Genomic DNA, 57,671 nt, shown 5'->3' with positions numbered 1-57,671 from the left:
CGTCCGCGCCGACGCCCAGAGCCTGCTCGAGCGCGCCGACGATCGCCTCGACCTCGGCGAGGACTTCACCGTCGTCGCCTTCGCCGGCTCGACGGGGTCGGGCAAGTCCTCGCTCTTCAACGCCGTCGCCGGCCTCGACATCGCCCGGGTCGGCGTCCGCCGTCCCACGACCTCCCGTCCCACCGCGTGCGTCTGGGGAGAAGGCGGCCGGGAGATCCTCGACTGGCTCAAGGTGCCCGAGCGCAGCCGCACGTGGCGTGAGTCCGCGCTCGACGGCGACGACCAGCGCCGCCTCCACGGGCTCATCCTCCTCGACCTGCCCGACCACGACTCGACGGCCGTCGAGCACCGCGTCGAATCCGACCGCCTCGTCGGGCTCGTCGACGTCGTGTTCTGGGTCGTCGACCCGCAGAAGTACGCGGACTTCTCCCTCCACTCGGAGTACCTGACGAAGCTCGCGGAGAACAGCTCGAACATGGTCGTCGTGCTCAACCAGGTCGACAAGCTCAGCCCCGAGGAGCAGAAGGCCGCCGCCGATCATCTCCGGCAGCTGCTTGCCGAGGACGGACTCACCGACACCGAGGTGCGGCTGTCCTCGGCCGTGACCCGCGAGGGCATCCCGCAGCTGCGGTCGATCCTCGCCGACACCCTCGACTCGAAGCAGGCCGCGGCCGAACGGCTGCTGGCCGACATGCAGGCGATGGCCCGGCGGATCAAGGCCGAGCTCGGCGACCCGGTCGCCACCCCGGACGAGCTGCCGGGTGCCTCCCATCTCGTCGAGACGATGTCCGAGGCCGCCGGTGTCGAGGCCGTCGCGCAGACCGTTCACGACGACTACATCCGCCGCGCCTACAAGCGCACCGGGTACCCGCTGCTCGCGTGGATGCAGCGCAACGCCCCCGACCCGCTCGGGGCCAAGCACGGGCTGACCCGCGATGAGCTCATCCGCGCCTCGGTGCCGGCGACGAGCAAGACGCAGAGCTCGCAGGTCCGGCTCATGGCCCACGACCTCATCACCGAATCCGTCTCGACGCTGCCGCGTCCGTGGCAGACTGCCGCCGCCGAGGCGGAGAAGCAGAGCACGAACCAGCTCGCCGACACCCTCGACTCGGCCGTCACGGCTGTGGACATCGAGCGTCGCACCCCCGGCTGGTGGTCGTTCGCCGGCTTCCTCCAGATCGTCTTCTTCGTCGCCACCGTCATCGGTCTCCTCGGCCTCATCGTCGTCGCGGCCCTGACGTTCGCCGTTCCCGGAGCCCTCCCCGGGTGGACGTGGGCCGTCGTCATCGGCCTCCTCGTCGTCGGGATCCTCGGCTCGGTCATCACCTCGGTGATCGCCCGCAACGCGCGGAACAAAGGGGCAGACGAAGCCGCCGAGGCGGTCGACCGCGACCTGCGCACCGCCGTCGCCCAGGCCGCGCAGAGCTCCTATCTGCAGCCGGTCAACGCGGTCATCGCCGAGCACCGCGACGCGTACGAGAGACTCGCCTGAGACTCGAGCTCACTGGCGGCACGACTCGCGTGCAGATGCCCTGTGGACGGCCACGCGCTGTCCACAGGGCATCGTCGCCCTCTCGACAGAACGGGGCAGCGCGCGCTTCGCTGGAACACCCACGGCGGGAATCGAGGGAGACTGCGCCGACGAGGCAGCAGACCCCCGATCGGGTCTCGCCGACCGTGCGAAGAGAAGCGAGGAAGCAATGTCGACCATCCCCATCAACGTCTGCGGCACCGTCGCGACCGTCCCGAATCTGAGGACTCTGCCCACCGGACGCCCCTGTGCGTCATTCCGGCTCGCCGTCAACCACTGGAAGCTCGACAAATCGACCGGCGAATTCGCCGAGGACGGCACCTCGTGGTTCGGCGTCGACTGCTACGGCACCCTGGCCAGCAACGTCGGCACGTCGGTCGAGCAGGGCACGACGGTGCTCGTCCAAGGACACCTGCGCAATCGCGAGTGGGCCAGCGGAGAGCGGTCCGGGATCGCACCGACGGTCATCGCCGATCACATCGGCCCCGACCTGCGCTTCGGCACGGCGCACTATCGGAAGTCGGCGACGACGCGACCGCGGCCGGCCGAGCCGGCCGGAGACGCGCAGGGAAGCTCCGGGTGGGGTAGACTCCCGGAGCCCGGCGAGGCCCCGCGCGCTGCGACGGCCGACCCGTCCGGCCCCGGTGCCGGCGGGGAGGGATCCGGACCCGACGTCGTGGGGGAGGGATCCGACTTCGCGGGGTCGGACGGCGACCGGGCCGCCGGGGCCGGCGGCTGGTCGCCTGCCGCGGTGTCGTCCGACACGGCGCCGTCCGACACAGCGCACGGACAGGCCGCGGAGACCGACGGGTACGCGGACGGCGAGGACACCGACCCCGATGACACCGCACCCGATGAGACCGGCGAGGACACCGACACCCGCCCAGGCGACGGGCAAGGGAGGGATCCCGCGATCGCCGAGGCGACGGCGGCCGCCGCGGCACCGTTCTGACCGTCCGGGGCCGGCTGGAGAGCAGGGCCGGCATCGTCTGCGCGGTCTGACAGTGTCATCGGCTAGAGTGAGAACGTTCGTCGTCGTCCTCCCCAAGGTGATCCATGCGTGTCGTTCCCCTCCTGGGTGTCGCAGCCCTGACCATCGCCCTGTCCGGCTGCTCCCTGCTCGGACTCGACGACAATGCGGAACCGGCGCCGGCGACGACGTCGGCGAAGCCCGAGGCCGAAGTCGACAAGGTCATCAAGGCGGTCGAACCGCTGACCGGTGACTCCGAATCAGTGCCGTCGACGAAGAAGTTCTTCGACACGATGATCGACGCCGGATACAAGCCCGAGCAGCTCGAGGCCACCCTCGACGAATCGCCGCTGGGCAACGAAGTGCCCTCGAAGGTCTTCGGGGTGAAGACGGAGAAGGGCTGCGTCGTCGGGGAGATCCGCGCCGGCAAGGCCACCGCCGAGCTCATGCCCCCCTCGGAATCGACCGGAGCGTGCCTGCTCGGCAAGGTCGACCGACCCGAAGGCGTCGAGGCGCCCAAGGGGGAGATGCGCGATGAGGACGGCGACGACAACGGTGCCGGTCACCTCCCGGGTGAGAACATCACCGGTGACGACGCGGAGACCCCGAGCCCGGACAGCTCCTCGGGCTCGAGCGACTCCTCGGGTTCGTCGGGCTCCGGAGGCTCGTCGTCGAGCGGTTCGTCCTCGAGCGGCTCGTCGGATTCGAGCGGGTCGTCGTCGGGCTCCGGCAGCGGTTCGGAGGGCTCGTCGAGCTCGGACGGACCGTCGCTGGGCGGAGGCTGATGCGTTTGGCGCGGAGGCGCGCCAACCGATAATCTGGGGCCACTATGGCCGAATTCATTTACACCATGCACAAGGCGCGCAAGGCGCACGGTGACAAAGTCATTCTCGACGACGTGTCGATGTCCTTCTACCCGGGGGCGAAGATCGGCATGGTCGGCCCCAACGGCGCCGGCAAGTCGACGATCCTCAAGATCATGGCCGGCCTCGAACAGCCGTCGAACGGCGAAGCCCGGCTCAGCCCCGGCTACACGGTGGGCATCCTCATGCAGGAGCCCCCGCTCAACGAGAACAAGACCGTGCTCGGCAACGTCGAAGAGGGCGTCGCCGAGATCAAGGCGAAGCTCGACCGCTACAACGAGATCTCCGAGGAGATGGCGAACCCCGACGCGGACTTCGACGCCCTCATGGAGGAGATGGGCAAGCTGCAGGAGGCCATCGACGCAGCCGATGCGTGGGACCTCGACTCGCAGCTCGAACAGGCCATGGACGCGCTGCGCTGCCCGCCGCCCGACGCCGACGTCAGCGTCCTCTCCGGCGGTGAGCGCCGCCGCGTGGCGCTGTGCAAGCTCCTGCTGGAGAAGCCCGACCTGCTCCTCCTCGACGAGCCGACGAACCACCTCGACGCCGAATCCGTGCTCTGGCTCGAGCAGCACCTCAAGTCCTACCCCGGCGCCGTCATCGCCATCACCCACGACCGGTACTTCCTCGACCACGTCGCCGAATGGATCGCCGAGGTCGACCGCGGTCACCTCTACCCCTACGAGGGCAACTACTCGACCTACCTCGAGAAGAAGCGCGAGCGTCTGCAGGTCCAGGGCAAGAAGGACGCGAAGCTCGCCAAGCGCCTCAAGGACGAACTCGAATGGGTGCGGTCGAACCCGAAGGCCAAGCAGACGAAGTCGAAGGCCCGTCTCGCCCGCTACGAGGAGATGGCCGCTGAGGCCGAGAAGACGCGGAAGCTCGACTTCGAAGAGATCCAGATCCCGGCCGGCCCCCGCCTCGGCGACATCGTCATCGAAGCGAAGGACCTCGAGAAGGGCTTCGACGGCCGCCTGCTCATCGACGGACTGAGCTTCTCGCTGCCGCGCAACGGCATCGTCGGCGTCATCGGCCCCAACGGCGTCGGCAAGTCGACGCTGTTCAAGACGATCGTCGGCCTCGAAGAGCTCGACAACGGCAACCTCAAGGTCGGCGAGACCGTGAAGATCTCCTACGTCGACCAGTCCCGCGGGGGCATCGATCCGGAGAAGTCGCTGTGGGAGGTCGTCTCCGACGGACTCGACTTCATCCAGGTCGGCGCCGTCGAGATGCCCTCGCGCGCCTACGTCTCCGCGTTCGGCTTCAAGGGTCCCGACCAGCAGAAGAAGGCCGGAGTGCTCTCCGGTGGTGAGCGCAACCGCCTCAACCTCGCGCTCACGCTCAAGCAGGGCGGCAACCTGCTCCTCCTCGACGAGCCGACGAACGACCTCGACGTCGAGACCCTGGGATCGCTCGAGAACGCGCTGCTCGAGTTCCCCGGCTGCGCCGTCGTCGTCTCCCACGACCGCTGGTTCCTCGACCGCGTCGCCACGCATATCCTCGCGTGGGAGGGCAACGACGAGGACCCGGCTCAGTGGTACTGGTTCGAGGGCAACTTCGAAGCGTACGAGAAGAACAAGGTCGAGCGCCTCGGCGAGGATGCGGCCCGCCCGCACCGCGTCACCCATCGTCGCCTCACCCGCGACTGACGGACTCAGCACACGAGGGCCCCGGCATCATGCCGGGGCCCTCGTGCGTGGGCGGCGGTCTATGAGCGCGGGCCGGCTCCGGGTTCGAAGCGGTCGAAGAGCTTCCGCCACAGGCGGTGGAAGAGCGTGAGCAGCCAGCGGACGACGAACGTGGCGAGGATGCCGAGGACGAGCGCGATGATCGCGACGAGTCCGATGTGGAGATCCGTGCGATCCCGGAGGATGAGCAGCGCGATCGACGTGAGCACGAGGCACAGGGCGACGTTGACGAGGCGACTGAGGATCGAGGCGAGGATCTCGATCATCGCGGTCTTGTCATCGCTCACGGCATGTCCTTGACGCGGACCATGCCCTCCTGCGCGACGGTGGCGAGGAGCTCGCCGTCGCGGGAGAAGATCCGCCCGTAGCCGAGACCGCGACCGCCGCGGGCCGCCGGCGATTCCTGGACGTAGAGCATCCAGTCGTCGACGTGGACGCGCCGATGCCACCACATCGCATGGTCGAGGCTCGCGACCCGCAGGCCGGGGGTGGCCCAAGTGAGGTCGTGCTTGCGCAGCACCGGTTCGAGGAGGTTGAAGTCGCTGGCATAGGCCAGCGCCGCCGCATTGAGCACGGGGTCGTCGCCGAAGTGCGCGCTCGCGCGGAACCACACGTGCTGCTCGGGCAGCTCCGTGTCGATGTCCCCGGCACCGGGAACCCCGAAGGGCTCGACGGGACGGATGTCGAAGGGGCGCCGATTGAACCATTCGGTGACGCGCAGGGAATCGTCGGCGGCGAGCAGCTCCCGCAGATCGGGGCTGTCCTCGGGGCCCGGGATTCCCGTGGGCATCGGCTCGGAGTGCTCGAATCCCGGCTGCTCGTCCTGGAACGAGGCGATGAGCGAGAGGATCGGCACGTCCTTCTGATAGGCGTGGACGCGTCGAGCGGAGAAGGACCGGCCGTCGCGGAGGCGTTCGACCCCGAACTCGATGGGTTCGGCGACGTCGCCGGCCCGCAGGAAATAGCCGTGCAGCGAGTGGATGAGGCGGTCGGCGGGCAGGGTCGCGGCGGCCGCGACGATGCACTGCGCGAGCACCTGACCGCCGAAGACGCGGCCGTCGGGCTTGTACTGGCTCGGCCCGACGAAATGATCCGACTCCCGCCTCGACTCGTCCACGGCGACCTTCCTCAACTCGAGGAGTTCGTGCAGACGGGCGACATTCGCCTCGGCGAGGGTCGGTTCGGTTTCGCTCACATGGGCCTCCGGAAGGACAGGGTCGGACATCGTCTCGATCCTACCCGGGCACCGTGCGACCTGCGAGGAGACGCATCGCACGACCGCCGGCAACAGGGCAGTTCGAGCGGGCACGCGGGTGATCCGGTCCGGTGAGCCACCTGCGGCGGGATGAGTCGCCCGGGCACAGGCCGGGGTCTGCGGGATGGCATCATGGGATCATGCACTCAGGCGCCACGAACCCCCTTCTCGACGAATTCACCCGAGTCCTCCTCGAACTGAGATGGGGTGACATGGACGCCTACGGACACGTCAACAACGTCGTCCAGCTCCGGCTCCTCGAAGAGGCCCGCGTCCGGGCGCTGGGATCCCCGACGCAGAGCCGCGACGCCGCCGTCGGGCCGGGGGAGTACGGCGCCGCCGAGGTGGTCTCCGGTCTTCCGATGCCCGAGGTCTTCGGGGCCGCCTCGGCGACGACCGAACTCCTCGTCGCCTCGCACGCCATCGAATACCGCGCCCCGATCAGCTACCGTCCCGGACCGATCGCCGTCGATCTCGTCATCAGCGAGGTGCGGCCCGCCTCGGTGACGATCAGCTACGTCATCGTCGAGCCCGACGGCTCCCTCGTCTACACGGTCTCCGAGACCGTCATCGCCTTCGTCGACCAGGCCAGCGGTCGTCCGCGGCGCCTGAGCGAGGAGGAGATCGTCGCCCTCGAGTCGGTCGTGCGCGCCCCCGCGCGGATGCGGAGCCTGCGCCGATGACGACCCTCGAGATCGCCGATGAGAAGGCCCTGTCCGACCTTGCCGCGTTCACCTCGCTGGCGCACCGACTCGATCCCGACGGGGCGATGCGCCTGCAGGTCGCCTCGGAGGTCCTCGTCCTCACCGTCGCTCCGCTCTTCCCGCACGGGATCGGCGATTCGACCCCGCTCGTGCTCGCGATGCGGATGCAGCGGCTCGATTCCCCCGAACTCGACGGCCTCGACGAGGTCGTCCCGCTCGCCGCGCTGACCGACCGCTTCGCCCGCGCGGAGAACGGCACGAGCCTCCCGCTGCCGCCGACGTCGATGCTCGTCTCCTGGGCCGGCATCGCCCCACCTCGGGGACCGTGGGAGCAGACGGACACGATCGCCCCGACCGCCCTTATCGCCGGCGCCGAGGCGGGGATCGCCGAGGTCGCCGACGGCACTCCCGACGGGGCGGGCTCGCACGCGGTCAAAGCGCTCCGGGCACGGGTGTGGGCGGCCCCGCTGACGGGCGACCACGGGACGACGCTGCCGGCGGGCCTCGCCTTCGCCGCCGCAGGCCTCCGCTTCCTCCCGCCAGCGGCGAACGCCGCCTGCCCGGTCATGGAATCCGCGGGCTGGCTGCGCGTCGTCACCCCCGGCGGCCACCTCCTCACCCGGAAGGCCGCCTGAGGCAGACGGCAGGGGGCGGCACGAACATGCTAGGGCTCACCCTGATTCGCAGGGCTCTGGTCCTGACATGAGCCCTGCATACCACGGTGAGCCGCAGATGCCGGTGTGCGCAGAACAGAACGCGCATCGACGTAGTTCGCAGCCTCAGGCTCCGGTGCTGTTCGTATTCACCATCGCGGTGGCGGCGCGCTGGAAGTAGTCCCAGAACACCTCGTCGTAGAGGGGCGGCAGGTCGATTTCGTCAAGCGCCCCGCGCATCGCCCGCAGCCACCGATCCCGAGCGTCGAAGTCGACGGGGAACGGGAAGTGGCGCATCCGCAGACGCGGGTGGCCCCGCTCCTCCTGATACGTCGTCGGCCCGCCGAAGTACTGCTCGAGGAACATCTGGAGCCGATGCTTGGCTCCGGTGAGGTCGTGGCCCTCCGGGTACATGCTGATGAGCGGTTCGTCGGCGGCGACATTGGCGTAGAACGCGTCGACGAGCCGGGTGAACGTCGGGTGGCCGCCGACCGCGTCGAAGATCGTCTCTGAGCTCATCGCTTCCTTCCCTCGGGATTCCCGCTGCCCTTGTGTCCGACACCCGACCGGCTGCCCGTCGAGCGACCGCCCGGCGCGCGACTGCCGGAGGCCCGACCGGTCGCCGGGGACTTGCCCGAGCCGCCGGTCGACGCGGACTCGCGGTCGTGGTCCTCGGAGTCGTCCTCGGTTTCGTTCGTCGACTTGATCTTCGCCGCCTCGGTGGGGTCGGGCAGCGTGCGGAAGACCGTCTCCTGCGTGATCGGGATGTGGATGCCGTACTTGTCCATCTGGCGCTTGAGCTCGGCACGGAAGGCGCGCGCGACCTTCCACTGCTGGTTCGGCTTCGTCTTGAGCACCGTGCGGATGACCTGCGACTGCGCCGACAGGGACTCGACACCCCAGATCTCGGGCTGCTCGAGGATCGCATCGGCGATCTCCGGGTCCTCCTCGATGACCTTCGTCGTATCGGCGATGACCTTCGAATACGTCGCCACCGAGGTGTTGTAGGCGACGGGGATGTCGAGGACGGCGCGGGCCCAGCCCTGCGACTGGTTGCCGACGCGGAGGATCTCGCCGTTGCGCACATGCCACAGCGTCCCGTCGAGGCCGCGGACCTGGGTGGTGCGCAGGCCGACGTCCTCGACGGTGCCGATCGCCTCGCCGAGGTCGACGGAGTCGCCGATCCCGTACTGGTCCTCGATGACCATGAAGAAGCCCGACAGGTAGTCCTTGACGAGCGCCTGGGCCCCGAAGCCGATCGCGACACCCGCGATACCCGCCGAGGCGAGGATCGGGCCGACGTTGAAGTTGAGCTCGGAGAGGACGATGAGGCTCGCGACGACGGCGATGACGATCGAGGTCACCGAGGAGAGCATCCGTCCCACCGTCTGCGCGCGCTGGGCGCGCCGCTCCCTGATCGTCGCCTGGTCGATGCCGGTGAACTGCGACTCCATCGCCGAGGTGGAGAACCGCGACGTCGCCTTCGAGCTGCCGACGGTGCCCTTCGCCACGCCTGCGGCGAAGCGGCGGATGACGATGCGCATGAGGAAGTTGATGATGAGCGCACCGACGATGATGATGGTGACCCGCAGCGGGACGTCGAGGAGGAACGCCCAATCGATCTGCGAGGCGGCGAGCAGAGTGGTCTCGAGAGAATCAGAAGTCATGATGCCCTCGAGCCTAGCGAGCGATCTTGGACGGGTCCTCAACCATGCTGGACGTCTCCTGAGCCGTCAGCGCCCGCTGCGCGTCGGCGAGGTTCTCCCGCATCAGTCGCAGCAGTCCCTTCGGGGCCGCCGGATGATCGGTCAGCCACGTCGTCGCCTGGGCCACGGTGTGGGCGGTGGCCGGCGGGAAGAGCTTGAGCGTCATCGTCTGCGCCATCTCGAGCGTCCGGGTCTCCCACCAGCCCGAGACCCGCTGGAAGTACTCGGTGGCGAAGTCGAGGAGGGGCGGTTCGGCGGCGATGAGCTCACCGGTGTCGGTCTGCAGTCCCATCGCGAACCCGGTGGCCAGGGCCCCGAGCTCCGAGTTCGGCAGGTCGACCTCGTCGATCATCCGGGTGAAGGCCTGCGACTTCGCCGCCGAGGTGGCCCTGGCGGCCCGTGCGGTCGCGGCCTGCCGCTGTCCGGTGGCGCTGGGATCCTCGGCGGCCATGTCCGCGATCGCGGACTCGGCGATCGCATCGTGGTTCGACAGCGCGATGAGCAGCTCCCATTTGAGGTCCGTGTCGATCGTGATGCCGCCGACCTCGGCGGCGTCGAGCCACTGCCGCAGCTGGTCGATCTGCGCCGAAGATTCGGCATGCCGGATGACTCCGCGGAGGAACTGGAACGCCTGATCCGATCCGGCCGGGGCTGATGCGAAGAGCTCGCCGAGGCGGTCGGCGACGCGGGTGTGCGCTTGTGCCCGCTCGGCCGGGGGCAGGTAGGCCCCGACGGCCGTCTCGAGCTGGCGCAACTGCGTGAGCAGACCGGAGGAGTGGGTGATCGCCCCGAGGTGGTTGAGCAGGGTCTCGATGTAGACGCCGGCCGGCAGCTCGCCGTCGCGCACGGAGTCCCACAGGGTGCTGAGCACGAGCAGCTGGGTGAGGGAATCGTCGAAGTCGCTCAGGCGCGCCGCCGCGACCCGCATGCTCTCGGGATCGAAGCGGACCTTCGCATAGGTGAGGTCGGCGTCGTTGACGACGATGACGTCGGGCTTGGGCAGTCCCACGGCCTCGGGCACGTCCGCCTCGGCGGAGTCGAGATCGAGCGGAAGGGCATGTGTGCGCACGAGCCGGCCCTCCGCGTTCTCGGAGTAGAAGCCGATCGCGAGGCGATGCGGACGCAGGGACGGCACCGGCTGCCCTTCGATGATCCACGGCTTCTGCGTCACCCGCAGCCGCGTGACCACCTCGGCGGGGGAGGAGTCCGATTCCTGGGCGGTGTCGGCCGGCGCGGTCTCGACGCTCGCCTCGATGAGGTTGACGCCGGATTCCTCGAGCCACAGCTTCGACCAGGTCGCGAGGTCGCGTCCGCTCGTCGCCTCGAGCTCGCGCAGCAGGTCGGACAGTTCCGTGTTCGCCCACGCATGCTTCTCGAAGTACTGGGCGAGGCCGGCGAAGAACTCGGCTCGGCCGACCCAGGCGACGAGCTGCTTGAGCACGGAGGCGCCCTTGGCGTAGGTGATGCCGTCGAAGTTGACCTCGACGTCGGCGAGGTCCTCGATGGGGGCGACGATCGGGTGCGTGCTCGGCAGCTGATCCTGCCGGTAGGCCCACGACTTCTCGATCGTCGCGAACGTCGTCCACGCCTCGGTGTACTTCGTCGCCTCGGCGGTTGCGAGCGTCGACATGAACTCGGCGAAGGACTCGTTGAGCCACAGGTCGTTCCACCACTTCATCGTCACGAGATCGCCGAACCACATGTGTGCGAGCTCGTGGAGGACGGTGACGGTGCGGCGCTCGACGAGGGCCTCGGTGGGACGGGAGCGGAAGATGTAGTTCTCGAGGATCGTCACGGCCCCGGCGTTCTCCATCGCCCCGGCGTTGAACTCGGGGACGAAGAGCTGATCGTACTTCTCGAACGGGTAGGGCACCCCGAACTCGCGTTCGAAGAACTCGAAGCCGGCGCGGGTGATCCTGAAGAGGGTGTCGGAGTCGAGGTGCTCGAAGAGGGATTCGCGGCAGTAGAGGCCCAGCGGCACCGGCTGGCCGTCGGAGGAGACGAGCTCGGAGTGGACGCTGCGGTAGGGGCCGGCGATGATCGCGGTGATGTAGGAGGAGATCGGGGTCGTCGGGGCGAACTGCCACACGGCCATGCCCTCGGCGGCCTCCTCGCCGAGGTCGGCGAAGGTCTCCGCCGGATCGCCGGGGGTCGGTGTCGGGGAGTTCGAGACGACGGTCCAGTGCTCGGGGGCGACGACGGTGAAGGAGAACGGGGCCTTGAGGTCGGGCTGCTCGAAGACGGGGAAGACGCGGCGGGCGTCGGGCACCTCGAACTGCGAGTAGAGGTAGACCTCGTCATCGATCGGGTCGACGAAGCGGTGGAGGCCCTCACCCGTGTTCATATAGGAGAAATGAGCGTCGATGACGAGCTCGTTCTCCGCCGCGAGTCCCGGCAGGGTGATGCGGGAGGGGGCGACGACCTCGGCGAGTTCGAGGTCGAGGCCGTTGAGCACGATCCTCTCGACGCTCGCGGTGATCGCGTCGATGAAGGTCGTCGCATCCGGATCGGCGGTGAAGCGGATCCGGGACCGCACCCGGAACGAGTCCCCGCGACCGGTGAGGATGAGCGTGTGCTCGTAGCTCGTGACGTCAATGTGGGACGACCGCGAACGTGCTTCGTCGCGGGTGAGGTTGTATTGGGGCACTGTCTGGCGACCTCCGCATCAAGTCATGTGTACTGTCGTCATTCTGTCATGGACGCCGTGCGATCCAGGCGACGAGGACGCGGTGGGCCGGGAGCGCGCGGAGTTGGTAGATTGGCACAGTGACCGGGGCGCTGCTGCGCGCCCCCTGCCGATGAGGAGCGAGAATGAGCAGAGAGACCCTTGACCTGTGGTTCGACACGGCGTGCCCGTGGGCGTGGATGACGTCCCGGTGGGGACTCGAGGTCGCGAAGGTCCGCGACGTCGACGTCCGCTTCCATCCGATGAGCCTCAACATCCTCAACCGCGACAAGGACCTGCCCGAGGACTACCGGGAACTCATCGACCGCACCCTGGGCCCGATGCGCGTCGTCACCGCCGCGATCGCCGAGCACGGCGAGGAGATCGCCGAACCGCTCTACACCGCGATCGGCACCCGCATCCACCCCGGAGGGGAGCAGGACTTCGACAAGGCCGTCGCCGAGGCGCTCGCTGAGCTCGACCTGCCCGCCGAACTCCTCGACTACGCCGAGCGCGACGACTACGACGCGGCGCTGCAGGCCTCCCACGACGAGGCGATGGCCCTCGTCGGCGACGACGTCGGCACCCCGATCTGCCGGGTCGCCGGCACCGCGTTCTTCGGTCCCGTCGTCACCCCGGCCCCGAAGGGCGAGGACGCCGGGCGCCTCTTCGACGGCGTCGTCGCCGTCGCCTCGACGCCGGGCTTCTTCGAACTCAAGCGCACCCGCGACCAGGGTCCGATCTTCGACTGACGCTCAGCCCACTGCACTGTCCGCTGCTCTGTCCACGAGCTGCGAGCTGACCACCCCTGACGAAAGGCACATGATGAAGGTTCACCTCGGCACCGACCACGCCGGGTACGAGTTCAAAGAGGTCCTCAAGGACCACCTCGGCGAGGAGGGCTACGAGGTCGTCGACCACGGCGCGCTCGAGTACGACGCGCTCGACGACTATCCGGCGTTCTGCATCGCCGCGGCTCAGGCCGTCGTCGACGACCGCGCCGCGGGCCTCGACTCGCTGGGCGTCGTCATCGGCGGGTCGGGCAACGGGGAGCAGATGGCGGCCAACCTCGTCACCGGCGCCAGGGCCGCACTGGCGTGGAACCCGGAGATCGCGCAGCTCGCCCGCGAGCACAACGATGCGCAGATCGTCGCCGTCGGCGCCCGCCAGCATTCCGAAGCCGATGCGATCGCCATCGTCGACGCGTTCCTCACCACCCCCTTCTCCGGTGATGAACGCCATTCCCGCCGGATCGGGATCATGGCCGCCTACGAGACCGAGGGACAGGCCGGACTGTGAGGATCCGGGGCGCGGTGCTGCGCGAGATGGAGCGTGCCCGGCCGTATGCGGAGTCGTCTCCGCTCACGGTCGAGGAGCTCGACCTCGACGCGCCGGGCCCCGGGGAGATCCTCATCCGGCTGACCGCGGCCGGAGTGTGCCACTCCGACCTCTCCGTCGTCGACGGGAACCGGCCCCGGCCGCTGCCGATGCTGCTCGGCCATGAGGGCGCGGGCATCGTCGAGGCCCTCGGCGACGGCGTCGACGACCTCGAGATCGGCGACCAGGTCGTCACCGTGTTCCTGCCGCGCTGCGGGGTCTGCCGCAACTGCCTCACCGACGGGAAGCTGCCGTGCATTCCCGGCAGCGCGACGAACGCCGCGGGCACACTGCCCTTCGACGGTCATCGGGTGCGCCTCCACGACGCCTCCGGCGCTGAGGTGCTCCACCACCTCGGCGCGTCGGTCTTCGCCACGCACGCCGTGGTCAACCGCGCCTCCGTCGTGCCCGTCGGCCACGATGTGCCGGCCCCGATCGCCGCGGTCCTCGGGTGCGCGGTGCTCACCGGCGGGGGAGCGGTCCTCAACGCCGGCGCCCCGGGCCCTGACGACGAGGTGATGATCGTCGGCCTCGGCGGGGTCGGGATGGCCGCGCTCATCACGGCGCTGTCGATCGAGACCGCCGGGGTCATCGGCGTCGATGCGAACCCGGACAAGCTCGAGCATGCGCGGAGGCTCGGCGCGGTCGAGGTCTACACCCCCGAGGAGCTCGGAGACCGGACGGCGCCGATCGTCATCGAATGCGTCGGCCATCCCCGCGCCTTCGAAACCGCCTTCACCGCGACCGCCGTGGGCGGAAGCACCGTGACCGTCGGCCTGCCCGCCCCGGACGCCGAGGCCCGCATCACCCCGGTGACGCTGACCGCCGAGGCGCGCACCGTCATCGGGTCCTACCTCGGGTCGGCCGTGCCGGCCCGCGACATCCCGATCTACGCGCAGCTCTGGCGTGAGGGTCGACTGCCCGTCGAGGAGCTCATCTCCGAGACCGTCGCCCTCGACGACATCAACGCAGCCTTCGACGCGCTGGCCGCCGGCACCGTCATCCGTCAGGTCATCGACTTCGAGCGCTGAGGCCGCCCCCGCTGTGACGGAGCGACCGCTCAGTCCGGTGCCGGGATGCGGATGATCCGGTCGTCGTCGGGCCCCGGATCGCCGCGCCCGTCGGTGTTGTTCGTCAGCATCCAGATCTCCCCGGTCGGGGTCGTGACGACGTCGCGGAGGCGACCGTACTCGCCGTCGTAGGACGTCCGCGACTGCGAGAGGTCGGTGACCGGGACCTCGCGCAGCGTCGCACCGCGGAGATTGGCGATGAGGAGCGAGTCGCCGGTGATCGTCATCCCGCTCGGACTCGCCTCCGCCGGGGCCCACTGCTGGACCGGATCGACGAATTCCCCGCCCTCCCCGGGATCGGACATGCCCTCGACCTCGGGCCAGCCGTAGTTCGCCCCGGGTTCGATGACGTTGAGCTCGTCCCACGCGTTCTGCCCGAACTCGCTGGCGTACATCGTCCCGTCCTCGTCCCAGCTCAGCCCCTGCGGATTGCGGTGACCGTAGGAGTAGACGTACGACCCGTCGAACGGGTTGTCCTCGGGCACCGCGCCGTCGGGGGTCAGCCGCAGGATCTTGCCCGACAGGGCGTCCCGATCCTGCGCCGAGGCGCTGTTGCCCGCATCGCCTGCCGTGGCGTAGAGCATGCCGTCGGGTCCGAAGGCGAGTCGGCCGCCGTTGTGCGTGGTCCCTGCCGGGATGCCGTCGAGGAGCACCTCGGGCTCCCCGAGGCCGAGGCCCCCGGGGTCGCCGGTGAGCGGGAAGCGGACGATGCGGTTGCCGTCGGCGGCCGTGAAGTAGGAGTAGAGGACGTCGTCGGCGACGGCGAGGCCGAGCAGACCGCCCTCGCCGGCGGCGGCGACGTCGGGCACGGTGCCGACCTCCCGGACCTGCGCGGGACGGTCGCCGGAGAGTTCGAGGATCCGTCCCGTATCGCGTTCGGACACGAGCGGGGAGCTGCCGGCGAAGGCGATCGACCACGGTGCGTCGAGGTTCTCGGCGACGACCTCGGGGGCGGTGAGCGGCGGGGGAGACCCGGTCTCGGTACTCGGTGCCTGCGACGGGGAGAACGCCGAGGTGCCCGGCGCCGAGCTCGGGTCGTCCCCTGCGGTGCAGGCGCTGAGGGCGAGGCCGACGGCGGCCCCGAGCGCGGTCAGGCGCACGGTCCGCGTCCGGGTGCGCAGGCGTGAGAGCGGGCTCGGGTGCGAGGACGGGGGCAGCGGCGCCATGGCGGGTCCTTCCTGGATCCGGTCGGGACACCATTGTCGCGAATCTCCCTGCCGCGGGTCGAGCCTCATGCCGTCCAATGGGAACGGCGCTGAATGGGGGAGAGCCGCCCTGACCTGCAGGTCAGGGCGGCTCTCGATCGTCGGGATGACAGGATTTGAACCTGCGACCCTCTGTTCCCAAAACAGATGCGCTACCAAGCTGCGCCACATCCCGCGACACTCAATCTAACCACATCCGCAGGCGGCGTCCCAACGGCGTCCGCGGCCTGTGACACACGTCATGAAAGCCCGATTTGGCCCGTGCCGACGACCTCGGATATAGTCATATTCGCAACACGGGGATGTAGCTCAATGGTAGAGCCTCAGTCTTCCAAACTGATGGTGCGGGTTCGATTCCCGTCATCCCCTCCACCGGCCGGTCGGACCCTCGTGGTTCGGCCGGTTTTCTCGTCTGCGCGACCACCTCGGCGCTTTTCGTGTTTTGGCTCCCGTTTCGCGTAGGATGGGTGACTGCATCTCCAAAGGACATGGTCCATGTCCGATCCCTCAGCGGTCCCACGACTGACGAACCGTCGTGTCGACCGCGAGCATGATTGTCGATTCTGAAAGGTCCCACTGTGAAGAGCTCCGTCGAGCAACTCGACCCGACCCGGGTCAAGATCAGCGTGGAAGTCCCATACGCCGAACTCAAGCCGAGCGTCGACGAGGCCTACAAGACCATCGGTTCCCAGGTCAACGTCCCCGGGTTCCGTCAGGGCAAGGTCCCCACGCGCATCATCGACCAGCGCGTCGGCCGCCCCACCGTGATCCAGGAAGCGATCAACAACGGACTCGACGCGTTCTACCGCGACGCCGTGGAAGCCAACGATCTCAAGCCGCTCGGCCAGCCCGAGGTCGAGATCTCCGAGGTCCCGGGCCTCGACGGCACCGAGGACGGCGACCTCGTCTTCACCGTCGACGTCGACGTGCGCCCCGAGATCACGCTGCCCGCCTACGACTCGATCACCGTCGAGGTCGACCCCATCGAGGTCACCGACGCCGACGTCGAGAACGAGCTCGAGCAGCTGCGCTCGCGCTTCGGCACCCTGACCTCCGTCGACCGCCCGGCGGCCAAGGACGACTTCGTCACCCTCGACCTCGTCGCGAAGATCGACGACGAGGAGATCGACTCGGCCTCCGACATCTCCTACCAGGTGGGCGCCGGGACCATGCTCGAGGGCATGGACGAAGCCCTCGAGGGTCTCTCGGCCGAAGAGTCGACGACCTTCTCGACGACGTTCGCCGGCGGCGAGCACGAGGGCGAGTCGGGCACCGTGACCGTCACCCTCAAGGCCGTCAAGGAACGCGAACTGCCCGAGGCTGACGACGACTTCGCGCAGCTGGCCAGCGAGTTCGATACCATCGACGAACTCCGCGAGGACCTCAAGGTCCAGGCCGGCAAGCAGAAGGAGTTCGCGCAGGGCGCCGAGGCGCGCGACAAGGTCCTCGAAGCGATCATCGAGGCCGTCGACGTGCCGGTGCCCGCGAAGATCGTCACCGACGAGGTCGAGCGCCACCTCGAGTCCGAGAACCGCGTCGACGACGATGAGCACCGCAAGGAGGTCACCGAGGAGACCGAGCGCAACCTGCGCACGCAGTTCGTCCTCGATGCCATCGCCGAGGCCGAAGAGGTCGAGGTCACGCAGCCCGAGCTCATCGAGTACCTCATCTCCGCGTCGCAGCAGTACGGCATGAACCCGAACGAGTTCGCGCAGATGCTCGACAACTCCGGCCAGGTCAACGCCCTCGTCGGTGAGGTCTCGCGCCGCAAGGCGCTCGCCGCGGCGCTGGCCGGCGCCGTCGTCAAGGACACCGACGGCAACGTCGTCGACATGGAGGAGTTCACCTCTCCCGCCGACGACTCCGCCGAGACCGTCTCCGCTGACGACGCCGAGGCCGACGACGCCGAGGCCGAAGAGACCGTCGCCGAGGATGCGAAGGCCGACGCCGACGAGAAGTGAGCGTCCGTCACGCAGGCCGACGGCCGCCTCGGCGAGGGTCTGCTGACTGAGCACCGCTGACAACGGCGGGCACGGGATGACCGTGCCCGCCGTTTCGCGCATTCAGCCGCGGATCGCAGCCTTTCACGCTGAGGGCGAACACGGCTGATCGGGGGGACTAAAACCTGCGGCGCACCAGTTAGAGTCCATAGCAAGCCAATCTAGACCAACAGGAGAGAAACGTGAGCGCACACGACACGACAGCGCCCGTCGGCCTCGACGCCGGTGGGGGCATGGGCCTCGACGACCACATCTTCAACCGTCTGCTCAAGGAGCGGATCATCTGGCTCGGCTCGGAGGTCCGTGACGACAACGCCAACGCGATCTGCGCGCAGATGATGCTGCTGGCGGCCGAGGACCCCGATTCCGACATCTGGCTCTACATCAACTCGCCCGGCGGCTCGGTCACCGCGGGCATGGCGATCTACGACACCATGCAGTACATCAAGCCGGACGTCGCGACCGTCGCGATGGGCATGGCCGCCTCGATGGGGCAGTTCCTGCTGTCCTCCGGTGCCAAGGGCAAGCGCTACGCGACCCCGCACGCGCGCATCCTCATGCACCAGCCGCTCGGCGGCATCGGCGGCACGGCCACGGACATCAAGATCCAGGCCGAGCTCATCCTCCACATGAAGAAGCAGATGGCCGAGCTGACCGCCGAGCAGACCGGCAAGTCGCTCGAGCAGATCCTCAAGGACAACGACCGCGACCACTGGTTCACCGCCGAGGAAGCCCTCGAATACGGCTTCATCGACGACGTCGTGACCCAGGCGTCCGAAGTCAACGACAAGTGACGGGGAGACAGGGAAGAATGAACTCAATGAATCTCATGCCAGGGTCGACCGCCGGCCAGATGCCGGTGTCGCGCTACGTGATGCCGCAGTTCGAAGAGCGCACGCCGTACGGCTTCAAGCGTCAGGACCCCTACACGAAGCTGTTCGAGGATCGCGTGATCTTCCTCGGCGTGCAGGTCGATGACACGAGTGCCGACGACATCATGGCGCAGCTGCTCGTCCTCGAATCGCAGGACCCCGACCGCGACATCACCCTCTACATCAACTCGCCCGGCGGCTCGTTCACCGCGCTGACCGCGATCTACGACACGATGCAGTACATCAAGCCGGAGATCCAGACGGTGTGCCTGGGCCAGGCGGCCTCGGCCGCAGCCGTGCTGCTCGCCGCCGGCACCCCCGGCAAGCGACTCGCGCTGCCCAACGCCCGCGTCCTCATCCACCAGCCCTCGATGCAGGGCCAGGGACAGGGCCAGGCCTCGGACATCGAGATCCAGGCCGCCGAGGTGCTGCGCATGCGCCAGTGGCTCGAGGCGACGCTGTCGAAGCACTCGAACAAGACCGAGGAGCAGGTGTCGAACGACATCGAACGTGACCTCTTCCTCACCGCCGAGCAGGCGAAGGACTACGGTCTCGTCGACCAGGTGCTCACCTCCCGCAAGGGAGCCTGAGCCCCGGCAGTCAGCGGGCCCGGACGGCAACAGTCGTCCGGGCCCGCTGTCGTCTCCGCCGCCGGTCGGGTGGACGATCCGCCGAGGCGGTTCCGACACACCGTATGACCCCGCGCAGGCGATGCGTCAGTGTCATATGGGAAGCTATTGAGGTACAGGAAACACGAGCGGTAGAGTTGGGGCGAGACGCCCTGGCGAAAGGTTGTGACAGTGGCTCGCAGTGCGGACGGAGCAGATCTGCTCAAATGTAACTTCTGTGGCAAGTCACAGAAGCAGGTGCGGAAACTCATCGCCGGACCTGGGGTGTACATCTGCGATGAATGCATCGGACTGTGCAACGAGATCATCGAAGAGGAGCTCAGCGAGTCGACGGCGGAGCACGCCGAACTCGAACTGCCCAAGCCGCGGGAGATCTTCGACTTCCTCCACGAGTACGTCGTCGGCCAGGATCCCGCGAAGAAGGCCCTCTCCGTCGCCGTCTACAACCACTACAAGCGCATCCGCGCCCTCCAGGGCGGGGACGACGCGAAGACGCTCGGCAGCGCCGATTCCGATGTCGAGATCTCGAAGTCGAACATCCTCCTCGTCGGCCCCACCGGCTCCGGCAAGACCTACCTCGCCCAGACGCTCGCGAAGCGCCTCAACGTGCCCTTCGCCGTCGCCGATGCCACCGCGCTGACCGAAGCCGGCTACGTCGGCGAGGACGTCGAGAACATCCTCCTCAAGCTCATCCAGGCCGCGGACTTCGACATCCAGCGCGCCGAGCACGGCATCATCTACATCGACGAGATCGACAAGATCGCCCGCAAGTCGGAGAACCCGTCGATCACCCGCGACGTCTCCGGCGAGGGAGTGCAGCAGGCGCTGCTGAAGATCCTTGAGGGCACGCAGGCCTCGGTGCCCCCGCAGGGCGGCCGCAAGCACCCGCACCAGGACTTCCTGCAGATCGACACGACGAACGTCCTCTTCATCGTCGCCGGCGCCTTCGCCGGGATGGAGGAGATCGTCGCCGGTCGCAAGGGCAAGCACGGCATCGGCTTCGGCGCCCTGCTCCAGTCGAAGAACGACGACGAGGACCTCTACGCGGACATCCTGCCCGAGGATCTGCTCAAGTTCGGACTCATCCCCGAGTTCATCGGCCGCCTGCCGGTGCTCGCGACCGTGTCCAACCTCGACCGGCCGGCGCTCATGTCGATCCTCACCGAACCGAAGAACGCCCTGGTCAAGCAGTACCAGCGGATGTTCGAGTTCGACAACGTCGAGCTCCGGTTCGAGACCGAGGCCCTCGAGGCGATCGCCGATCTCGCACTCCTGCGCGGCACCGGGGCCCGTGGTCTGCGCTCGATCATGGAGGAAGTCCTCCAGCCGATCATGTTCGATGTGCCCTCCCGTGAGGACGTCGCCGAGGTGGTCGTGACCAAGGACGTCGTCGAGAGCAACGTCGCCCCCACCCTCATCCCGCACGAGCAGACGCGGACGACGAAGAAGTCCGCGTGAGCGCTTCGCGCGCAGCATGAGGCTGTTCGCGGACACGAGACCGCTCCGATACGACAACTACCGCCGGCTGTGGCTGGCCAACATCGTCACCGTCCTCGGTGCGCAGATGACGGTCGTCGCCATCCCGGCGCAGATCTTCCACATCACCGGGTCCTCCGGGTACGTCGGGCTCAGCGGTGTCTTCGGGCTCGTCCCGCTCATCGTCTTCGGGCTCTGGGGAGGGTCGCTCGCCGATGTCGTCGACCGGCGCAAGCTCCTCATCATCTCGACCGTCGGCCTCATCGTCACGAGCGCGCTGCTCGCGTTCCTCGCCGTCATCCAGATCGACAACGTGTGGGTGCTGCTCAGCGTGTTCGCGATGCAGCAGGCCTTCTTCGGACTCAACCAGCCCGCCCGCGGGGCGCTGCTGCCGACGATCGTGCCGCTCGCGCTGCTGCCGGCGGCGAACTCGCTCAACATGACGGTCGCGACACTCGGCGCGGTCGCCGGTCCCGTCATCGGCGGGGCGCTCATTCCGGTCTTCGGCTACCAGATGCTCTACATCCTCGACGCCCTCTTCCTCGCGACCACGCTCTACGCCGTGGTCAGGCTTCCCCCGCTCGTGCCGGGGAAGCAGCCGGACACGCGTTCGGGGTTCAAGGGCGTCGTCGACGGGTTCCGGTACCTCGGGACGAACACCGTCGTCATGGTCTCCCTCCTCGTCGACGTCATCGCCATGGTCTTCGGCATGCCCCGTGCCCTGTTCCCGCAGATCGCGACCGAGACCTTCGGCGGTCCGCCCGAGGGCGGCATCGTCTTCTCTCTTCTCTTCGCAGCGCTGGCCGCCGGCAGTGCCCTGGCCGGGATCTTCTCCGGGTGGGTCTCGAAGGTCGAACGTCAAGGGCTCGCCGTCATCGTCGCGATCATCGTCTGGGGTGCGGCGATGACGATCTTCGGGTTCGCGCTGCCGTTCGCGAGCGGCTTCTGGATAGCCGCGCTCGTCGTCGCGCTCTTCGGGCTCGCACTCGGTGGGGGAGCGGACATCATCTCCGCGGCCTTCCGGTCGACGATGCTCCAGGAGGCTGCCAGCGATGATATGCGCGGTCGCATGCAGGGCGTGTTCATCGTCGTCGTCGCCGGGGGACCGCGCATCGCCGACATCGTCCACGGCTATGCCGCTGAGGCGACCACGACGACGATCGCCTCGGCCGGCGGCGGCATCGCCGTCATCGTGCTCGTCCTCATCTGCGCCGCAGTGTTCCCGGCGTTCCGACGTTACCGTGTCGAGAGGGGCGGGGCGGACGAGACGCGCACGGTGGCCTGAGCACCCGCTGTCGACAATGTCACGGAAGGCGGGGACCGCCTCGGCGCGGGCTCGGCCGGGACTGTGCTCGTGAGGGCCGATGGGGGACCGCCTCGGCGATCACACCTCGCCGATCACAACTCGGCGATCACACCTCGCCGATCACACCCCGGTGAGTGCCGACTCCATGGTCGCGAGGATGCCCGGCCATCCCGATCCCATGCCCTTGTACGCCTGCTGACCGAGCGGGGAGTCGACGTCGAGACCGGAATGGGCGAGGAACAGGCGCGTGCCTGTGCCCTCGGGTTCGATGGTCCAGGTCAGCGTCGAGTCGAGGCTGCCCTCGGCGAAGGTGAAGGCGATGAGGCGTTCGGGTTCGACGCGGGTCACCGTGCACGGCTGCTTGCCGAAGCCGCCCATGTCGAGGGTGAAGGCGTGGCCGACGACCGGGGCGATGTCGCCGGGCGCCCACCAGCGCGCAAGCAGTTCAGGTTCGGTGAGGGCCCGCCAGACGGTGTGCGGTGGGTGGGTGAGGAACTGGTCGACTTCGATGGTCCGTTCGTCAGTCATCGGTCGTCTCCGTTTCGGGGTTGGGTTGGGTTTCGGGTTCCGTGGCGGTATCGGGTTGGGCTTCAGTGCCGGGTTCGGTGATGTCGTCGAGAGCGCGCGCCAGATCGCCGAGGCGGTCGCGCCAATACCGTTCGAAGGGGTGGAGCCATTCGCCGAGCTCGGCCAGGGGCGCCGGTTCGAGATGGTAGATCCGCCGCTGACCCTGCGGCTCCTCGCGGACGAGTCCGGCGAGACGGAGGATCCGCAGGTGCTCGGAGACCGCGGGGCGGCTGAGGTCGAAGAGCGCTGTCAGCTCGGTGACGGAGCGCGGTTCGTCGCGCACCGCCTCGAGGATCTCACGGCGTGTGGGGTTCGCGACGGCTGCGAAGACATCGGTGTTCACACCTTCGAGGTTATGTCGGGAATATCCGACATGTCAAGAAGTTCCGACATATCTGCACGCTGGGTGGAGTGTTGTGTGGGCGGCGGCGGGTGGTGTTCGCCGGTGCTCGAGGAGCGTCGCGTGCCGACCCGGATGCGGAGCTCGACGAACTACGTGTGCACGGGGTGGAACTGCGACTGCGCGTTGTGTGTGGCGAGCTGCAGGTTGCGCGAGAGCTCAAGGGTTGTTAGGACACCGGCGGGTGGTGCGTGCAGCGGCGGGTGGTGTTCGCCGGTGCTCGAGAAGCGTCGCGCGGCGACCCGGATGCGGAGCTCGAAGAACTACGTGTGCACGGGGTGGATCTGCGACTGCGCGGTGTGGGTGGCGAGCCGCGGGTTGTGCGAGAGTTCCAGGGTTGTCCGTGCGGCAGAGGGTTGCGAGCAGACCGGAGGGTTGTGCGTGCGGCTGCGGGTGGTGTTCGTCGGTACCCGCGGAGCGTCTCGCGGCGACCCGGATGTGGAGCTCGAAGAACTACGTGTGCACGGGGTGGAACTGCGACTGCGCGGTGTGGGAGGCGAACTGCGGGTTGTGCGAGCGTTCCAGGGCTGTGTGACGCGGCGCGGCCGCCGGTGAGAACCGACGGCCGCGGGGGAGGTGGTGCGGGGATGCGTGGAGCGGGTGGGGAGTGTGCTCAGGCCTGGGCCGAGTAGACGGCGTTCTCGGCAGGCTGGACGACGACGAATCCGGGGCCGTGGAAGGCGAGCTGGATCGATTCGCCGGAGCCGCGCCGAAGAACGAGCCGAGGCTGACGTCGGTCTTGATCTGCGGGGCCAGCGACGACGACCAGCAGACCGCGGACTGCGGATCGACGAACGTGGGCTGCTGTGAGGCATCGAGGACCATCGGGTCGCCCTTGCAGCAGATCGCCGCGGTGCCGGTGCCGGAGAGCTCGAGGTTGAAGAGACCCGAACCGCTCGCGAGCGCGCCGATGCCGCCCTTGATGCGCTTGATCTCCCAGTTGAGGGCGTCGTCGAAGGCGAGGAGGTTCGACGTGTTGACGGTCAGCGCATCCTGCTGGCCTTCGAGGGACATCATGAAGATGTTCGAGGCTTCGCGGGCGAAGAACACCTCACCGTTGCCCTCGACGCGCATGACATTGCCGCCCTCGCCGGTGGCCGCCTTCTTCATGAACTGGCCGACCGACTTCGACCCCTGGTGGGAGAAGTGGATATCGCCCTGGTAGGCGACCATGGCGCCCTTCGTGGCGATCATCGGAGCGTTCGGCGTGATCACGGTGCGCAGCATCTTACTCGACTGCAGCGTCCACCGATCCCGGTTCTGGACCTCGGCGTTGCGCTGCGCAAAGAGCTCACTTCTCATGGTCTGTCATGCCTTTCAGTCAGGTCGGGACCGAGTGCCCCGGCGTCTGCGACGACTCCATGATATGTGGGTCACACAGGGAATCCGGGACGATTCGTGTGCTCATTTGGGAACAGGTCCCGCACCGAGGCGACCGCTGGGTGGCGACCCCGCGAACGCAGAGAGGCGGGACCGGGAGCATGTCCCGGTCCCGCCCCTCGGCAGAGAACCTCAGGCCTGCGGTTCGAACTCGATCGCGGCGACGGTGATCGCGTCTCCGCCGACGTCGGTCGTCAGGCTCTGAACGCGCCCGGCGGCCTTGAGATCGCCCTCCGCCGAGGCGACGGCACCGGTGATCGCGGCCGGGGCCTCGATCGTCAGGCTGAGCACCGAGGTCTTCTGCGAGACCTTCGCCTCGGTCTTCGCACGGCGGATCTCCGAGAGCACGGCGGCCACGGAGCGCAGCAGCTCGGGATCGGCGGCGCTGGCATCGGCGAACGTCGCCTCATCGGAGGGCCACGGTGCGCGGTGGACCGACCCGGTGCGCCACCACGACCAGACCTCCTCGGTGACGAACGGCATGAACGGGGCGAACAGGCGCAGCAGCACATCGAGGGCGGTGGCCAGGGTGACATGGGCCGACACCTGATCGGCCTCGCCGGCGGCACCGTACGAGCGGTCCTTGACGAGCTCGACGTAGTCGTCGGTGAACTCCCAGAAGAAGCTCTCGACCTCGCGCAGCGCGTGCGCGTAGTCATAGGCCTCCATGTGGGTGGTGGCGCTCGCGGCGACCTCGCCGAGGCGGGCGAGCAGGGCCCGATCGAGGTCATGGCTGACCGCGTCGACCTGTCCGACGAGTCCGGCGTGCACGCCCTGCGCGAGCGCGAACTTCGAGGCGTTGAGCAGCTTCATCGCCAGGCGGCGGCCGATCTGCATCTGCGAGACGTCGTAGGCGGTGTCGGCGCCGAGCTTCGCACTCGCCGCCCAGTAGCGCACGGCATCGGGACCGAACCCGGGCTTCGCCTCGGCGAGGATGTCCGAGGGCACGACGACGTTGCCCTTCGACTTCGACATCTTCTTCCGGTCGGGGTCGAGGATCCACCCGGACAGGCCCGCATGCTTCCACGGGGCGGCATCGTTGAGCGAGTTCGCCCGCACGACCGTGGAGAAGAGCCACGTGCGGATGATGTCGTGGCCCTGCGGCCGCAGATCGAACGGGAAGACGGTCTCGAAGAACTTCTCGTCCCGGCTCCACTTGCCCAGCAGCTGCGGGGTCAGCGACGACGTCGCCCACGTGTCGAGGACATCGGGGTCGGCGGTGAAGCCGCCCGGCTGGTCACGCTGGTCCTCCGAGAAGCCCGCCGGCACCTCGGCGATCGGGTCGACGGGCAGGTTCTCGGGCACGATCGGGTTCTCGTAGTCCGGGGTGCCGTCGACATCGAGGCGGTACCACAGCGGGATCGGCACCCCGAAGTAGCGCTGGCGGGAGACGAGCCAGTCGCCGTTGAGGTTCTCCACCCAGTTCTCGTAGCGGGAGCGCATGAACGCCGGATGCCATTCGATCTCACGCCCGCGGGCGATGAGCTCGTCGCGCAGCTGCGCGGAGCGACCGCCGTTGCGGATGTACCACTGCCGGGAGGTGACGACCTCGAGCGGCTTGTCGCCCTTCTCGTAGAACGGCACGGGATGGGTGATCGCCTCGATCTCGCCGACGAGGTCACCGGAGTCCCGGAGCATCTCCGCGATGTCCTTGCGGGCGGTGAACGTCGTCTTGCCCGCCAACTGTTCGTAGTTGGCCACGGCATCGGGCTTCGGCGAGGCGGCGATCCACTCGGGCACCTCGAGGCCGAGGCGCCCGGCGCGGTTGACGACGGCCCGCGTTGGCAGGTCGAGTTCGCGCCACCACGTGACGTCGGTGAGGTCGCCGAACGTGCAGACCATGGCGATGCCCGTGCCCTTGTCGGACTTCGCGAGCTCGTGGGCGCGGACCTCGACCTCGACGCCGAAGAGCGGGGAGACGAAGGTCGTGCCGAAGTGCGGCTGGTAGCGCTCGTCATCAGGGTGGGCGACGAGGGCGACGACGGCGGGAATGAGCTCGGGCCGTGAGGTGAGGATGATGATCGGATCCGCCGAGGTGTCGGCCAGTCCGTCGGCTCCGCGCGGGAAGAACTTCACCTTGTGATAGGCGCCCTCCTTCTCCCGGTCCTCGAGTTCGGCCTGGGCGACGGCGGTGCCGAAGGACACGTCCCACATCGTCGGGGCATCCTGGGAGTACGCGTGTCCGCCGGCGAGGTCGGTGAGGAAGGCTCGCTGGCTCACGGCCCGTGAGGTGTCGTCGATCGTCCGGTACGTGTACTTCCAGTCCACGGACAGACCGGTCGAGCGGAACAGGTCCTCGAAGACCTGTTCGTCCTCGGCCGAGAGGCGTTCGCAGAGTTCGATGAAGTTCCGGCGCGAGACCCGCTCGAAGTCCCGCGAGTTCTTCGCGGGCTTGGCCGGGGGAGTGAAGTCGGCGTCGTAGGGCTGCGACGGGTCGCACGTCACGCCGTAGTAGTTCTGCACCCGACGCTCGGTCGGCAGGCCGTTGTCGTCCCAGCCGAGCGGGTAGAAGACGTTCTTGCCCCGCATGCGCTGGAAGCGGGCGATGATGTCCGTCTGCGTGTACGAGAAGACGTGACCGACATGGAGCGACCCGGAGGCCGTCGGCGGGGGAGTGTCGATCGAGTAGACCTGCTCCCGGTCCGTGTCGGCATCGAAGGCGTAGACGTCGGACTCGCTCCAGGCGGTGTCCCACTTGTCGCGCAGACCTTCGAGAGCCGGCTTGTCCGGCAGGTTCACAGACTCGTGCGTCGAGTCGGAATAGGCAGAGTTCATAGTTGTCGATTTTCCCACTCGCGGACCCAGTCGCCAAACCGGTCGTCCCGCCGTCTCCGGCGGTGAGCCCGACCGGTCGCAGCACCGTTCCCGGCGGTGAATCGGGCCCGGTGCCCACGCTGTGTCGACAACCGCCGGGAAGCTGCGTCGACAACCGCCGCAGAATTGCCTGAACGCGAGGTTCGAACGCGACCACCTGGTCAGATGAGACGATGGACGCATGGCGACCTTGGACAGAATCGGGACAGAGAATCCGCCTCCCACCTCGACGGGGTGGATGAACCCCGCGAGAGCCTTCGCGATCCTCGCCGTCGTCGCCATCCACTCCCTCGGCACCGTCGTCGAGGTCAACTTCGCCTCGATGGGCCCCGACTGGTGGGTCGCCAACGTCATCGACTCGGCGAGCCGCTGGTCGGTGCCCGTGTTCATCATGATCTCCGGTGCCCTCGCGCTCGACCCGCTGCGGGGCAGCAAGCCGCGGAAGTTCCTCTCCAAGCGCGTGTGGCGCATCGGCATCCCGCTCGTCTTCTGGACGATCGTCTACGTCGCCTTCCGCCGCTACTACCTCCTGTCCCCGGACTCCGACTGGAATGCGCTGCTCGCGATCCTTTCCGGCTCGCCCTTCGTCCAGCTCTACTTCCTCTACGTCCTCGCCGGCCTCACCCTGCTCACGCCGTTCTTCCGCCTGCTCAGCGTCCACGGCTCCCGGCGCCTGCAGTGGGGGACGGGGCTGATCTTCCTCGGCATCGGCATGCTCGACCAGTTCGTGTCGATGATCTTCTCCGTCGGGGAGGCGAACATCGCCACGCGGTTCCTGCCGATGGCCGGGTTCTACATCCTCGGCTGGGTGCTGCGCGACGTCGTCCTCTCGACCCGCGGTGTCGTGTGGGCCTGGGTCGCGTTCGTCGCCGCGACCGCGGTGACCGCGCTGTGGGCGGGCTTCGGGCCGGGGGAGAAGCCGTGGCTCTACCCCTACGAGTACCTGTCCCCGGGCGTCGTCGTCGCCTCGCTCGCCGCCTACCTCCTCCTCCACCACTACATGCGCACCGGGTTCAGGGTCCTCCACTGGTTCTACCCGTACTCGTTCGGCGTCTTCCTCCTCCATCCGCTCGTCCTCTACCCGCTGCGCAACCTCATCGGTCTGCCGACGACCGTGCCCGGGGTGCTCTTCCACGGCGTCGTCATGGTCCTCGTCTACACCGCGATCTGCGTCGCCGTGACGTGGGTGGCGGTGAAGATCCCCGGTCTGCGCGCCGTGTTCGGCGAGGGCGGACCCCGCAACCCCTACTCCCCGCCGAAGCCCGCGGCCCCACCGGACGACGCCCCACCGGACGGGGACCAGGCGCCCGACGGCACCCGCTAGGGCCCCGACCGTAGACTGAGAGCGACCCGTTGTCAGTCGAGAGGGAGTTGAGGCATATGCAGGCATTGCGAGCAGTCGTCACCGGAGCGAGCTCGGGCATCGGCGCCGCCACCGTGCGCCGGCTGCGGGATCAGGGCTGGGACGTCGTCGCCGTGGCCCGCCGCGGGGACAAGCTCACCGCCCTGGCAGAGGAGACCGGTGCCACCGCGATCACCGCCGACCTCACCGATGACGCCGCCGTGGCCGCGATGGCCGCCGAGGTGCTCGCCGGCGGTCCCGTCCACGCCCTCGTCGCCAACGCCGGTGCCGCGTTCGGCACGGACACCGTCGCCGAGGCGTCGGTCGAGGGATGGCGCGACATGTTCGACATCAACGTCCTCGGAGTCCTCCGCGTCGTCCAGGCGTTCCTGCCAGCCCTCATCGACTCCGGTCGCGGCGACATCGTCGTCATGTCCTCGACCGCCGGTCACCAGGCCTACGAGGGAGGCGGCGGCTACGTGGCGACGAAGCACGGCACGCATTCGATCGCTGCGACCCTGCGACTCGAACTCGCAGGGTCGCCCGTCCGCGTCATCGAGATCGCCCCGGGCATGGTCGCCACCGACGAGTTCACCCTCAAACGCGTCGGCGGGGACACCGCACGGGCCGACAAGGTCTACGAGGGCGTGGAGAACCCGCTCACCGCCGACGACGTCGCCGACGCCGTGACCTGGACGCTCACGCGCCCGCACCACTTCAACGTCGACCTCATGGTCATCCGCCCGATCGCCCAGGCCGCCCAGCACAAAGTCGCCCGCCACCAAGGGCTCTGAGCGACTCGCCACCAGGGGCGCTGAACCGCCCGCCACCACGGCCTCTGAGCCGCTCGCCGACACCGGACACGCACCTGCGAAACCCCTGCAGGAGTGACCGTTCGACAGCGCCCAGGGTGACTGGTGTGGGCGCGGCCCGCGGGTATAGAATTGAGGACGCGTCGATCCGGCCATCACCGGGGAGCATCCGGAAGAACAGCATGACCGATCCACAGCCGACCACCTCGGCGGGATGGGATGCCCACTAGAACCGGACGGTCGGACCCGTCATCGTCCGCATCAATGAGCGATCCGTCGCTGAGGTACCGTGCCGGTCGGCACTGCGGCCTGACGGCGGATAAGCGGGGTGGTACCGCGGCAGCAATGTCGTCCTCGCGGCCAGTGACCGCAGCTACCGTGAAGGACGCTCATGACGCAACCCCTCTATCCCAAGGTGTCGACCTCGGCCTTCGGCCTCAGCGCCTCGCCGAACTTCCCCGAGATCGAGCGCGCGGTGCTCGAGTACTGGAAGCAGGACGACACCTTCGCCGCGTCGATCGCCGAACGCGACCCCGGTGAGAACGGGTCGAACGAATTCGTCTTCTACGACGGCCCGCCCTTCGCCAACGGCCTCCCGCACTACGGTCACCTCCTCACCGGCTACGTCAAGGACGTCGTCCCGCGCTACCAGACGATGCAGGGCAAGAAGGTCGACCGCCGCTTCGGCTGGGACACCCACGGGCTGCCGGCCGAACTCGAAGCCGAGCGCCAGCTCGGCATCACCGACAAGTCCGAGATCGGCCGCATGGGACTGGCCGCCTTCAACGACGCGTGCCGGTCATCGGTGCTGCGGTACACGCAGGAGTGGGAGGAGTACGTCACCCGGCAGGGCCGGTGGGTCGACTTCGAGAACGACTACAAGACGCTCAACGTCGAGTACATGGAAAGCGTCATCTGGGCGTTCAAGCAACTGTGGGACAAGGGCCTGGTCTACGAGGGCTACCGCGTCCTGCCCTACTGCTGGAAGGACCAGACCCCGCTGTCGAGCCATGAGCTGCGCATGGACGACGACGTCTACAAGATGCGCCAGGACCCGGCCGTGACGATCGGCTACAAGCTCACCGATGCCGACGAATGGGTCCTCATCTGGACGACGACTCCGTGGACGGTGCCGTCGAACCAGGCCGTGGCCGTCAACCCGGAGATCCCGCTCGTCGCGGTCGTCCCCGGTCCCGACGGAGCCCCCGAACTCCAGGGCAAAACCCTCATCCTCGCCGAGGCGCGCCTCGGCGCCTACGCCCGTGAACTCGGGGAGAACCCCGAGGTGCTGCGGACGTTCCCCGGCAGCGAGATCGTCGGACGCTCCTACGAGCCGCCGTTCCCCTACTTCGAGGGACGCCAGGACGAGTTCGGGCAGCGCATGCACACGATCCTGCCCGCGGACTTCGTCACCACCGAGGACGGCACCGGCATCGTCCACCAGGCTCCGGCTTTCGGTGAGGAGGACAAGGAGCTCACCGACGCCTTCGGGATCACCGCCGTCCGCCCCGTCGACGACGCCGGCCTCTTCGACGCCACTGTGCCCGACTACGCCGGCGAGCAGGTCTTCGACGCCAACCGGCCGATCATCCGGGATCTGCGCGACCACACGGGACCGCTGGCCGATCGCCATGCCCTGCTCGTGCGCCACGAGTCCTACGAGCACTCGTACCCGCACTGCTGGCGCTGCCGCAACCCGCTCATCTACCGCGCGGTGTCCTCGTGGTTCGTCCGCGTCACCGAGTTCAAGGACCGGATGGTCGAACTCAACGAGCAGATCAACTGGGTGCCCGACAACGTCAAGGACGGACAGTTCGGCAAGTGGCTCGAGAACGCCCGCGACTGGTCGATCTCGCGCAACCGGTTCTGGGGCTCGCCGATCCCGGTGTGGATCTCCGACGACCCGACCTACCCGCGCACCGACGTCTACGGGTCGCTGGCCGAGATCGAAGCCGACTTCGGCCGTCTGCCGGTCAACGACCGCGGCGAGGTCGACCTCCACCGTCCGTGGGTCGACGACCTCACCCGTCCCAACCCCGACGACCCGACGGGGAAGTCGACGATGCGCCGGATCCCGGAGATCTTCGACGTGTGGTTCGACTCGGGGTCGATGAGCTACGCCCAGGTCCACTACCCGTTCGAGAACGCCGCATGGTTCGACAACCACTTCCCGGCCGACTTCATCGTCGAGTACATCGGGCAGACGCGCGGCTGGTTCTACCTCCTCCACGTCCTCGCCACCGCGATCTTCGACCGCCCGGCGTTCCTCAACTGCATCTCCCACGGCATCGTCCTCGGCTCCGACGGGCAGAAGATGTCGAAGTCCCTGCGCAACTACCCCGACGTCAACGAGGTCTTCGACCGCGACGGCTCGGACGCGATGCGCTGGTTCCTCATGGCCTCGTCGATCCTGCGCGGCGGCAACCTGGTCGTCACCGAACAGGGCATCCGCGACGCGGTCCGCCAGGTCGTGCTTCCGCTGTGGAACACGTGGCAGTTCTTCGCGACGTACTCGAACACCGCGGACCCGGCGGCAGGGACCGACGACGCCGAGGCGGTGACCGGATACCGGGCGTCCAAGCGGTTCGACTCCTCCCAGGTCCTCGACCGCTACCTGCTCGCGAAGACGCACGACCTCATCGTCGACTTCGCCGCGGCGATGGACGACTTCGACATCTGGGCGGCCTGCGAGATCGTCCGCAGCTACCTCGACATGCTGACGAACTGGTACGTCCGCCGCTCGCGCCGGCGCTTCTGGGACGGCAGCGCGGAGACTCACGAGACCTTCGACGTCCTCTACACGTGCCTCGAGACCTTCGCCCGGGTCGCCGCCCCGCTGCTGCCGTTCACGGTCGAGGAGATCTACCGCGGGCTCACCGGGCACCGGTCGGTCCACCTCGAGGACTACCCGGATGCCGCGGAGTTCCCGGCCGACCCCGACCTCGTCGCGGCGATGGACCTCACCCGCGACATCAGCTCGACGGCCTCTTCGGTGCGCAAGGCCAACCGGCTGCGGGTGCGCCTTCCGCTCAGCCGCCTCGTCGTCGCCGGCAGCACCCCGCTGAGCCGCGAGTTCACCGACATCATCGCCGATGAGCTCAACGTCCGCGAGGTCGAGGCCCTCGATCTCGCCGCCGCCGAGGACGCGGGCTTCTCGCTCACCCAGAACCTCGTCGTCAACGCCCGTGCCGCCGGTCCGCGACTGGGCAAGCAGGTGCAGGCGGCGATCAGGGGCTCGAAGACCGGTGACTGGTCGGTCGCCGCTGACGGCACCGTGACCAGCGGCGGCGTCGAGCTCGTCGACGGCGAGTACACGCTCGAGTCCGTCGCCGAGTCCGGCACCGACGGCATGGAGCTCGCCGCCCTCGACTCCGGGTTCCTCGCGCTCGACACCCGGGTCACCCCGGACCTCGAAGCCGAGGGCGTGGCCCGGGACACCGTGCGGGCGATCCAGGGCATCCGCAAGCAGCTCGACCTCCACGTCGCCGACCGCATCACCGTCGTCATCGAGGCCGATGAGGCCGTCACCGAGGCGCTCGGCACGCACCGGGACCTCATCAGCACCGAGACCCTGGCGACGGGACTCGACTTCGCTCCCGTCGCCGAGTCCGCCGAGGTCTTCACCCCCGAAGAGCTGCCTGCGGGCACCCGGATCTCGGTGGTGAGGGCATGAGTGCCGACGACCTCACCCGGGTCTATGCCACCCTGCTCACCCGGGCGGGGGAGGCCGCCGTCGAGGTCCGCCTCGACGCGACCCGCCGGGCCGTCGAGCTCCTCGGCGACATCCACCGGGCCGCACCCGTCATCACGGTGACGGGGACGAACGGGAAGACGTCGACGGCGCGGATGATCGACGCGATCATCTCCGCCCACGATCTGCGGGTCGGACGGTTCACCAGCCCCCACCTCCACTCGGTCACCGAACGCGTGTCCGTCGACGGGCAGCCCGTCGACGCGGAGACGTTCGTGCGGATCTTCGACGAGATCGCCCCGTACCTCGACATCGTCGACGCCGAGCTCGTCGACTCCGGTCGCCCCAAGCTCACGTACTTCGAGGTCCTCACCGTCCTCGCTTTCGCGATCTTCGCCGACGCTCCCGTCGACGTCGTCGTCGCCGAGGTGGGGATGGGCGGGGAATGGGACTCGACGAACGTCGCCGACGCCGAGGTGTGCGTGTTCACCCGCATCGGCCTCGACCATCAGGCCTACCTCGGCGACACCCTCACCGCGATCGCGCAGACCAAGGCGGGGATCCTCAACCGCACCATCGACCCGACCCCGGCCCCGGAGCCGGTGGCGATCATCGCGGCACAGGAGGACGAGGCGCTCACCGCCCTCGACGCCGAGGTGGCCCGCCGTGAGGTGCCCGCGCTCGTCGAGGACCGCAGCTTCCGCCTGATCGACCGGCAGCGGGCCGTGGACGGACAGCTCATCGCCGTCCAGGGGATCCGGGACGTCTACACCGACCTGTTCCTTCCCCTCCACGGCGAGCATCAGGCGCACAACGCGGCCGTCGCGATCGTCGCCGCGGAGACCTTCCTCGGCGACGAGGACAAGCCGCTCGACCGGGACACGGTCGCCGATGGCCTGTCCCGCGTGACCTCGCCGGGACGCGCCGAACTCGTCCGCACCGGTCCCGCCGTCGTCGTCGACGGGGCGCACAATCCCGACGCCGCCCGCGTCCTCGCCGACACCATCACCGAGGCGTTCGACTTCGACTTCACCGTCATCGTCATCGGCATGCTCGCCGACAAGGACGTCCACGGCGTCCTCGACGAACTCCACCGCACCGCCGACGCCTTCGTCGTCACCGCCCCGGTCAGCGACCGCGCGCTCGACGCGGAGACGCTCGCCGAGGCGGCCCGGGAATGGGTCGACGAGGACGCGGTGACCGTGGCCCCCGACCTCAACGCGGCGCTGATGACGGCCTTCGACCTCGTCGAGGGCAGCGGTGCACAGCGGCCCGGGGTCATCGTCACCGGCTCCCTCTACACCGTCGCCGAGGCGCGTGTGCTGCTCGGCCGGGGGGACGAGGCATGAAGTCGAAGTACCCCGTCCTCGCCGGGTCGATCCTCATCTGCGAACTCGTCGTCGTCTACTTCGCGGCGCTCGCGGCGTACGGGCTGACGGTGAAGACCAACGGCACCCTCGAGCTCTCCCAGCTCCTCATCGGCGCCTCGGTCATCGCGGTGGTCGCGATCGTCGCGACGATCCTCTTGCCGCGGCGCATCGGACAGAAGCGACCCGGCGTCGTCCTCGGCTGGATCACGCAGGTGCTGCTGCTCGCCACCGGCTTCATCCTCCCGCCGATGTTCTTCATCGCCGCGATCTTCATCGCCCTGTGGGTCGTCGCCGTCTACTGGGCGGCCCGCATCGATCGAGAGGTCGCCGAGCGGTCCTGACCGCCCGTGTGCCCCGGGTACACTGTCCATCGACGAACTCTACGGAAGGACCCGAATGGAACGCACCCTCATCCTCATCAAGCCCGACGGCGTCGCCCGCGGCCTCATCGGTCAGATCGTCGGCCGCATCGAGGCCAAGGGCTACACGATCGACGCTCTGAGCCTGCGCACGGCCACCCCGGCGGAGCTCGCGGCGCACTACGCCGAGCACGAGGGCAAGCCGTTCTACCAGCCGCTCGTCGACTTCATGTCGGAGGGCCCGATCGTCTCGATCATCGCCTCCGGTGAGGGCGTCATCCCCGGCTTCCGCTCGCTGGCCGGCGCCACCGACCCGACGACGGCCGCCCCGGGCACGATCCGCGGCGACTTCGGCCGCGACTGGGGCGAGAAGGTGCAGAAGAACCTCGTCCACGGCTCCGACTCACCCGAATCGGCCGAGCGCGAGATCGGCATCTGGTTCCCCAACTGAGGTCGCCCATCCGCACAGACACGTGGTGCCCCGCAGATGATCTGCGGGGCACCACGTGTCTCTGCCGTCGTCCGCGTGCGGCGGACGGGAGTCTGAGGACGGGGATCTCCGGCCTGGAGCCTCAAGACGGGCGTCTAGGACGGGAGTCTGAGTTCGGGCGTCTCAGGTCGGGAGTCTCAGAAGAGGGTCGCGAAGAAGTTCCAGAACTGGACGACGATGGTCGTGGCGATGATGAGCAGCCAGACGACGGCGATCGCGACGTTCTCCCGGGCGAGCACCGTGACCACGGCGCTGTCGCGGACCCCGCGGCCGAAGTTCCCCGCGAGCGCGTTGTGGGCGGTGACCGCGCAGAACATCGGGATCGTCATCGTCCACACGACCATGCACCACGGGCAGCCGACGCCGATGACGTAGATCGACGTGTAGTAGAGGAACATGACGAGGACGACGCCGAGGGCGAGGCCGATGTTGAGGCCGATCATGATCCAGCCGGGCAGCTTCGTGCGGGCGACGAGGAGGACGCCGATGAGCAGCGGGACAATGAATGCCGCCACTCCGAGGAGCTGATTGGGGAAGCCGAAGAGCTGGCTCTGCGGATACTCCATGACCGATCCGCACGAGAAGAACGGGTTGAGGTCGCACGAGAGGACGGCGTCGGGGTTCTCGAGCTTCTCGTACTTCTCCACCGACAGGGCGAAGGAGGAGATGAAGCCGATCACCGAGGTGACGATGAGGAAGACGCCCATCGCCGTCGGGCGCAGCACCCACGGACGCTTCCGCGGAGGCGCGTCGATGGCATCGTCGAGGTCGTCGTCTGCAAGCGCGGGTGCCGTGTTCACACTCCTAAGGATGCCTGCCCGCGGGGCATGCGGCAAACCCGGCGGGCCCGGTCTCAGCGGTCGGACAGCAGATCTGTGACATAATGATGCGACGGATACCTGCTCCCACACCGGGCAGGAGAAGTGCCTCCACCGAGTCGAGGGAACGGCCTCGCAGGTCGACACGAAGAAGAGGCAGCATCGACGGCCTACGCGCTGAGCGCGAGCCGAAGACGCCATCCACAGGTTTCGGTCCCACGGGGACCATGCAGGACACCGGAGATCCGTATGGTGTGAGCGGAGGCTCCGGTAGGAGTGAATATGAGCGATTCCACGAACGACAGCAACGGCACAGCCGATCCCACCGAGGGCATCCTCGCCGATCTCGCCGATCTGCAGGCCAATGCGGCCGCCGCCAAGGGCACCGAGCACACGGTCGACGACGGCGTCCGCGAGGAGCTCGACCACCTCGCCGATGCCGCGGGCTCCCTGCGGGAGAGCCCAGAGCGCGACGACGAGGACCGGGAGCGCGGTCGCCGTCGACCCAAACGGGCCCGCGACGCCGTCGCCAACCGCGGACTCGTCTTCGAGCAGTTCGTCCGCGAGACCGACGAAGGACTCGACCCCAGCGCCGAGGACGACGAGGACGACTCGACCCCGCAGCCGCCGCAGGCCCCGGCCTTCGACCCCCGCAATCCCTTCGCCGCGCCGGTCGCCCCCGCGCCCGCAGAACCCGCGAGTCGTCCGGCCGCTGCGGTGCCCCAGCACGGCGGACTGATCTTCCAGGTGCCCAAGGCGGAACTCGCCGAGGCGGTGAGCATCGACGACGACTTCGACGATGAGGACATCGACGAGGACGAGACCGACGACCGCGCAGACGACCGTGAGGATCGTGACGATCGCACAGACGACCGCGAGGATCGTGACGACCGCGAGGACCGTGACGACCGCGACGACGAGGGCGGAGGCCGGCGGCGCCGCCGCGGCGGACGCGGTCGCCGCTCGCGCAGCCGCGACGATGACGAGTCCGAGGCGCAGAGCTCCCGCAGCGAGAAGACCCGCGAGAAGCCTGCGGAGAAGCCGGCGGACAAGGACTCCGAGACCGCAGACGGCGATGAGCGTCCCTCCCGCGCGAACCGGCGCGGGGACAAGGCGGAGAAGAAGTCCGACGACGACGCCCGCGACAAGACGAGCGAGGGCGACGACGACGGTGACGACGAGGACGGCGGTTCGCGTCGCCGCCGGCGCCGCCGCTCGCGTTCCCGCGGCTCCGACAGCGACGAGGTGACCTCGCTCAAGGGCTCGACGCGTCTCGAGGCCAAGCGCCAGCGCCGCAAGGAGGGCCGCGAGGCCGGCCGCCGCCGCCCGGTCATCACGGAGGCCGAGTTCCTCGCCCGCCGCGAATCCGTCGACCGCACGATGCTCGTGCGCGAGAACGGCGATCAGACGCAGCTCGTCGTCGTCGAGGACGGCATCGCCGTCGAGCACTACCTCAAGGAGAACCGCCAGCAGTCCTCCCTCATCGGCAACGTCTACCTCGGCAAGGTGCAGAACGTCCTGCCGAGCATGGAGGCCGCCTTCATCGACATCGGCAAGGGCCGCAACGCCGTCCTCTACGCCGGTGAGGTCAACTGGGACGCGCTCGGCATGGACGGCAAGGCCCGTCGCATCGAGGCCGCGCTCAGCCCCGGCGACTCCGTCCTCGTCCAGGTGACGAAGGACCCCGTCGGCCACAAGGGCGCCCGCCTGACGAGCCAGATCTCCCTGCCCGGACGCTTCCTCGTCTACGTGCCCGGCAACTCGATGACCGGCATCTCCCGCAAGCTGCCCGACGTCGAACGGGCCCGCCTGAAGAAGCTCCTCAAGGAGCTCGTCGGCGACTCCAACGGCGTCATCGTCCGCACCGCCGCCGAAGGCGCGACGGACAAGGAGCTCAGCCGCGACGTCGAGCGCCTCGCGAAGCGCTGGGAGACGATCGAGAAGAAGTCGAAGTCGACGAAGGTCCTCGCCCCGCAGCTGCTCTACAGCGAGCCGGACATGATCGTGCGGATCATCCGCGACGTCTTCAACGAGGACTTCAATTCGCTCGTCATCGACGGCGACGGAGCGTGGAACACGATCCACGAATACGTCGAGGCCGTCGCCCCCGACCTCCTCGAGCGGGTGCACCGCTACTCCGAGGACGAGGGGATCTTCGACCACTACCGGATCGAGGAGCAGATCCAGAAGGCTCTGCAGCGCCAGGTCAATCTGCCCTCGGGCGGCTCGCTCGTCATCGACCGCACCGAGGCGATGACCGTCATCGACGTCAACACCGGCAAGTTCACCGGTGCCGGCGGCAACCTCGAGGAGACCGTGACGCGGAACAACCTCGAAGCGGCCGAAGAGGTCATCCGGCAGCTGCGTCTGCGCGACATCGGCGGCATCATCGTCGTCGACTTCATCGACATGGTCCTCGAGTCGAACCGCGACCTCGTCGTCCGCCGGCTCGTCGAGTGCCTCGGCCGTGACCGGACGAAGCATCAGGTCGCCGAGGTGACTTCGCTCGGTCTCGTGCAGATGACGCGCAAGCGCATCGGCACCGGACTCGCCGAATCGATGGTCTCCGCCGGAGCCGACCTCACCGGACGCGGGCTGCTCCTGCCCGGGTCGGAGGAGGACGGGTCGAAGTCCCATCGCGGCGGCCGCTCGCAGAACTCCGAATCGTCGGGCAACGGCAAACGCGATCGCAAGCGCCGGTCGTCGAAGGGCAGCGAGTCGGAGTCCCAGTCCGAGTCGGTCGGCAACGACGCCTCGCGCTCCGCGGTGGCAGCGATCGCGAAGGCGACGCTGAAGAAGGACGACGACGCCGAGGCGCCGGCGGACGCACAGACCGACACGGGTGCAGCCGACACCGCGCCCGAGGAGAAGCCGAGCCGTGCGAAGTCCCGCGGACGCAAGCGGACGAAGAACGCCGACCGGTCCGCCGAGGCCGACCGCGGCGACAGCGACACCGCCGCTCAGGACGAGAAGCCGAGCACGGGCGACGAGCAGCCGATGCTGCCCGTCGAATCGGCGTCGGAGACCACCGCATCGACCGACTCCGCACCGGAGGCCGAGCCTGCGGGGGAGATGCCGCTGATGATCGGCGCCGACACGACGACGAAGGTCGCCGTCGCCGCCGAGCCTGACGCTCCGCGCCGCAAGGCCCCGGCGAAGAAGGACAAGCCGGCCGAGAAGCCCCAGGAGGCGCTGCCGACCTCGTTCGTCATCATCGGCGAGGACTGAGGCTCACCCGCCTGAGATCCTCCCGCCGCCGGCGACAGCACAGCGCCCCACGTCAGTCGACGTGGGGCGCTGTGCTGTCCGTGACCGGGTCCGGGCTCAGGGCCCTTGCCCGGCTGACATGCCCGGCCCGGATGCGCGCGGGCCGGGCATGTGAGCCGCAGGGGGCCGGTGAGCGGGCGACCGGTGGGTCAGGTGCCCGACTGCTTGTTCCGGGTCGTGCTGATCGTCGGCTGCGCGGCCTGATCGCCGCAGAGGACGATCATGAGGTTCGTCACGAGGTCGCTGCGCTCGGCGTGCCCGAGCGAGACGATGTCACGGCGCTCGATCTGCTCGATCGCCGTCTCGACCATGCCCACCGCCCCTTCGACGATGAGCTGCCGGGCCGCGACGACCGCGGTGGCCTGCTGCCGCTGAAGCATCGCCCGGGCGATCTCCGGCGCATACGCGAGCTGGGTGATCCGGGATTCGATGATCGACACGCCGGCGGCGGCAACTCGGGCGGCCACCTCGGCGGAGAGCTTCTCCGTGATCTCATCGGCATTGTCGCGCAGGGACATCCGCTGCGGATCGGAGGAGTCGTAGGCGTAGGAGTTCGCGATGTGGCGCACCGCCGTCTCGGCCTGGATGGCGACGAACTCCTCGAAGTCGTCGACCTCGAACATCGCCTGAGCCGTGTCGCGGACCTGCCAGACGACGACCGCGCCGATCTCGATGGGATTGCCGTCGAGGTCGTTGACCTTCAGGGTCGAGGTCTCGTGATTGCGGATGCGCGTGGAGATCTGGATCTTCGAGAAGAGGGGATTGACGAAGCGCAGACCCGACTGCCGCACCGTGCCGACGTACTTGCCGTAGAGCTGGAGGACGACGGCGTGGCCGGGCGCCACCGAGGTGCAGCCCTTGAAGAGGAACAGCGAGGCGATGAAGGCGAGGACGCCGAGGACGAGGAGGATGATGCCGAGCGGGCTCTGTGCGATCATCAGGCCGAAGCCGACGAGTCCGAGGAGGATCGCCACGAGGAGGAGGACGACGGCGCCGACGATCGCAAAGTACCCCGAAACCGCGCCGGCCGGTCGTTCGCGGACCCGATCGCCCTCGACCGACTCGATGCGGGTCGGCTGATCCGCCCCCGGCCGACCGCCGGCGGGTCCGCCGTCGAACTGGGGGCTCGCTCCCGCACGCTGCCCGCCCGGTCGCCCGGACTGCTGCGGCATCGGGGGCTGTCCCTGCTGCCAGGGCTGCTGGGGCGGAGGCGTCGGACGCTGGGGCGGGGGAGGGTTCTGTGACATGCGGCCAGTCTAGGTCACACCGGAAATCCACTATCCGAAACCCGCAGTGAGACCAATGTCACTTGCGACGGAGTCGGTGTGATGCAGATAACAGTTCTGTAACTGTCCGAATATTGGAAGGTCGATTGCTTGATCCCGGTGTCGCATTGCGGAACATTTGATCGACATGGACATACTGCTGCTTGCGTCAGACGCACCGACGTCACCCGTCGACGATGCCATCAACTCCTGGTTCGATCCGATCGCCACCTGGTTCTCCAGTGTGATCTTCGTGCCCATCACGATCGGCGAGATCTCCTTCCCGTTCGTCGTCTTCTGGCTCATCCTCGGAGCCCTGATCTTCACCCTCTACTTCGGCTTCATCCAGTTCCGCGGCTTCAAGGTCTCCCTCGACGTCGTCCGCGGCAAGTACTCCAAGCCCACCGACCCCGGCGAGATCACCCACTTCCAGGCCCTGGCCTCCGCGCTCTCGGGCACCGTCGGACTCGGCAACATCGCCGGTGTCGGCGTCGCCGTCGCCCTCGGTGGACCGGGTGCGACATTCTGGATGATCATCGCCGGTCTGCTCGGCATGTGCACGAAGTTCGTCGAGTGCACGCTCGGCGTGAAGTACCGCGAGATCGATGAGAACGGCGTCGTCCACGGCGGACCGTTCAAGTACCTGCCGGTGGCCTTCCGCCGGTTCTCCAAGCCCGTGGCCGCGATCCTCACCGGCGTCTTCGCCGTCGCGATCCTCATCTTCGGTGTCGTCGGCGGCGGCATGTTCCAGGCCAACCAGACGTTCGCCCAGGTCCGCACCGCCACCGGCGGCGCGGACGGCTTCCTCGGCGGCGCATGGGCCGGACTGATCTTCGGCATCCTCTTCGCCCTCCTCGTCGGACTCGTCATCCTCGGCGGCATCCGCTCGATCGCGAAGGTCACCGACAAGCTCGTCCCGGCGATGGCGATCTTCTACGTCGTCTCCTGCCTCCTCGTCCTCGGCATCAACTTCCAGCAGATCCCGATGGCGATCGGCGAGATCTTCGAAGGCGCGTTCAACCCGCAGGGCATCGCCGGCGGCATCGTCGGCGTCATGATCATCGGCTTCCAGCGCTCGGCGTTCTCGAACGAGGCCGGCATCGGCTCGGCCGCCATCGCGCACTCGGCGGTCAAGACCCGCCGGCCGATCTCCGAGGGCTTCGTCGCCCTCCTCGAGCCCTTCATCGACACCGTCGTCATCTGCACCATGACCGCTCTGACGATCATCGTCGCCAACCAGCCCTCGTACCGCGAGGACCTCGGCGAAGGCGAGATCGGCGGTGTGGCCCTGGCCTCGGACGCCTTCTCCACCGTCGCCTCGTGGTACCCGGCGCTGCTCGCCGTCGCCGTCGCGCTCTTCGCGTTCTCCACTCTCATCACGTGGACGTACTACGGCGAACGGGCCTGGAGCTACCTCTTCGGCCGCGGCCGGGCGACGATCATGGCCTTCCGCGTCCTCGTCTGCGTCTTCGTCGTCATCGGCTGTGTCGCCAGCTTCAGCAAGGTCGTCGAGTTCGCCGATGCGGCGCTGTTCATGTGTGCCTTCATCAACATCCTCGGCCTCTACCTCCTCATGCCGGTCGTGAAGAAGGAGATGAAGAAGTACCTCGCCGACCGCAAGGCCGGCACCCTCACCGACCCGGACACCAAGGACGCCGTCCCGGTCGAGCAGCCCGCCTGACCCTCACCCTCCCGTGCCCCGGCCGTCCCCGCGACGGTCGGGGCACGGCCGTGTCCGCGGCGCTGTCACCGGCCCCACGGCACCCGCGGATTGTCTAGACTGTTCGCGTGACTGACGACGACACCGCCGCCTCCCGGGCCGCCGACCGCCTGCTCGAGCTGCGGGGCAGCATCGACAACATCGACGCCGCCCTCATCCACCTGCTCGCCGAGCGCTTCAAGCTCACCGAATCCGTCGGCGTGCTCAAGGCCGACCACGGCCTGCCCCCGGCCGACGAGGCCCGGGAGGCCCGGCAGGTCGCCCGCCTGCGCCGCCTCGCCGAGGACTCGCACCTCGACCCGGAGTTCGCGGAGAAGTTCCTCGCCTTCATCGTCGCCGAGGTGATCCACCATCACGAGCGGATCGCGGAGTCCCGCGAGGGCTGAGCATCCGGTCCCGTGACGAGGCGGAGGTCACCTCCGCACCGGTTTGCCGTTCGCGGCCGGGATCGACTAAACTTGAACGTCGGTGCGTCCGTCGCACCACGGCCGGTGATTCCTCTCAATGGGTCTGTCGTGCAGGGAGTCCGCTCCCTGTCGAGCCAAGGCATCAACCGCCGTTCGCAAGATTTCTTACGCAGAAAGGGTTCGACCATGGTCTACGCCATTGTCCGTGCCGGTGGCCACCAGGAAAAGGTCAGCGTCGGCGACATCATCACAGTGAATCGAATGAAGGCGCAGGCCGGGGACAGCGTCACGCTCGAACCCGTTCTCTTCGTCGACGGCGACGCGGTCACGACCGACGCCGATGCCCTCTCCAAGATCTCGGTCAGCGCCGAGGTCGTCGGTGAGCTCCGCGGTCCCAAGATCGTGATTCAGAAGTACAAGAACAAGACCGGGTACAAGAAGCGTCAGGGCCACCGCCAGGACCTCACCCGTCTGAAGATCACGAACATCAAGTAAGAGGAGGCCTCTGACATGTCAAGCAAAAAGGGAGTCAGCTCGACCCGCAACGGTCGCGACTCGAACCCGCAGTACCTCGGTGTCAAGCGCTTCGGCGGCCAGGTCGTCAAGGCCGGTGAGATCATCGTCCGCCAGCGCGGCACGAAGTTCCACCCCGGCGCGAACGTCGGCCGCGGCGGAGACGACACGCTCTTCGCTCTGACCGCCGGTGCCGTCGAGTTCGGCAAGCGCAACGGTCGCAAGATCGTCAACATCGTCGGCGTCTGACCGATACGATCTGATCTGCCCCGCTTCAGGGGTCCATGAAGGGTGAGTCTCTCGACTCACCCTTCATCTGATATAAGGACATCATGGCCACCGAGTTCATTGATCGCGTCACGGTACACCTCGCGGCCGGCGACGGCGGAAACGGCTGCTCGTCGATCCGGCGGGAGAAGTTCAAACCGCTCGGCGGCCCCGACGGGGCCAACGGCGGCCGCGGCGGTGACATCACCTTCGTCGTCGACCCGCAGACGACGACCCTGCTGCCCCTCCACCACCGCCCGCACCTCAAGGCCGACGGCGGCGGCATCGGCAAGGGCGACCTGCGCCACGGCGCCGACGGCAGGGACCTCATCGTGCCCGTGCCCGACGGCACGGTCGTCAAGACCCAGGACGGCGAGATCCTCGCCGACCTCGTCGGCGCCGGCACCGAGTTCGTCGCCGCGGCCGGCGGCCGCGGCGGGCTCGGCAACGCCGCTCTCGCCTCGACGAAGCGCAAGGCGCCCGGATTCGCCCTCCTCGGCGAACCCGGTGAGGCCTCCACGCTCGTCCTCGAGCTCAAGACGATCGCCGACGTCGCGCTCGTCGGCTACCCCTCGGCGGGCAAGTCGAGTCTCATCGCCGCGCTGTCGGCGGCGAAGCCGAAGATCGCCGACTACCCGTTCACGACGCTCGTGCCCAACCTCGGCGTCGTCGAAGCCGGGGATGTCCGCTACACCGTCGCCGACGTCCCCGGGCTCATCCCCGGGGCGTCCGAGGGCAAGGGCCTCGGCCTCGAGTTCCTCCGCCACGTCGAACGGACCGCCGCCCTCGTCCACGTCATCGACATGGCGACGTGGGAGCCCGGCCGCGACCCCGTCTCCGACCTCGAGGTCATCGAATCCGAACTCGCAGCGTACTCCGTCGACCTCGGCGAGGAGGGCGGCGACCTCCCGCTGTCGGAGCGTCCGAAGCTCGTCGCCCTCAACAAGGTCGACATCCCCGACGGCCGCGAACTCGCCGACATCGTCCGCCCCGACCTCGAAGCCGCCGGCTACCGGGTCTTCGAAGTCTCCGCCGTCAGCCATGCGGGGCTGCGCGAACTCTCCTTCGCGATGGCCGGTCTCGTCGCCGCCGAACGCGAACGGCGGGCCGAGCTCGAGGCCGTGCCGCAGCGCGTCGTCATCCGGCCCAAGGCCGTCGACGACAAGGGCTTCACGATCCGCACCGAACGCGACGCCGACGGTCCGGTCTTCCGGGTCCTCGGCGACAAGCCCGAACGCTGGGTCGTCCAGACCGATTTCGCCAACGACGAAGCCGTCGGCTACCTCGCCGACCGCCTCGAGCGCCTCGGCGTCGAAGAGGCCCTGTTCAAGGCCGGTGCGACCCCGGGCGATACCGTCGTCATCGGCGAAGGCGACGGTGTCGTCTTCGACTGGGACCCCACGAGCGTCGGCGGTGCCGAGCTGCTCGGCTCCCGCGGCACCGACCTGCGCCTCGAGGAGGAGGCCCGCGCAAGCCGCAAGGAGCGCAAGGCCGCCTACCACGAGCGGCAGGACGCGAAGGCCGCCACCCGGGCGGAGTTCGAGAAGGAGCGGCTCGCCGAGCGCGCCGCCCGCGAGAACTCCTCCGACGAGCGATGACGGCGACGACCGCGGCCGCCGACTCCGCGACCGTGCGGGCCGACATCGCCGGCGCCAAGCGCGTCGTCGTCAAGGTCGGCTCCTCGTCGCTGACGACCCTCGACGGCGGACTCGACGAGTCACGGCTCGTGGCGCTCACCGACGTCATCGCCGCCCACCGGGCCGGGGGACGGGAGATCATCCTCGTCTCCTCGGGAGCGATCGCCGCGGGACTCGAACCCGTGGGCCTGCGCCGCCGGCCGCGCGACCTCGCCACCCAGCAGGCCGCCGCCGGTGTCGGACAGGGACTCCTCATGGCCGCGTACGCGCGGGCGCTGGGCCGCTTCGACCTCGTTCCGTCCCAGGTCCTGCTCTCGGCCGACGACCTCATCCGGCGCACCCGGTACAAGAACGCGCAGCGGGCGATCGACCGGCTGCTGTCCCTGGGCACGCTGCCGATCGTCAACGAGAACGACGCCGTGGCCACCGAGGAGATCCGCTTCGGCGACAACGACCGGCTCGCCGCGCTCGTCGCCCACCTCTCCCACGCCGACGCCCTCGTCCTCCTCTCCGACGTCGACGCCCTCTACACGGGACCCCCGTCCCAGCCCGACGCCCGGCGCATCGACCATGTCGCCGGGCCCGACGGCCTCGGTGCCGTGGCGATCGGCGGGGTCGGCACGGCCGGCACGGGCACCGGGGGCATGGCGACGAAGGTCGACGCCGCCCTCATGGTCACCGACTCCGGCATCCCCGCCGTGCTCACCTCCGCCGACCGGGTCGGCGACGTGCTCACCGGGGGGAGTGCGGGCACATCCTTCGCCGTCACCCACCGCCGCCGCGGCACCCGACTGCTGTGGCTGCGCCACCTCGCCAAGACGTTCGGTTCGGTGACGATCGACGACGGCGCCGAGGCGGCCGTGCGGTCGCGCGGCACGAGCCTGCTCGCCGCCGGCGTCGTCGGCGTCGAGGGGGACTTCGAGGCCGGGGATCCGGTCGAGATCAGGAACACCGGCGGGCAGATCGTGGCGCGGGGGATGACGAACTTCTCCGCCGCCGAGCTGCCGACGATGTTCGGCCTGACCACCGAGGAACTTGGCACCCGGCTGGGAAGTGACTACCGTAAAGAAGTCATCCATCGCAATGATCTCGTCCTCACGCATGTGAGCGAGAGGAGTTAGTCCATGCCCGCTGCTGCCGACATCCATCCCAAGATCGTGCGCGGGGTGACGCGGATCGCCAGGAACGCGAAGGCGGCCGCCGCACGTCTGGCCACGACCTCGACCGCGGAGAAGAACGCCGCCCTCCAGGCGATCGCCGACGGGCTGCGGGCGAACTCCGCGCGCATCGTCAAAGCCAATGAGACCGACCTCGCCGCAGGCGCCGAGAACGGAATGAGCGAATCCCTCCTCGATCGGCTCCGCCTCGACGAGGAGCGGATCTCCGCGATCGCCTCGGCGGTCGAACAGGTCATCGACATCCCCGATCCGGTCGGCACCGTCGTCGTCGGCCGCACCCTGCCCAACGGTGTGCGCCTGACCCAGAACCGGGTGCCGATGGGCGTGATCGGCGCGATCTACGAGGCCCGCCCCAATGTCACCGTCGACATCGCGATCCTCGCGCTCAAGGCCGGCAACGCGACGATCCTGCGCGGGGGCTCGGCCGCGGAGAACACGAACGCCGAACTCGTCTCCGTCCTCCGCCGCGCCGTCGAATCCGTCCGCCTGCCCGCGGACACGATCAACACGATCGACCAGCACGGCCGCGACGGCGCCGTCGTGCTGATGAACTCCCGCGACTACGTCGACCTCCTCATCCCGCGCGGTGGGGCCGAGCTCATCAACACCGTCGTCCAGGAGTCGATCGTGCCCGTCATCGAGACGGGCATCGGCAACGTCCACATGTTCATCGACTCCTCGGCGACGGTGAAGAACGCCGTCGACCTCGTCCTCAACTCGAAGACGCAGCGGCCGAGCGTCTGCAACGCACTCGAGACCCTGCTCGTCCATGAGAAGGCCGCCAAGCGCGTGCTGCCGAAGATCCTCGAACGCCTCGACAAGGCCGGGGTCGTCGTCCACGCCGACGCCGATGTCGCAGCCCTGGCGCCCGAGTCGATGAAGATCCGCCGCGTCTCGCGCCGGGACTGGGCCAAGGAGTACCTCGACCTCGAACTCGCGATCAAGCTCGTCTCCGGCATCGACGAGGCGATCGAGCACATCCGCGCCTACACCTCGGGCCACACCGAGGTGATCGTGACGAAGGACATCGACAACGCCGAGACCTTCGTCACAGCCATCGACGCCGCCGCCGTCGGCGTCAACGTCTCGACCCGCTTCACCGACGGCGGCGAGTTCGGGTTCGGCGCCGAGGTCGGCATCTCGACGCAGAAGCTCCACGCCCGCGGACCGATGGGTGTCGAGCAGCTGACGACGACGAAGTGGGTCATGCTCGGAAACGGGCAGATCCGCGACTGACTTCGCCCATGTCGCTGCGCACGCAGACGACAGGGCGTGAGAAACTGAAGTGAACAGACTCATCAAGGGACAAGGAGCACTCTCGTGAACGCAACTCTGCTGGCCGCCGCAACCGAAGGCGCGGCACACACCGAGCTGCCGATGGAGCCGATCGGCTACGGCCTCATCACCCTCGCGATCTTCATCTCGATGGCCGTCGTCGCACGGTCGTGGAAGGGCATCTCGTACCGCCACTGATATGGCAGAACGTACACGTCGGGTCGGTGTCATGGGCGGCACCTTCGACCCCATCCACCACGGACACCTGGTCGCGGCCAGTGAGGTGCAGTCGACGTTCGACCTCGACGAGGTCGTCTTCGTCCCCACCGGCCGGCCGTACCAGAAGGACGACAAGACCGTCACCGACGCCGAGCACCGGTACCTCATGACGGTCATCGCGACGGCGTCGAACCCGCGGTTCCGCGTCTCCCGCGTCGACATCGACCGCCCCGGGCCGACCTACACGATCGACACCCTGCGGGATCTGTCGAACAGCCTCGGCGAGAACACGGAGATGTTCTTCATCACCGGCGCGGACGCTTTGGCTCAGATTCTGACATGGAAGAATGTCGATGAGCTGTTCTCCTTGGCGCACTTCGTCGGGGTCAGCCGGCCGGGGCACGAACTCCGCAGCGAGGGCCTGCCCGTCGACCGGCTGAGTCTCGCGCAGATCCCGGCGCTGGCGATCTCGTCAACGGACTGCAGACAACGGGTGATGGATGGGGCCCCGGTCTGGTACCTCGTGCCGGACGGCGTGGTGCAGTACATCGCGAAACACGATCTGTACAGGAGTGGAAATGGCTGAAGAGCAGTTCACGTCTCGACGTGCCAGGCGCGAAGCCGAGCGAATGGCCGCGGAAGAGGAGTTCGAGGCCAGGTCGTCCGCTCCCCAGGGCTCCGAGGGCAGCCGTGCGGACTTCCTCACCCCGCCGAAGCGTCCGACCGAGAAGCCGACGACGACCGCCGAGGCGGACACCGCGTCAGGCGGCGACGCTCCGGCCGCCGCCGGTGGCGGTGCAGCCCCGGGCGCCGGTGAGGCGACTCCGTCGGCACGTCCGTCTAGCGCCCCTGCGTCCGCGCCGTCGGCACCTCCGGCCTCGCCGCCTCAGACTCCTCCGTCCGCGCAGGCACCTGCGGCTCCGCAGGCTGCTTCAGCTCCAGCGTCTCCGGCGAGACCGGCTCCCGAGTCGCCGACCCAGCCCGCCGCGGCGGAACCGGCCCCGGCCGGCGGCGGGAGCGCGGGATCGACCCCCGCTGACCTCCCGTCGTCGCGCATCGACCCGGCGCCGACTCCGAAGGTCTCCCACGAGCGCGGAGCGCTGGCCTCCGATCACCTGCCGCAGGAGCGGCCGCCGGTCAACGCCGAGGATCGGCTCGACCCCCGCCGCGCACCGCTGCCGCACTTCGAATCGCGCGCCGCACGCAAGCGCTACCTGCGCGAGCACGGCCTGTCGATGGACGGCGACCTCTCGACCGGCGCGATCCCGGTCATCGCCGACCCCGCCGAGGCCGACGCTGACTCCCAGTCCCGCGACGCGGCCTCGCCGGCCGGCGGCACGGGCCCGGGTGGATCCTCGGCCGGGCACGAATCGTTCGACGCCGCCGGCTTCGGCGGGTCCTCGGCCGAAGTGGCTGCCCGCGACTTCGAATCACCGGTGACCGCCGACTCCGCGCCGCGACCGGCCTCCGGTCCCGACGACGCGCTCTCCCGTCCTCTCCCGGAGACGACCTCAGCCTCCGCGCCGACGACGCCGAGCGGAGACGCGGCGGCGAAGGCGCCGACCGCGGACACCGGTGCGTCTGCCGCGAAGACGGACGCCGCCACGACCGACGCGAAGACCGATTCCGCGAAGGCGGATGCGGCGACGAAGACGACCCCCGCCGCGGAGTCCGATGCGGCTGGGAAGCCCGCCGCCGGAACGGACTCGGACGGTCCGGAACCGGCCACCCGGTCCCGGCGGATGCCGATCGTCAATCCACCGAGCACCTCGGGCGTGCGGGTCGTCACCGCCGCCTCGGCGAAGGTCTCCGAACCCGGCGCGAAGGAGTCCCCGGCCCCGAAGGACCGCGCGGCCTCGAAGGGCGACACGCCATCGAAGGGCGGTGCCGGCTCGAAAGGCGAAGCCGGCTCGAAGGACGGCGCAGCGTCGACGAGCGGTGGGACGGCACCGGCCGCCGCGGTGTCGGACACCGCGTCGGGTACCGCACAGGACCGCGACTCCGGTACCGAGACGACCGCGCAGTCGGCCGACGACGCCGCCCGCGAACTCGCCGCGAACCCCGAGACCCGTCCGATGGACACCGTCCCCGAGGCGTGGTCCCTGCCGAACGCCGACTACGAGGACGAAGAGACCGAGAACCCGCCCGGCACCCGCATCAAGGCGAGTGCCGTGACCGGGTACGACGGGCAGATCCTTGTTGGCGAAGAGCCATCCAAAGTACCCTTTATCGTGCTGGGCGTGGCCGCGCTCTTCGCCGTCGCCCTCATCGTCATCGCACTCGTCATGCTGCTGTGACAACCTGAACCCTGGGAAAGGACCACGTGGACACCACTGAACTGCTTCGGATCGCCGCCAAAGGCGCCGATGACAAGCTCGGCACCGACATCGTCGCCCTCGACGTCAGCTCCACCCTCTACATCACCGACGCCTTCCTCATCGTGTCCGCGGAGAACGAACGCCAGGTCGGTGCGATCGTCGACGGCGTCGAGGAAGCGCTGCTCAAGCAGGCCGGTCGCAAACCCCTGCGCCGGGAGGGACGCGGCACCGGTGACTGGGTGCTCCTCGACTACGGTGACATCGTCGTCCACGTCTTCTCCACCGAACAGCGCGAGTACTACGCGCTCGAGCGCCTGTGGAAGGACGTTCCCGTCATCGACGTGACGATCGACGACGCTGCGATCGACGACACTGCGGCCGACGGCGCTGCAGCCGGCGAGACCGAATCCGACGACGCCGAGTCCGGCGGGCCTTCGACCGGCACCGACACCGAGACTCGATGACGAAGACCGTCATCGTCTGGCGGCACGGGCAGACGGACTTCAACCTGCAGCGGCGCTTCCAGGGACAGTCCGACATTCCGCTCAACGCCGTCGGACTCGACCAGGCCGAGCGGGCCGCCGCCGTCCTCGCCGCCCGCAACCCCGACCTCATCGTCTCCTCCGACCTGCTGCGGGCAGCGGTCACCGCCGACGCCCTCGCCGACCGGCTGGGGACGAGCGTCGAACGCGATCCGCGTCTGCGGGAGATGGCCTTCGGCGAGTGGGAGGGCCTGACCCGCGAGGAGATCGCGGCAGTCTGGCCCGAGGAGCTGCACAAGTGGGTCTCCGGCGGCGACCCGAAGCCGCCCGGGGGAGAGACCCGCAGCGAGTCCTCGCTGCGGGTGGCCCGTGCCATCACCGACATCGTCACGACCTCGGATGCGGAGTCGATCGCCATCGTCGCACACGGCGCGGTGCTGCGCGGGGCCGCGGAGATCCTCCTCGACATGACCGGAACCGGCCGACTCGCGGTCCTCGCGAACTGCGGACACGGCGAATTCGGCTTCACCGGTGACACGTGGGTGCTGCGCAACTGGGGCGAAGCCCCCGACTGATCACCGTCGCTTCGCGTGGACATCCCGGATGAGGCCGACGAGAGCAGCGGCTGACTCCGACCACGCGAACCTCTGCGACTGCGCCTGCCCGGCCGCGGCGGCCCGGGCCCAGGCCGCGGGCTCGGTGAGCCTCCCGACCGCCTCGGCGATCGACGCGGGATCGTCCTGGTCGAAGTACTCCGCGGCGTCCCCGGCGATCTCATGGAAGATCGGGATGTCGGAGACCGCGACGGGCACGCCCTTGGCCATCGCCTCGATAACGGGCAGCCCGAAGCCCTCGGCGCGGGAGGCCGTGACGAGCGCCGTCGCCTCCTCGAGCAGCTGCGCATACTCCTCATCGCTGACCCCGCGGTGGAAGACGACCCGCGCGCGATCGGGGATGAGCGCCCGCAGCGCCGCCTCCCGCCGCCCCTCGATCCGGCTCGCGATGTGCAGCGTCCACCCGGGCAGGTGCTCCAGGGCGCGGATGAGGGATTCGACGTTCTTGTACGGCATGAACGAACCCATGTAGACCAGGGACTTCGCCCCCGACCGATCGACCGACCGAGGTGCGGCGGCGGCGACCTCGGCGGCGTTGGACACGACGGTCACCGGCTTCGTCGTCAGGTGCTCATCGGCGATGAGGGCCTTCGTCGTCTCACTCACCGCGGCGATCGCATCGGCCCGGTTGAGCAGCAGCCGCTGCGGGGTGTAACTGAGATGGTAGAGCCGCCACAGCAGCCGCACCGGGGCCGGCAGGTCGGCCGGTGGGAGCGGGTGGGAGTAGTAGATGAGGTCGTGGACGGTGAGGATGAGCCCGTAGCGGCGACCGGTCGACCCCATGACCTGCATCGTCGAGAACACGACATCAGCGCCGAGGTCGTTGAGCCGCTTCGCGATGCCCACCTCGGCGGGGGAGAGCGGGGAGCTGAGCTTGACCCACGGGCACTCGGGGAGGAGGGCGAGCTGGGCGTCGTCGCTGATGATCGCGGTGACCTCGATGTCCGTGCCCGCGGTCGCCTCGAGCAGGGCCTCGAGCAGGCACGAACCGTACCGGGAGATCCCGTCGTGATGGGTCGTTCGGGTGAAGCGCGCGTCGAAGAAGACCCTGATTCGATCGGGGGCCTGTGGACCGCGTGGGTTTTTGCTCATGGAACTCCGAGTCGATAGTCTGAACATTCGAAAGTGAGCGTTCGCCGCGACGAAGGGCCAGTGAGTGAAGGAACCAGCACCTGCGTCCGAAGCCCTGAGGCTCCGGTCATGATCCTAACGATTATCGCACTCGCCGCCCTCGTCGTCCTCACCCCGCTCCTGACCCGCCTCATGGGTCGAGCCACCGGATGGCCGCTGGCCGCCGCCTACCTCGCCGTCGCCGCCCTCTTCACTCCCACCGCCGCCGAGGTGATGGCCGGGTCGACGCCGGAGGAGACGGTCTCGTGGGTGCCGAGCCTCGGCGTCGACATCGCCCTGCGCGCCGACGGCATCGGCGTGATCTTCACGTACATCGCCCTCGTCATCGGTGCCGTCGTCTTCATCTATTCGACCGGGTACCTGCCGCGGGGACGCAACACGAGCTTCTACTGGCTCATGGTGATCTTCACGTTCTCGATGGTCGCCCTCGTGCTCAGCAACAACCTCATCGTCCTCTTCATCTGCTGGGAACTGACGTCGCTGGCGTCGTTCTTCCTCATCGCCCGCTCCGGGTCGCCCGGGCAGGCACCGTCCCTGCGCACCCTGTTCATCACCTTCATCGGCGGCCTCACGCTCCTCGTCGCCGTGGGTCTGACGATCGCGGTGACCGGCACGACGAACCTCAACGAGGCCCTGCTCTCCGGGGCGTGGGCCGCGCAGCCGGCGGCCGCCACGCTCGTCGCCGTCCTCGTCGCGATCGCCGGCATGACGAAGTCCGCGCAGTTCCCGTTCCACTCGTGGCTGCCCGACGCCATGGCCGCGGCCACCCCCGTCTCCGCGTACCTCCACGCCGCGGCCGTCGTCAAAGCCGGCGTCTTCCTCATGCTCCGGTTCTCCCCGGCCTTCCACGCCACCCCGGCCTGGAACGTCCTCCTCATCGCCTCAGGACTCATCACCGCGTGCATCGGCGGCTGGTTCGCGCTCAACCAGCACGACGTCAAGAAGCTCATGGCGTACTCGACGGTGTCCCAGCTCGGCCTCATCACCGCCGTCATCGGCGTCGGCACCGAAGCCGCGATCGCCGCGGCGGCCCTGCACATCATCGCCCACGCGCTCTTCAAGTCCGGTCTGTTCATGATGGTCGGCGTCGTCGACCACCTCGCCGGGACCCGCGAACTCACCCGCATCCCGCGCCTCATGGGTCCGGCCCCGACGGCCTTCGTCGTGATGATCCTCGGGTGCGCCTCGATGGCCGGGATCCCGCCGCTGCTCGGCTTCGTGTCGAAGGAGTCGCTGTTCACCGCCCTCGTCGAATCCGGCGGCGCCGGGTGGATGCTCTTCGTCATCGCCGTGGCCGCCTCGGTGCTCACCTTCGCCTACTGCGCGAAGACGGTGTGGGGGGCGTTCATCGACGGCAAACCGGTGACGAAGTCCGAACTCGAGCACTCCTCGCCGATCATGCTCGCCGCCGCGGCCCTGCCGATCGTCGCCTCCCTGCCGCTCAGCCTCGTCCTCTACCTCTTCGACACCCCGCTCACCGCGGTGGTCGCCGCGGCGCTCCCCGGGGAGATCGAACCCGTCCACGTGAAGTTCTGGCACGGGTTCACCCCCGAGCTCATCGCCTCGGGCCTCATCATCGCCATCGGCATCGTCGTCATCATCAACCGGTCCCGCGTCTTCGTCTTCTTCCACCGCGCCCGGCTCAGCTTCGACGGCGCCGACGTCATCGCCGGCATCGCCGACGGTCTCCAGCGCCTCGGCCGCGGCCTCGGCATAGTCGTGCGGCCGATGAACTCGACGCCCTACCTCGCGACGACGCTCGGCGGCCTCGCGCTCATCACGTTCCTCTCCGTGCCCGCGGTCTACCCGAGCCTGCCGCCGCTCCAGCCGAACCTGTGGCGGCCCGCCGACATCATCCTCCTCGTCCTCATCACCGTCGCCGTCCTCGTCGTGTGCACCTCGCATTCGCGTCTGACCACGGTCGTCGCGCTCTCGGCCATCGGCATCCTCGCCACCGTGCAGATCCTCGCCCTCGGCGCGCCCGACGTCACCCTCACACAGCTGCTCGTCGAGGCGATGACGATCATCGTCATCATGCTCGTCCTCCAGAAGCTGCCGCGCTCGTTCTGGCGGTACTCGAAGCGCCTGCAGTCGACCCGGGCGATCTTCGCGATCCTCGTCGGCATCGCCGTCACCGTGCTCACCCTCATGCTCAACGGGCGCCGCGAGCGCTCCGACCTCGGCCTCTACTACATCGAGCAGGCCCCGGAGATCAGCGGCGGCCACAACATCGTCAACACGATCCTCGTCGAATTCCGTGCTCTTGACACCCTCGGCGAGCTCACCGTGCTCGGCATGGCCGGCATCGCGATCGTCGCGGTGATGTCGACGGTCAAGGACCGCTACATCGACCCGCCGGCGGAGAACATCCCGGAACCGCCGAGGCGGGCGTGGGTGACGGTGCGCCCGAAGGGCACGAGCGCCTACCGCGGCGTCCACGAGGCGTGGCCCAACGTCATCCCGCTGCAGCTGACGATCAAGGTGCTCGGGCCGCTGCTCATCATCGCCTCGCTGATGATCTTCTGGCGCGGACACAACGAACCCGGCGGCGGCTTCATCGCGGCACTCGTCGGCTCCGCCGTCATCGGCCTGCTCTACATGTCGACGGCCAAGGACCGGGCCATCGGACCCCCGCGGGCACCGCTCTACCTCATCGGCCTCGGCATCGGCATCGCCGTGGTCACCGGCCTGCTCGGGCTGATCTTCGCCGGCTCGTTCCTCGAGCCGCTGCACACCTACATCCTCGGTCAGCGCTTCACGACCTCAATGCTCTTCGACGTCGGCGTCTACCTCGCCGTCCTCGGCCTCATCCTCCTCTCCTTCAACATCCTCGGCGTCTCCGACTCCGCGGCGACCCCGGCCGGTGACGACGTGCTCACCGACGGCATCATCCGCCGTGACGTCGAACTCACGCGGGAACGCGCCGATGAGCTCCTCTACGGTGAGCTGCGCGGTCCGCTCGAGTCGATCAGAGGCGAGCGGCCCGGTCGCGGAGAGAGAATCGTCGGCCGCGGCTCGGAGGAGAAGGCGAGGGCCTCGACGACGCACATCCTCGACGGTGATGCACCGCTCGACCGCGGTGAAGTCCCGACCACGAAGGAGGGGGATCCGCGATGATCCTTGCCCTGACGATCGGCGTGCTCACCGCCGGCGGCGTCTACCTCATGATGCAGCGGTCCATGGTCCGCGGCGTCTTCGGCCTCACCCTGGTCTCGCATGCCGCGAACTTCATCCTGCTCTCCGCCGGAGTCGGGGCCTGGCGCGTCGAGCCGCTGGCCGAACGCGGTGACCAGACGATGGCCGCCGACCCGCTGCCGCAGGCGTTCGTCCTCACCGCGATCGTCATCACGCTTGCGGTGACGATCTTCATGCTCGCCCTCGCCGTGCTCGGCCACGACGATGACCAGAAGCGCGCTCCGGAGACCGGGGAGGTCCGCGAATCGTGAACTCCTCCCTCCTGCTCCTCCTCGTCGCGATCCCGCTGCTCGCCTCGGCGCTCAGCGTGCTCATCACCTCGCGCACCTTCGACCGGATCCTGCTGTTCGCCGTGCCCTCGTTCGTCGGGGCCGCGGCGATCGGGCTGCTCATCCTCCACCGCACGGAACCCGTCGTCGCCCATTCCGTCGGCGGCTACATCCCGGGGCTGGCGATCCCGTTCGTCTCGGACACGTTCACCGCGCTCATGCTGCTCCTGACGTCGTTGACGTCCCTGGTCAGCTGCATCTTCCTCGTGAGCACCGGGGAGGACCAGTACCGGTTCGTGCCGGCGCTCATCCTCATGATGCTCACCGGCGTCTACGGGGCGATCCTCACCGGCGACCTCTTCAACTTCTTCGTCTTCATCGAGGTCATGGTGCTGCCGGCCTACGCGCTCATCGCGGTCACGGGAACGTGGCGCCGCCTCGGCGTGGGGCGGATGTTCGTCATGGTCAACCTGCTCACCTCGACCCTGCTGCTCATCGGCGTCGGATTCGTCTACGGTGCCCTCGGGACCGTCAACCTCGCCGTGCTCGCCTCCCTCGGCACCCCGACGGGGCAGGGGGCGCTCGCGCTCGGGATCGTCCTCTTCGCTCTGCTCGTCAAGGCCGGCGGCGCCCCGTTCCACGGCTGGCTGGCCCGCAGCTACCCGAACACCTCGGCGGGGATGATGTCGCTCTTCGCCGGTCTCCACTCGAAGGTCGCCCTCTACGCGATCTACCGCATCTGCACGACCGTCTACGGTGAGCCCCCGGCCTGGGCCAACGCCATCGTCGCGATCGCCGTCGTCAGCATCATCGTCGGCTCCCTCTCCGGCTTCGGGCAGAACCGGGTGCGCAACGTGCTCGCCTTCCAGATGACCTCCGGTGTCGGCCACATCCTCCTCGGCGTCGCCCTGCTCACCGCCCAGGCCCTGGCCGCCGGTGCCTTCTACATGGTCCACCACATGATCACGATGGCCGGTCTCCTCCTCGTCATGGGCGCGATCGAGCAGACATACGGCACCGGGTCGTTCAAGAAGCTCTCCGGTCTGGCCAGTCGCGAGAAGTGGGCGGCGGTGCTCATGGTCCTCGGACTCTTCTCGCTCATCGGCCTGCCCCCGACCTCGGGCATGTGGGGGAAGATCGGCCTGATCTCCGCGGCCACTGCCGTCGAGGACGCCGCCGGCTGGTGGCTCGTCTCCGCGATCGTCATCGGCTCGCTCATCTCCATGCTCGCCCTGCAGAACACGTGGCGCAACACATTCTGGGGTGCCCCGATGCAGTCGTACCGCCCCGATTCCGCGGAGACCGGACGCGCCGCCTCGGTGGCGATCACCGATGACGTGCGCATCCCCGGTCGACTGCTCGTGCCGGCGACGATCATGATCGCGCTGTCCGTGGCGATCTTCGTCTGGCCCGAACCCCTGCTCGAGATCACCGGGCGGGCCGCGGCGGGACTGCTCGACCACACCGAATACATCGAGGCGGTGATCGGACGATGATGCGCATCCTCCACGGCATCTCCTACGTCCTCTACATCCTCTGGGCGATCATCACAGGATCGGCGACGGTCGTCGGCCACCTCTTCCGCGTCGGGAGGCCCTACGCCCACCCGATGATCGTCGAGGTGCCGCTGCGCTGCCGCACCGACCTCGAGGTCACCCTCTTCGCCTCGTCGATCACGATCACCCCGGGCACGCTCGTCACCGCGATCGCCGCGGGCACCGCGACGACCCCGCCGGTCTTCTTCGTCCACTGCCTCTTCGAGGACTCCGAGGAGGACGCGCTGGCCGGTCTCTACGACATGGAATCGCGCCTGCTCGCGATGACGCGCGGCCGGGCGCCGCAGTCCTCGGCCTCGGATGTCGCCGAGGTGGAGGCCGCCTGGGTCGATCCCGGCCCCCACA

49 protein-coding genes, 2 tRNA genes and 1 pseudogene (2 of these 52 running past the window's edge) are annotated in these 57,671 nt (G+C 68.6%); 38 read left to right on the top strand and 14 right to left on the bottom strand.

Annotation, left to right across the window (positions count from 1 at the left end; all coding sequences use genetic code 11):
• The 4 genes from J9315_RS09825 to ettA form a co-directional block, all read left to right on the top strand.
• Positions 1–1,492, top strand: partial view of a GTPase gene (locus J9315_RS09825; RefSeq protein ID WP_211977755.1) — the 3' portion only. It extends 89 nt beyond the left edge of the window; the window shows 1,492 of its 1,581 coding nt (coding positions 90–1,581); the start codon falls outside the window, past its left edge; its stop codon occupies positions 1,490–1,492.
• A gap of 208 nt (positions 1,493–1,700) precedes the next feature.
• A complete protein-coding gene (locus tag J9315_RS09820; protein ID WP_211977754.1) occupies positions 1,701–2,483 on the top strand; it encodes a single-stranded DNA-binding protein in 783 nt (260 codons plus the stop codon).
• 104 nt (positions 2,484–2,587) lie between these two features.
• Positions 2,588–3,286: a hypothetical protein gene (locus tag J9315_RS09815; RefSeq protein WP_211977753.1), complete on the top strand. Its 699-nt coding sequence runs from the start codon at positions 2,588–2,590 to the stop codon at positions 3,284–3,286.
• A gap of 44 nt (positions 3,287–3,330) precedes the next feature.
• Positions 3,331–5,013 carry an energy-dependent translational throttle protein EttA gene (gene ettA, locus J9315_RS09810; protein WP_137826330.1) on the top strand — a complete coding sequence of 561 codons (1,683 nt, stop codon included), beginning with the start codon at positions 3,331–3,333 and terminating at the stop codon, positions 5,011–5,013.
• A 59-nt stretch (positions 5,014–5,072) separates the two neighbouring features.
• On the opposite strand, the gene J9315_RS09805 is transcribed toward ettA, so the two are convergent.
• Both J9315_RS09805 and J9315_RS09800 read right to left on the bottom strand, forming a co-directional pair.
• Positions 5,073–5,339 carry a hypothetical protein gene (locus tag J9315_RS09805; protein WP_198498609.1) on the bottom strand — a complete coding sequence of 89 codons (267 nt, stop codon included), beginning with the start codon at positions 5,337–5,339 and terminating at the stop codon, positions 5,073–5,075.
• The gene (locus tag J9315_RS09800) at positions 5,336–6,277 is read right to left on the bottom strand and encodes an acyl-CoA thioesterase II (RefSeq protein ID WP_198498610.1); all 942 of its coding nucleotides are present in this window, start codon (positions 6,275–6,277) and stop codon (positions 5,336–5,338) included. The genes J9315_RS09805 and J9315_RS09800 overlap by 4 nt, the downstream gene beginning before the upstream one ends.
• Positions 6,278–6,447: 170 nt before the next feature.
• Here J9315_RS09800 and J9315_RS09795 point away from each other — a divergent pair, with 170 nt between their 5' ends.
• Complete coding sequence (locus J9315_RS09795) at positions 6,448–6,990, top strand: thioesterase family protein (protein ID WP_198498611.1); 543 nt, start codon at positions 6,448–6,450, stop codon at positions 6,988–6,990.
• On the top strand, positions 6,987–7,646 hold the full coding sequence (locus J9315_RS09790; protein ID WP_211977752.1) for a hypothetical protein: 660 nt from the start codon (positions 6,987–6,989) through the stop codon (positions 7,644–7,646). The genes J9315_RS09795 and J9315_RS09790 overlap by 4 nt, the downstream gene beginning before the upstream one ends.
• A gap of 144 nt (positions 7,647–7,790) precedes the next feature.
• Here J9315_RS09790 and J9315_RS09785 read toward each other — a convergent pair whose 3' ends face one another.
• Genes J9315_RS09785 through pepN form a run of 3 tightly spaced genes read right to left on the bottom strand, consistent with a single transcriptional unit; the run spans position 7,791 to position 12,017 of the window.
• Positions 7,791–8,183, bottom strand: coding sequence for a globin (locus tag J9315_RS09785; protein WP_211977751.1), 393 nt, complete (start codon positions 8,181–8,183; stop codon positions 7,791–7,793).
• Positions 8,180–9,331: a mechanosensitive ion channel family protein gene (locus tag J9315_RS09780; RefSeq protein WP_211977750.1), complete on the bottom strand. Its 1,152-nt coding sequence runs from the start codon at positions 9,329–9,331 to the stop codon at positions 8,180–8,182. Before J9315_RS09780 ends, J9315_RS09785 begins: the two co-directional genes overlap by 4 nt.
• 13 nt (positions 9,332–9,344) lie before the next feature.
• Entirely contained in the window at positions 9,345–12,017 is a 2,673-nt protein-coding gene (pepN, locus tag J9315_RS09775) for an aminopeptidase N (protein WP_211977749.1), read from the bottom strand.
• Positions 12,018–12,181: 164 nt separating this feature from the next.
• On the opposite strand from pepN, the gene J9315_RS09770 reads away from it, so the two are divergent.
• From J9315_RS09770 to J9315_RS09760, 3 genes are all read left to right on the top strand, one after another.
• Positions 12,182–12,787, top strand: coding sequence for a disulfide bond formation protein DsbA (locus J9315_RS09770; protein WP_198498616.1), 606 nt, complete (start codon positions 12,182–12,184; stop codon positions 12,785–12,787).
• A gap of 73 nt (positions 12,788–12,860) precedes the next feature.
• Complete coding sequence (locus J9315_RS09765; protein WP_198500951.1) at positions 12,861–13,334, top strand: ribose-5-phosphate isomerase; 474 nt, start codon at positions 12,861–12,863, stop codon at positions 13,332–13,334.
• Positions 13,331–14,443: an alcohol dehydrogenase catalytic domain-containing protein gene (locus J9315_RS09760; RefSeq protein ID WP_211977748.1), complete on the top strand. Its 1,113-nt coding sequence runs from the start codon at positions 13,331–13,333 to the stop codon at positions 14,441–14,443. The genes J9315_RS09765 and J9315_RS09760 overlap by 4 nt, the downstream gene beginning before the upstream one ends.
• A 29-nt stretch (positions 14,444–14,472) precedes the next feature.
• Here the strand turns inward: J9315_RS09760 and J9315_RS09755 are convergent, their stop codons facing one another.
• Both J9315_RS09755 and J9315_RS09750 read right to left on the bottom strand, forming a co-directional pair.
• Positions 14,473–15,648, bottom strand: coding sequence for a PQQ-dependent sugar dehydrogenase (locus tag J9315_RS09755; RefSeq protein ID WP_211977747.1), 1,176 nt, complete (start codon positions 15,646–15,648; stop codon positions 14,473–14,475).
• A 140-nt stretch (positions 15,649–15,788) separates the two neighbouring features.
• Positions 15,789–15,862 (bottom strand) — tRNA-Pro (locus J9315_RS09750).
• Positions 15,863–15,985: 123 nt separating this feature from the next.
• Here J9315_RS09750 and J9315_RS09745 point away from each other — a divergent pair.
• The 6 genes from J9315_RS09745 (at position 15,986) to J9315_RS09720 (ending at position 21,949) form a co-directional block, all read left to right on the top strand.
• Positions 15,986–16,059, top strand: a tRNA-Gly gene (locus tag J9315_RS09745).
• A gap of 206 nt (positions 16,060–16,265) precedes the next feature.
• Positions 16,266–17,648 (top strand): trigger factor, encoded by a 1,383-nt coding sequence (tig, locus tag J9315_RS09740; protein WP_211977746.1) that lies wholly within the window; start codon positions 16,266–16,268, stop codon positions 17,646–17,648.
• Between the two features lie 272 nt (positions 17,649–17,920).
• On the top strand, positions 17,921–18,481 hold the full coding sequence (locus J9315_RS09735; RefSeq protein WP_137826332.1) for an ATP-dependent Clp protease proteolytic subunit: 561 nt from the start codon (positions 17,921–17,923) through the stop codon (positions 18,479–18,481).
• Between the two features lie 17 nt (positions 18,482–18,498).
• Entirely contained in the window at positions 18,499–19,149 is a 651-nt protein-coding gene (locus tag J9315_RS09730; RefSeq protein ID WP_269780021.1) for an ATP-dependent Clp protease proteolytic subunit, read from the top strand.
• Positions 19,150–19,359: 210 nt separating this feature from the next.
• Positions 19,360–20,646, top strand: a complete 1,287-nt coding sequence (clpX, locus tag J9315_RS09725) for an ATP-dependent Clp protease ATP-binding subunit ClpX (RefSeq protein ID WP_211977745.1) — start codon at positions 19,360–19,362, stop codon at positions 20,644–20,646.
• A 16-nt stretch (positions 20,647–20,662) separates the two neighbouring features.
• Positions 20,663–21,949 (top strand): MFS transporter, encoded by a 1,287-nt coding sequence (locus J9315_RS09720; protein ID WP_211977743.1) that lies wholly within the window; start codon positions 20,663–20,665, stop codon positions 21,947–21,949.
• Between the two features lie 141 nt (positions 21,950–22,090).
• On the opposite strand, the gene J9315_RS09715 is transcribed toward J9315_RS09720, so the two are convergent.
• The 4 genes and pseudogenes from J9315_RS09715 to valS form a co-directional block, all read right to left on the bottom strand.
• A complete protein-coding gene (locus J9315_RS09715; protein WP_211977741.1) occupies positions 22,091–22,498 on the bottom strand; it encodes an SRPBCC domain-containing protein in 408 nt (135 codons plus the stop codon).
• Entirely contained in the window at positions 22,491–22,880 is a 390-nt protein-coding gene (locus J9315_RS09710; protein WP_211977739.1) for a metalloregulator ArsR/SmtB family transcription factor, read from the bottom strand. Before J9315_RS09710 ends, J9315_RS09715 begins: the two co-directional genes overlap by 8 nt.
• A 670-nt stretch (positions 22,881–23,550) precedes the next feature.
• Positions 23,551–24,239 (bottom strand): annotated as a pseudogene (locus J9315_RS09705) (AIM24 family protein).
• A gap of 210 nt (positions 24,240–24,449) precedes the next feature.
• Positions 24,450–27,092 (bottom strand): valine--tRNA ligase, encoded by a 2,643-nt coding sequence (gene valS / locus J9315_RS09700; RefSeq protein ID WP_211977737.1) that lies wholly within the window; start codon positions 27,090–27,092, stop codon positions 24,450–24,452.
• Between the two features lie 277 nt (positions 27,093–27,369).
• Between valS and J9315_RS09695 the strand changes: the two genes are divergently transcribed.
• From J9315_RS09695 to ndk, 6 genes are all read left to right on the top strand, one after another.
• Positions 27,370–28,455, top strand: a complete 1,086-nt coding sequence (locus J9315_RS09695) for an acyltransferase family protein (RefSeq protein WP_249120871.1) — start codon at positions 27,370–27,372, stop codon at positions 28,453–28,455.
• 56 nt (positions 28,456–28,511) lie between these two features.
• Positions 28,512–29,267 (top strand): SDR family oxidoreductase, encoded by a 756-nt coding sequence (locus J9315_RS09690; protein WP_198498627.1) that lies wholly within the window; start codon positions 28,512–28,514, stop codon positions 29,265–29,267.
• A 409-nt stretch (positions 29,268–29,676) separates the two neighbouring features.
• Positions 29,677–32,958, top strand: a complete 3,282-nt coding sequence (ileS, locus tag J9315_RS09685) for an isoleucine--tRNA ligase (RefSeq protein ID WP_211977734.1) — start codon at positions 29,677–29,679, stop codon at positions 32,956–32,958.
• A complete protein-coding gene (locus J9315_RS09680; RefSeq protein WP_211977733.1) occupies positions 32,955–34,325 on the top strand; it encodes a folylpolyglutamate synthase/dihydrofolate synthase family protein in 1,371 nt (456 codons plus the stop codon). Before ileS ends, J9315_RS09680 begins: the two co-directional genes overlap by 4 nt.
• Positions 34,322–34,687 carry a DUF4233 domain-containing protein gene (locus J9315_RS09675; protein WP_211977732.1) on the top strand — a complete coding sequence of 122 codons (366 nt, stop codon included), beginning with the start codon at positions 34,322–34,324 and terminating at the stop codon, positions 34,685–34,687. The genes J9315_RS09680 and J9315_RS09675 overlap by 4 nt, the downstream gene beginning before the upstream one ends.
• Positions 34,688–34,742: 55 nt before the next feature.
• Positions 34,743–35,156, top strand: a complete 414-nt coding sequence (gene ndk / locus J9315_RS09670) for a nucleoside-diphosphate kinase (protein ID WP_211977730.1) — start codon at positions 34,743–34,745, stop codon at positions 35,154–35,156.
• Between the two features lie 176 nt (positions 35,157–35,332).
• Here ndk and J9315_RS09665 read toward each other — a convergent pair whose 3' ends face one another.
• Positions 35,333–35,995, bottom strand: a complete 663-nt coding sequence (locus tag J9315_RS09665) for a vitamin K epoxide reductase family protein (protein WP_198498632.1) — start codon at positions 35,993–35,995, stop codon at positions 35,333–35,335.
• A 300-nt stretch (positions 35,996–36,295) separates the two neighbouring features.
• Between J9315_RS09665 and J9315_RS09660 the strand changes: the two genes are divergently transcribed.
• Positions 36,296–39,241, top strand: coding sequence for an Rne/Rng family ribonuclease (locus J9315_RS09660; protein ID WP_249120870.1), 2,946 nt, complete (start codon positions 36,296–36,298; stop codon positions 39,239–39,241).
• A gap of 188 nt (positions 39,242–39,429) precedes the next feature.
• Here J9315_RS09660 and J9315_RS09655 read toward each other — a convergent pair whose 3' ends face one another.
• Positions 39,430–40,527, bottom strand: coding sequence for an SPFH domain-containing protein (locus J9315_RS09655; RefSeq protein ID WP_249120869.1), 1,098 nt, complete (start codon positions 40,525–40,527; stop codon positions 39,430–39,432).
• A gap of 166 nt (positions 40,528–40,693) precedes the next feature.
• Here J9315_RS09655 and J9315_RS09650 point away from each other — a divergent pair, with 166 nt between their 5' ends.
• The 12 genes from J9315_RS09650 (at position 40,694) to J9315_RS09595 (ending at position 51,136) form a co-directional block, all read left to right on the top strand.
• Complete coding sequence (locus J9315_RS09650) at positions 40,694–42,226, top strand: alanine/glycine:cation symporter family protein (protein WP_211977726.1); 1,533 nt, start codon at positions 40,694–40,696, stop codon at positions 42,224–42,226.
• A 107-nt stretch (positions 42,227–42,333) separates the two neighbouring features.
• Positions 42,334–42,651, top strand: a complete 318-nt coding sequence (locus J9315_RS09645) for a chorismate mutase (RefSeq protein ID WP_198498635.1) — start codon at positions 42,334–42,336, stop codon at positions 42,649–42,651.
• Between the two features lie 207 nt (positions 42,652–42,858).
• On the top strand, positions 42,859–43,167 hold the full coding sequence (gene rplU, locus J9315_RS09640; RefSeq protein ID WP_137825320.1) for a 50S ribosomal protein L21: 309 nt from the start codon (positions 42,859–42,861) through the stop codon (positions 43,165–43,167).
• Between the two features lie 15 nt (positions 43,168–43,182).
• Positions 43,183–43,434: a 50S ribosomal protein L27 gene (gene rpmA / locus J9315_RS09635; protein WP_137825319.1), complete on the top strand. Its 252-nt coding sequence runs from the start codon at positions 43,183–43,185 to the stop codon at positions 43,432–43,434.
• An 83-nt stretch (positions 43,435–43,517) separates the two neighbouring features.
• Complete coding sequence (gene obgE, locus J9315_RS09630; RefSeq protein ID WP_211977724.1) at positions 43,518–45,050, top strand: GTPase ObgE; 1,533 nt, start codon at positions 43,518–43,520, stop codon at positions 45,048–45,050.
• Positions 45,047–46,210 (top strand): glutamate 5-kinase, encoded by a 1,164-nt coding sequence (gene proB / locus J9315_RS09625; protein WP_211977722.1) that lies wholly within the window; start codon positions 45,047–45,049, stop codon positions 46,208–46,210. Before obgE ends, proB begins: the two co-directional genes overlap by 4 nt.
• 3 nt (positions 46,211–46,213) lie before the next feature.
• On the top strand, positions 46,214–47,503 hold the full coding sequence (locus J9315_RS09620) for a glutamate-5-semialdehyde dehydrogenase (RefSeq protein ID WP_211977720.1): 1,290 nt from the start codon (positions 46,214–46,216) through the stop codon (positions 47,501–47,503).
• 84 nt (positions 47,504–47,587) lie between these two features.
• Positions 47,588–47,740, top strand: coding sequence for a hypothetical protein (locus J9315_RS09615; protein ID WP_171007026.1), 153 nt, complete (start codon positions 47,588–47,590; stop codon positions 47,738–47,740).
• A 1-nt stretch (position 47,741) separates the two neighbouring features.
• Positions 47,742–48,347, top strand: coding sequence for a nicotinate-nucleotide adenylyltransferase (gene nadD / locus J9315_RS09610; RefSeq protein WP_137825315.1), 606 nt, complete (start codon positions 47,742–47,744; stop codon positions 48,345–48,347).
• Positions 48,340–50,058: a hypothetical protein gene (locus tag J9315_RS09605; protein ID WP_211977718.1), complete on the top strand. Its 1,719-nt coding sequence runs from the start codon at positions 48,340–48,342 to the stop codon at positions 50,056–50,058. The genes nadD and J9315_RS09605 overlap by 8 nt, the downstream gene beginning before the upstream one ends.
• 26 nt (positions 50,059–50,084) lie before the next feature.
• Entirely contained in the window at positions 50,085–50,543 is a 459-nt protein-coding gene (gene rsfS, locus J9315_RS09600) for a ribosome silencing factor (protein ID WP_211977716.1), read from the top strand.
• Positions 50,540–51,136 (top strand): histidine phosphatase family protein, encoded by a 597-nt coding sequence (locus J9315_RS09595; RefSeq protein WP_211977714.1) that lies wholly within the window; start codon positions 50,540–50,542, stop codon positions 51,134–51,136. Before rsfS ends, J9315_RS09595 begins: the two co-directional genes overlap by 4 nt.
• On the opposite strand, the gene J9315_RS09590 is transcribed toward J9315_RS09595, so the two are convergent.
• Positions 51,137–52,267, bottom strand: coding sequence for a glycosyltransferase family 1 protein (locus J9315_RS09590; protein WP_249120868.1), 1,131 nt, complete (start codon positions 52,265–52,267; stop codon positions 51,137–51,139).
• 108 nt (positions 52,268–52,375) lie between these two features.
• Between J9315_RS09590 and J9315_RS09585 the strand changes: the two genes are divergently transcribed.
• The 4 genes in view from J9315_RS09585 to J9315_RS09570 are tightly spaced (each overlapping or abutting the next) and all read left to right on the top strand, a layout consistent with a single transcriptional unit that may run on beyond the window.
• On the top strand, positions 52,376–55,423 hold the full coding sequence (locus J9315_RS09585; protein WP_211977712.1) for a DUF4040 family protein: 3,048 nt from the start codon (positions 52,376–52,378) through the stop codon (positions 55,421–55,423).
• The gene (locus tag J9315_RS09580) at positions 55,420–55,752 is read left to right on the top strand and encodes a cation:proton antiporter subunit C (protein WP_198498643.1); all 333 of its coding nucleotides are present in this window, start codon (positions 55,420–55,422) and stop codon (positions 55,750–55,752) included. The genes J9315_RS09585 and J9315_RS09580 overlap by 4 nt, the downstream gene beginning before the upstream one ends.
• Positions 55,749–57,266 carry a proton-conducting transporter membrane subunit gene (locus J9315_RS09575; protein ID WP_211977710.1) on the top strand — a complete coding sequence of 506 codons (1,518 nt, stop codon included), beginning with the start codon at positions 55,749–55,751 and terminating at the stop codon, positions 57,264–57,266. Before J9315_RS09580 ends, J9315_RS09575 begins: the two co-directional genes overlap by 4 nt.
• Positions 57,263–57,671: the 5' portion of a Na+/H+ antiporter subunit E gene (locus J9315_RS09570; RefSeq protein WP_349251965.1), read on the top strand. The gene runs 35 nt beyond the window's last position; 409 of the gene's 444 nt are visible here — the first part of the coding sequence; the start codon lies at positions 57,263–57,265; its stop codon lies off the right edge, out of view. The genes J9315_RS09575 and J9315_RS09570 overlap by 4 nt, the downstream gene beginning before the upstream one ends.

The organism is Brevibacterium sp. W7.2, assembly GCF_018137945.1.
Classification (GTDB): domain Bacteria; phylum Actinomycetota; class Actinomycetes; order Actinomycetales; family Brevibacteriaceae; genus Brevibacterium; species Brevibacterium sanguinis.
This window is presented reverse-complemented; position numbering and strand designations above follow the sequence as displayed.

What these genes read in the sequence shown, in the direction of transcription:
- J9315_RS09735 (WP_137826332.1), top strand. Translation starts at nt 17,921, where the DNA reads ATGGGCCTCGACGACCACATCTTCAACCGTCTGCTCAAGGAGCGGATC.
- nadD (WP_137825315.1), top strand. Translation starts at nt 47,742, where the DNA reads ATGGCAGAACGTACACGTCGGGTCGGTGTCATGGGCGGCACCTTCGAC.
- rplU (WP_137825320.1), top strand. Translation starts at nt 42,859, where the DNA reads ATGGTCTACGCCATTGTCCGTGCCGGTGGCCACCAGGAAAAGGTCAGC.
- J9315_RS09580 (WP_198498643.1), top strand. Translation starts at nt 55,420, where the DNA reads ATGATCCTTGCCCTGACGATCGGCGTGCTCACCGCCGGCGGCGTCTAC.
- J9315_RS09660 (WP_249120870.1), top strand. Translation starts at nt 36,296, where the DNA reads ATGAGCGATTCCACGAACGACAGCAACGGCACAGCCGATCCCACCGAG.
- J9315_RS09730 (WP_269780021.1), top strand. Translation starts at nt 18,499, where the DNA reads ATGAACTCAATGAATCTCATGCCAGGGTCGACCGCCGGCCAGATGCCG.
- valS (WP_211977737.1), bottom strand. Translation starts at nt 27,092, where the DNA reads ATGAACTCTGCCTATTCCGACTCGACGCACGAGTCTGTGAACCTGCCG.
- J9315_RS09590 (WP_249120868.1), bottom strand. Translation starts at nt 52,267, where the DNA reads ATGAGCAAAAACCCACGCGGTCCACAGGCCCCCGATCGAATCAGGGTC.
- J9315_RS09795 (WP_198498611.1), top strand. Translation starts at nt 6,448, where the DNA reads ATGCACTCAGGCGCCACGAACCCCCTTCTCGACGAATTCACCCGAGTC.
- J9315_RS09815 (WP_211977753.1), top strand. Translation starts at nt 2,588, where the DNA reads ATGCGTGTCGTTCCCCTCCTGGGTGTCGCAGCCCTGACCATCGCCCTG.
- J9315_RS09820 (WP_211977754.1), top strand. Translation starts at nt 1,701, where the DNA reads ATGTCGACCATCCCCATCAACGTCTGCGGCACCGTCGCGACCGTCCCG.
- J9315_RS09680 (WP_211977733.1), top strand. Translation starts at nt 32,955, where the DNA reads ATGAGTGCCGACGACCTCACCCGGGTCTATGCCACCCTGCTCACCCGG.
- ndk (WP_211977730.1), top strand. Translation starts at nt 34,743, where the DNA reads ATGGAACGCACCCTCATCCTCATCAAGCCCGACGGCGTCGCCCGCGGC.
- proB (WP_211977722.1), top strand. Translation starts at nt 45,047, where the DNA reads ATGACGGCGACGACCGCGGCCGCCGACTCCGCGACCGTGCGGGCCGAC.
- J9315_RS09650 (WP_211977726.1), top strand. Translation starts at nt 40,694, where the DNA reads ATGGACATACTGCTGCTTGCGTCAGACGCACCGACGTCACCCGTCGAC.
- J9315_RS09780 (WP_211977750.1), bottom strand. Translation starts at nt 9,331, where the DNA reads ATGACTTCTGATTCTCTCGAGACCACTCTGCTCGCCGCCTCGCAGATC.
- ettA (WP_137826330.1), top strand. Translation starts at nt 3,331, where the DNA reads ATGGCCGAATTCATTTACACCATGCACAAGGCGCGCAAGGCGCACGGT.
- rpmA (WP_137825319.1), top strand. Translation starts at nt 43,183, where the DNA reads ATGTCAAGCAAAAAGGGAGTCAGCTCGACCCGCAACGGTCGCGACTCG.
- J9315_RS09655 (WP_249120869.1), bottom strand. Translation starts at nt 40,527, where the DNA reads ATGTCACAGAACCCTCCCCCGCCCCAGCGTCCGACGCCTCCGCCCCAG.
- J9315_RS09785 (WP_211977751.1), bottom strand. Translation starts at nt 8,183, where the DNA reads ATGAGCTCAGAGACGATCTTCGACGCGGTCGGCGGCCACCCGACGTTC.
- J9315_RS09690 (WP_198498627.1), top strand. Translation starts at nt 28,512, where the DNA reads ATGCAGGCATTGCGAGCAGTCGTCACCGGAGCGAGCTCGGGCATCGGC.
- J9315_RS09695 (WP_249120871.1), top strand. Translation starts at nt 27,370, where the DNA reads ATGAACCCCGCGAGAGCCTTCGCGATCCTCGCCGTCGTCGCCATCCAC.
- J9315_RS09800 (WP_198498610.1), bottom strand. Translation starts at nt 6,277, where the DNA reads ATGTCCGACCCTGTCCTTCCGGAGGCCCATGTGAGCGAAACCGAACCG.
- J9315_RS09715 (WP_211977741.1), bottom strand. Translation starts at nt 22,498, where the DNA reads ATGACTGACGAACGGACCATCGAAGTCGACCAGTTCCTCACCCACCCA.
- J9315_RS09605 (WP_211977718.1), top strand. Translation starts at nt 48,340, where the DNA reads ATGGCTGAAGAGCAGTTCACGTCTCGACGTGCCAGGCGCGAAGCCGAG.
- ileS (WP_211977734.1), top strand. Translation starts at nt 29,677, where the DNA reads ATGACGCAACCCCTCTATCCCAAGGTGTCGACCTCGGCCTTCGGCCTC.
- J9315_RS09720 (WP_211977743.1), top strand. Translation starts at nt 20,663, where the DNA reads ATGAGGCTGTTCGCGGACACGAGACCGCTCCGATACGACAACTACCGC.
- obgE (WP_211977724.1), top strand. Translation starts at nt 43,518, where the DNA reads ATGGCCACCGAGTTCATTGATCGCGTCACGGTACACCTCGCGGCCGGC.
- J9315_RS09620 (WP_211977720.1), top strand. Translation starts at nt 46,214, where the DNA reads ATGCCCGCTGCTGCCGACATCCATCCCAAGATCGTGCGCGGGGTGACG.
- J9315_RS09675 (WP_211977732.1), top strand. Translation starts at nt 34,322, where the DNA reads ATGAAGTCGAAGTACCCCGTCCTCGCCGGGTCGATCCTCATCTGCGAA.
- J9315_RS09755 (WP_211977747.1), bottom strand. Translation starts at nt 15,648, where the DNA reads ATGGCGCCGCTGCCCCCGTCCTCGCACCCGAGCCCGCTCTCACGCCTG.
- J9315_RS09770 (WP_198498616.1), top strand. Translation starts at nt 12,182, where the DNA reads ATGAGCAGAGAGACCCTTGACCTGTGGTTCGACACGGCGTGCCCGTGG.
- J9315_RS09585 (WP_211977712.1), top strand. Translation starts at nt 52,376, where the DNA reads ATGATCCTAACGATTATCGCACTCGCCGCCCTCGTCGTCCTCACCCCG.
- J9315_RS09765 (WP_198500951.1), top strand. Translation starts at nt 12,861, where the DNA reads ATGAAGGTTCACCTCGGCACCGACCACGCCGGGTACGAGTTCAAAGAG.
- J9315_RS09790 (WP_211977752.1), top strand. Translation starts at nt 6,987, where the DNA reads ATGACGACCCTCGAGATCGCCGATGAGAAGGCCCTGTCCGACCTTGCC.
- J9315_RS09595 (WP_211977714.1), top strand. Translation starts at nt 50,540, where the DNA reads ATGACGAAGACCGTCATCGTCTGGCGGCACGGGCAGACGGACTTCAAC.